This is a genomic window from Neolewinella litorea (assembly GCF_004803465.1).
Classification (GTDB): domain Bacteria; phylum Bacteroidota; class Bacteroidia; order Chitinophagales; family Saprospiraceae; genus Neolewinella; species Neolewinella litorea.
This window is the reverse complement of record NZ_SRSF01000002.1, coordinates 288021-345691: the sequence shown is the minus strand read 5'-3', so window position 1 is coordinate 345691 and position 57671 is coordinate 288021. Positions and strand designations below refer to the sequence as shown.

The 57671-nt window shown below is 60.7% G+C and carries 44 protein-coding genes (2 of these 44 cut by a window edge); 11 read left to right on the top strand and 33 right to left on the bottom strand.

Annotated elements, in window-relative coordinates:
• Positions 1-673, top strand: partial view of a 1-aminocyclopropane-1-carboxylate deaminase/D-cysteine desulfhydrase gene (locus E4021_RS07120; protein WP_136457819.1) — the 3' portion only. It extends 233 nt beyond the left edge of the window; the window shows 673 of its 906 coding nt (coding positions 234-906); the start codon falls outside the window, past its left edge; it ends in the stop codon at positions 671-673.
• Positions 674-691: 18 nt separating this feature from the next.
• On the opposite strand, the gene E4021_RS07115 is transcribed toward E4021_RS07120, so the two are convergent.
• The 3 genes from E4021_RS07115 to E4021_RS07105 all read right to left on the bottom strand — a co-directional run bounded on the left by E4021_RS07115 (position 692) and on the right by E4021_RS07105 (position 3431).
• On the bottom strand, positions 692-1558 hold the full coding sequence (locus E4021_RS07115; protein ID WP_168797504.1) for a glycosyltransferase family 2 protein: 867 nt from the start codon (positions 1556-1558) through the stop codon (positions 692-694).
• 68 nt (positions 1559-1626) lie between these two features.
• Positions 1627-2601, bottom strand: a complete 975-nt coding sequence (locus E4021_RS07110) for a polyprenyl synthetase family protein (protein WP_136457815.1) — start codon at positions 2599-2601, stop codon at positions 1627-1629.
• Positions 2602-2621: 20 nt separating this feature from the next.
• Positions 2622-3431 carry an SdiA-regulated domain-containing protein gene (locus tag E4021_RS07105; protein WP_136457813.1) on the bottom strand — a complete coding sequence of 270 codons (810 nt, stop codon included), beginning with the start codon at positions 3429-3431 and terminating at the stop codon, positions 2622-2624.
• 558 nt (positions 3432-3989) lie between these two features.
• Between E4021_RS07105 and pdeM the strand changes: the two genes are divergently transcribed.
• Positions 3990-4640 (top strand): ligase-associated DNA damage response endonuclease PdeM, encoded by a 651-nt coding sequence (gene pdeM, locus E4021_RS07100; RefSeq protein WP_168797503.1) that lies wholly within the window; start codon positions 3990-3992, stop codon positions 4638-4640.
• A 12-nt stretch (positions 4641-4652) separates the two neighbouring features.
• Here pdeM and E4021_RS07095 read toward each other — a convergent pair whose 3' ends face one another.
• The 12 genes from E4021_RS07095 to E4021_RS07040 form a co-directional block, all read right to left on the bottom strand.
• Positions 4653-5195 (bottom strand): hypothetical protein, encoded by a 543-nt coding sequence (locus E4021_RS07095; protein ID WP_136457809.1) that lies wholly within the window; start codon positions 5193-5195, stop codon positions 4653-4655.
• A gap of 120 nt (positions 5196-5315) precedes the next feature.
• The gene (locus tag E4021_RS07090) at positions 5316-5657 is read right to left on the bottom strand and encodes a hypothetical protein (protein ID WP_136457807.1); all 342 of its coding nucleotides are present in this window, start codon (positions 5655-5657) and stop codon (positions 5316-5318) included.
• Between the two features lie 5 nt (positions 5658-5662).
• On the bottom strand, positions 5663-7060 hold the full coding sequence (locus E4021_RS07085) for a sulfatase family protein (RefSeq protein ID WP_136457805.1): 1398 nt from the start codon (positions 7058-7060) through the stop codon (positions 5663-5665).
• 44 nt (positions 7061-7104) lie between these two features.
• The gene (locus E4021_RS07080; protein ID WP_136457803.1) at positions 7105-7779 is read right to left on the bottom strand and encodes a haloacid dehalogenase type II; all 675 of its coding nucleotides are present in this window, start codon (positions 7777-7779) and stop codon (positions 7105-7107) included.
• A gap of 9 nt (positions 7780-7788) precedes the next feature.
• On the bottom strand, positions 7789-8661 hold the full coding sequence (locus E4021_RS07075) for an alpha/beta fold hydrolase (protein WP_136457801.1): 873 nt from the start codon (positions 8659-8661) through the stop codon (positions 7789-7791).
• A gap of 4 nt (positions 8662-8665) precedes the next feature.
• Entirely contained in the window at positions 8666-9232 is a 567-nt protein-coding gene (locus E4021_RS07070; RefSeq protein ID WP_211096983.1) for a redoxin domain-containing protein, read from the bottom strand.
• Positions 9233-9301: 69 nt separating this feature from the next.
• Positions 9302-10087 carry an oxygenase MpaB family protein gene (locus tag E4021_RS07065; protein WP_136457800.1) on the bottom strand — a complete coding sequence of 262 codons (786 nt, stop codon included), beginning with the start codon at positions 10085-10087 and terminating at the stop codon, positions 9302-9304.
• 151 nt (positions 10088-10238) lie between these two features.
• Positions 10239-10664, bottom strand: coding sequence for an SRPBCC domain-containing protein (locus E4021_RS07060; RefSeq protein ID WP_136457798.1), 426 nt, complete (start codon positions 10662-10664; stop codon positions 10239-10241).
• A gap of 88 nt (positions 10665-10752) precedes the next feature.
• Positions 10753-13401: a DUF7133 domain-containing protein gene (locus E4021_RS07055; protein ID WP_136457796.1), complete on the bottom strand. Its 2649-nt coding sequence runs from the start codon at positions 13399-13401 to the stop codon at positions 10753-10755.
• A 292-nt stretch (positions 13402-13693) separates the two neighbouring features.
• Positions 13694-14167, bottom strand: a complete 474-nt coding sequence (locus tag E4021_RS07050; RefSeq protein ID WP_136457794.1) for an anthrone oxygenase family protein — start codon at positions 14165-14167, stop codon at positions 13694-13696.
• A gap of 246 nt (positions 14168-14413) precedes the next feature.
• Complete coding sequence (locus tag E4021_RS07045) at positions 14414-14740, bottom strand: hypothetical protein (protein WP_136457792.1); 327 nt, start codon at positions 14738-14740, stop codon at positions 14414-14416.
• Between the two features lie 71 nt (positions 14741-14811).
• Entirely contained in the window at positions 14812-15603 is a 792-nt protein-coding gene (locus tag E4021_RS07040) for a nitrilase-related carbon-nitrogen hydrolase (RefSeq protein WP_136457790.1), read from the bottom strand.
• A gap of 741 nt (positions 15604-16344) precedes the next feature.
• On the opposite strand from E4021_RS07040, the gene E4021_RS07035 reads away from it, so the two are divergent.
• Positions 16345-18234, top strand: coding sequence for an amidophosphoribosyltransferase (locus tag E4021_RS07035; protein WP_136457788.1), 1890 nt, complete (start codon positions 16345-16347; stop codon positions 18232-18234).
• Here E4021_RS07035 and E4021_RS07030 read toward each other — a convergent pair.
• Positions 18231-19334 carry an adenylate/guanylate cyclase domain-containing protein gene (locus E4021_RS07030; RefSeq protein ID WP_136457786.1) on the bottom strand — a complete coding sequence of 368 codons (1104 nt, stop codon included), beginning with the start codon at positions 19332-19334 and terminating at the stop codon, positions 18231-18233. The two genes, E4021_RS07035 and E4021_RS07030, sit on opposite strands and share 4 nt — an antisense overlap.
• A 246-nt stretch (positions 19335-19580) precedes the next feature.
• Between E4021_RS07030 and E4021_RS07025 the strand changes: the two genes are divergently transcribed.
• Positions 19581-22337: a M16 family metallopeptidase gene (locus E4021_RS07025; RefSeq protein ID WP_136457784.1), complete on the top strand. Its 2757-nt coding sequence runs from the start codon at positions 19581-19583 to the stop codon at positions 22335-22337.
• An 89-nt stretch (positions 22338-22426) separates the two neighbouring features.
• Positions 22427-23593: a PQQ-dependent sugar dehydrogenase gene (locus tag E4021_RS07020; RefSeq protein WP_136457782.1), complete on the top strand. Its 1167-nt coding sequence runs from the start codon at positions 22427-22429 to the stop codon at positions 23591-23593.
• A gap of 539 nt (positions 23594-24132) precedes the next feature.
• Here the strand turns inward: E4021_RS07020 and E4021_RS07015 are convergent.
• The 3 genes from E4021_RS07015 to E4021_RS07005 form a co-directional block, all read right to left on the bottom strand.
• Positions 24133-24960 (bottom strand): methylated-DNA--[protein]-cysteine S-methyltransferase, encoded by an 828-nt coding sequence (locus E4021_RS07015; protein ID WP_136457780.1) that lies wholly within the window; start codon positions 24958-24960, stop codon positions 24133-24135.
• 59 nt (positions 24961-25019) lie between these two features.
• A complete protein-coding gene (locus tag E4021_RS07010) occupies positions 25020-25394 on the bottom strand; it encodes a hypothetical protein (RefSeq protein WP_136457778.1) in 375 nt (124 codons plus the stop codon).
• A gap of 69 nt (positions 25395-25463) precedes the next feature.
• Positions 25464-26216 (bottom strand): hypothetical protein, encoded by a 753-nt coding sequence (locus E4021_RS07005; protein ID WP_211096982.1) that lies wholly within the window; start codon positions 26214-26216, stop codon positions 25464-25466.
• A gap of 69 nt (positions 26217-26285) precedes the next feature.
• On the opposite strand from E4021_RS07005, the gene E4021_RS07000 reads away from it, so the two are divergent.
• Complete coding sequence (locus E4021_RS07000; protein WP_136457775.1) at positions 26286-27068, top strand: alpha/beta fold hydrolase; 783 nt, start codon at positions 26286-26288, stop codon at positions 27066-27068.
• A 74-nt stretch (positions 27069-27142) separates the two neighbouring features.
• Entirely contained in the window at positions 27143-28807 is a 1665-nt protein-coding gene (locus E4021_RS06995) for a M1 family metallopeptidase (RefSeq protein WP_136457773.1), read from the top strand.
• Here the strand turns inward: E4021_RS06995 and E4021_RS06990 are convergent.
• On the bottom strand, positions 28788-29378 hold the full coding sequence (locus E4021_RS06990; RefSeq protein ID WP_136457771.1) for a DUF3109 family protein: 591 nt from the start codon (positions 29376-29378) through the stop codon (positions 28788-28790). The two genes, E4021_RS06995 and E4021_RS06990, sit on opposite strands and share 20 nt — an antisense overlap.
• A gap of 216 nt (positions 29379-29594) precedes the next feature.
• Here E4021_RS06990 and E4021_RS06985 point away from each other — a divergent pair, with 216 nt between their 5' ends.
• Genes E4021_RS06985 through E4021_RS06975 form a run of 3 tightly spaced genes read left to right on the top strand, consistent with a single transcriptional unit; the run spans position 29595 to position 32303 of the window.
• Positions 29595-30101, top strand: a complete 507-nt coding sequence (locus tag E4021_RS06985) for a Pycsar system effector family protein (RefSeq protein ID WP_136457769.1) — start codon at positions 29595-29597, stop codon at positions 30099-30101.
• A 25-nt stretch (positions 30102-30126) separates the two neighbouring features.
• Entirely contained in the window at positions 30127-31629 is a 1503-nt protein-coding gene (locus tag E4021_RS06980; RefSeq protein WP_136457767.1) for a lipopolysaccharide biosynthesis protein, read from the top strand.
• Positions 31626-32303: an SGNH/GDSL hydrolase family protein gene (locus tag E4021_RS06975; RefSeq protein ID WP_168797502.1), complete on the top strand. Its 678-nt coding sequence runs from the start codon at positions 31626-31628 to the stop codon at positions 32301-32303. Before E4021_RS06980 ends, E4021_RS06975 begins: the two co-directional genes overlap by 4 nt.
• Positions 32304-32312: 9 nt before the next feature.
• On the opposite strand, the gene E4021_RS06970 is transcribed toward E4021_RS06975, so the two are convergent.
• The 13 genes from E4021_RS06970 to tyrS all read right to left on the bottom strand — a co-directional run bounded on the left by E4021_RS06970 (position 32313) and on the right by tyrS (position 56849).
• Complete coding sequence (locus E4021_RS06970; RefSeq protein WP_136457763.1) at positions 32313-33125, bottom strand: ion transporter; 813 nt, start codon at positions 33123-33125, stop codon at positions 32313-32315.
• A 63-nt stretch (positions 33126-33188) separates the two neighbouring features.
• Entirely contained in the window at positions 33189-35135 is a 1947-nt protein-coding gene (locus tag E4021_RS06965) for a histidine kinase (protein ID WP_136457761.1), read from the bottom strand.
• A gap of 32 nt (positions 35136-35167) precedes the next feature.
• Positions 35168-35317, bottom strand: coding sequence for a hypothetical protein (locus tag E4021_RS18035; RefSeq protein ID WP_168797501.1), 150 nt, complete (start codon positions 35315-35317; stop codon positions 35168-35170).
• A gap of 117 nt (positions 35318-35434) precedes the next feature.
• Positions 35435-36196: a LytR/AlgR family response regulator transcription factor gene (locus E4021_RS06960; protein ID WP_136457759.1), complete on the bottom strand. Its 762-nt coding sequence runs from the start codon at positions 36194-36196 to the stop codon at positions 35435-35437.
• Positions 36197-36232: 36 nt separating this feature from the next.
• Positions 36233-36757: an LPS export ABC transporter periplasmic protein LptC gene (lptC, locus tag E4021_RS06955; protein WP_168797500.1), complete on the bottom strand. Its 525-nt coding sequence runs from the start codon at positions 36755-36757 to the stop codon at positions 36233-36235.
• Positions 36758-36765: 8 nt separating this feature from the next.
• Entirely contained in the window at positions 36766-36942 is a 177-nt protein-coding gene (locus E4021_RS18030; protein WP_168797476.1) for a hypothetical protein, read from the bottom strand.
• A gap of 54 nt (positions 36943-36996) precedes the next feature.
• Complete coding sequence (locus E4021_RS06950; protein WP_136457755.1) at positions 36997-39150, bottom strand: peptidylprolyl isomerase; 2154 nt, start codon at positions 39148-39150, stop codon at positions 36997-36999.
• Positions 39151-39313: 163 nt separating this feature from the next.
• A complete protein-coding gene (locus E4021_RS06945; RefSeq protein ID WP_136457753.1) occupies positions 39314-39892 on the bottom strand; it encodes a Maf family nucleotide pyrophosphatase in 579 nt (192 codons plus the stop codon).
• Positions 39889-40470: a D-sedoheptulose-7-phosphate isomerase gene (locus tag E4021_RS06940; protein ID WP_136457751.1), complete on the bottom strand. Its 582-nt coding sequence runs from the start codon at positions 40468-40470 to the stop codon at positions 39889-39891. The genes E4021_RS06945 and E4021_RS06940 overlap by 4 nt, the downstream gene beginning before the upstream one ends.
• A gap of 81 nt (positions 40471-40551) precedes the next feature.
• Complete coding sequence (locus tag E4021_RS06935; protein WP_168797499.1) at positions 40552-43446, bottom strand: PKD domain-containing protein; 2895 nt, start codon at positions 43444-43446, stop codon at positions 40552-40554.
• Positions 43447-43797: 351 nt separating this feature from the next.
• The gene (locus E4021_RS06930; protein ID WP_168797498.1) at positions 43798-52044 is read right to left on the bottom strand and encodes a PKD domain-containing protein; all 8247 of its coding nucleotides are present in this window, start codon (positions 52042-52044) and stop codon (positions 43798-43800) included.
• A gap of 499 nt (positions 52045-52543) precedes the next feature.
• Positions 52544-55309 carry a putative Ig domain-containing protein gene (locus E4021_RS06925; protein ID WP_136457745.1) on the bottom strand — a complete coding sequence of 922 codons (2766 nt, stop codon included), beginning with the start codon at positions 55307-55309 and terminating at the stop codon, positions 52544-52546.
• Positions 55310-55511: 202 nt separating this feature from the next.
• Positions 55512-56849, bottom strand: a complete 1338-nt coding sequence (gene tyrS, locus E4021_RS06920) for a tyrosine--tRNA ligase (RefSeq protein ID WP_136457743.1) — start codon at positions 56847-56849, stop codon at positions 55512-55514.
• 143 nt (positions 56850-56992) lie between these two features.
• Between tyrS and E4021_RS06915 the strand changes: the two genes are divergently transcribed.
• Positions 56993-57671: the 5' portion of an ABC transporter permease gene (locus E4021_RS06915; protein WP_136457741.1), read on the top strand. The gene runs 644 nt beyond the window's last position; only the first 679 of its 1323 coding nucleotides appear in the window; its start codon is at positions 56993-56995; its stop codon lies off the right edge, out of view.

The following is a 57671-nucleotide window of genomic DNA, read 5'->3' as shown; positions in this document are numbered from 1 at the left end:
CTCTGCCGGCCGGCGTTTTGGGTTTCGCACCCGATTTTACATCAGAGGGGAAGCCGTCCGGAACCCGACCCTGGATCTGGTGACGCGTAACGGCTCCACCCTGCACTTTCTGGACCGCACCGCCTACCGGCGCAAGCACGACCCCGATTTTCAGCGGGTGATCGGCCTACGCACGGAGGAGATCGTCGTCCCCGAAGGAGGAAGCCAACGTGAATCCCTGCCCTACGCAGGTGCCGTCTACGCCGAGACAGTGGATCAGCTTGGCACGGCCCCAGACTACTTTTGCCTCAGTGCCGGTACCGGCGGAACGGCGGCGGGAGTGTTGCTGGCAGCCTACGGAAGCCCTACACGGGTCGAGGTTTTTCCTGCTCTCCGGGGCGACTGGATGGCGAAGGAGATACGCAATTGGCTGACTGCGCCCGAAGCCTTAACCGGGCTGGACCTGATCACTGACTTTTCATTCGGGGGGTACGCCAGGTTTCCCGCTGCCTGGCGCCTCTATACCCCCGCGGGGAGTGTGGCTACGCGGGCGGAAATTAAGGAGCCCCTGCTTCCCCCGCTGGAGCCGGTTTATACGGCCAAACTGTTCGCCGGAGTGCTGCATAGGATATCGGCCGGTTATTACCCCAGGGGGGGTACCGTGGTCATTCTGCACAGCGGGGGGATCTATTGATTGTCCGTTCCGGGGCTGTCAGACGAAGAGGGCGTCGCTGCGGGCGGCGGCGATCTGGTGATCCGCGGGCTGTTTCAGGATCTCGAGTTGATTTAGATCCCAACGGATCAGGCCTTCGTGCTGGAACTGCTTGAGCCACCCCTCCATGGGCCAGATCTTCCATTTGGCGTGGAAGCGTTGGGCATTACTTACTATGTCCGTGAGGTGATTGTAGGGTGGGGAGTAGACCGGATGGTGCTGGTGGTACGCCCGGGCGGTACAGGCGTAGAGCGGAAGCCGGGTGAGGCGGGCGTTGAAGGCGAAGTCGGTGTCTTCCCCGCCGTAGCCGACGTACCCCTCATCGAATCCTCCCAGCCGGGCAAAATCGCTGGCGCGCAACCCGAAAGCGAGGGACCAGAACAGCGGGTAGGGAAGGGTCATCAGGTCCTTGCCATCGGGTATGGCCGGCCGCCGGGGATGGGCCTGTGCCTTGCGGTCTAGGTCGGCGAAGGACCAGTGGCCGGAGGCCGCGTCCGGCGGTAGGTAGCGCACGTCGCCCATAACCAGGCCGTGGGTTCGGTCAACGGCTTGCTGCAAGTGGCAGAGGTAGTCGGGATCGGGGATGCAATCCACGTCCAGGAAGGCCAAAAGGTCACCCTGCGCGCGTGACGCGGCCAGGTTGCGGGTGGCCGCCAGCGGCAACTGGTGATCATCGGAATTGAGCTGGATGGGGAAGAACGGGCATCCCGGATCGGTGAGCTGATCGGGGATCGCTTCGTTCATGAAGACGACAACGACTTCCTTGGGGGGGCAATGCTGCTCGGCAATCCCCCGCAGGAGATTATTGAGGTGGGAGCGCCTGCCGTGTACGATGGAGAGTAAACTGATGTTACTGCTCGGGGCCATGCGATTGAGCGATTGGGTGCGCTGAATAAAAGAGGCGCACCGCCGATTGTTCATGTCAGCGACTGGATTTAGTACGCCCGCTCCACCACGAAATTGACAAGCTGCTCGAGCCCGTCGCGGGCCGGAGTTGGGGGCAGGGCCCGCAAGAGTTCAAAGGCCTCGTCGCGGTAGCGTAACATGGCGGATTCCGCGTAGGCGATACCCTCGCTTTCGCGGACGAAGCGCAGTACTTCCTGCACCTTCTCGGGGTCGTCGCTGTGTTTCTTGATGTTACGGATCATGCGCCGGCGTTCACCGCGGGAGGCCCGGTTGAGGGCATGGATGAGGGGGAGCGTCATCTTCTTTTCCTTGATGTCGATGCCCCGGGGCTTACCTACGTTGTCGAGACCGAAATCAAACAGGTCGTCGCGGATCTGAAAGGCGATGCCGATTTTTTCGCCGAAGGTGTGCATCCGCTTAAGGGTCGCCTCGTCGTCGGTCGCGGAGGCAGCCCCCGCGGCGCAGGAAGCGGCAATCAGACTGGCCGTTTTCTGCCGGATGACCTCGAAGTAGATCTCCTCGTCGATGTCCAGCCGCCGGGCCTTCTCAATCTGCAGCAGCTCGCCTTCGGCCAGGGCCTGTACGGCGTCGGAGCTGATCTCGAGGGTGCGGTACTGCTTGGTTGCCAGGGCGATCGACAGGCCGCGGGCCAGGAAGTAGTCGCCCACCAGCACGGCGATCTTGTTCTTCCACAGGGCATTGATGCTGAAAAAACCGCGGCGCTCGTAGCTTTCGTCCACTACGTCGTCGTGTACCAGACTGGCCGTGTGGACCAGTTCGATGAGGCTAGCGGCGGTGTAGGTATCGTCGTTGATGCCGCCGCAGGCCTGGGCGCTGAAGAAAGTGAACATGGGACGCATCTGCTTGCCCTTCCGCCTCACGATGTAGTAGGTGATGCGGTCCATGAGCGGCACCGGCGACCGCAGCGTTTCCCGAAACCTCTTTTCGAAGGTCTCCAGTTCGTGCGCGATCGGTTGCTTTATCTGGTCGAGGCCATCGGCCATCTCTGGGGGGGTGCAGCTGGTTAGGGGGCCAAAGGTAGCCTATATATCCGGGCCGGTTCGCCGTCTTTGGCTTCGGTACTGATGTATAGCGTGCCGTCCGGAGCGAAGGCCAGGCCTTCGGCCTGGGGCAGCCATTTTTTGTCCAGTTTCCGCACCGTTTCGATGTTGCCCTCGCGGTCGGTGACGAGCAGTCGATTGCCTACGCTGCTGGTCAGAAACAGTTGGCCGGTGTGCGGGTGGATCGCCAGGGCGGAGGGCGAAAATTCGTCCTCGCGCGGAATGCTGTAGGCGGCCTCCTCACTCAGTTCGCGGGTTTTCAGGTCAAAGGCGAAAATGTACCGGTTGTCCTTGTCCAGGCCGTTGCCCTTCGGGTCGTCCTTGCAGGCCAGCAGGAGACGGTTGCGCGCGGCATCGTAGGCCAGTCCCTCCACGTCGTTTTCTCCCTTGAGCCAGTTGTTGAACTCCTCCACCCGCGGGCGGTCGTTGCCCGAGCGGGTTATGCGGTATAGCCGCCCGTTACTTTTGGTTACCCAGATTTCGTCCTCGCTTACGGCGGCCAGCCCTTCGTAGTCGCCGTCGTCCCAGAATTCCAGGCGCTCTTGAATGCTCCCGTCGGTGGCGCTGAGGCGGTAGAGTATGCCGTGCTCGTCTTCGACGGCCAGCAGGTCATCGCCGCACAGGGTCAGGCCCGAGATTTCATCGAGTTCCTTGGGCAGCTCCGCCACTAGTACGGGATGGTCAAGGTCGTAGGAGAACTGGGCCATCATGCGGGCGGGGCCGCAGGTGCAAAGGGGGGCCAGGAACAGCCAGATCGGGGGGTTCATACGCATACTCCTAGTAAGGTCTTTCGGCGAACTTTGGTTTTCTGTTTGTTGGGTTACGGAGGGCTGTGACCTGAGGTCGCGAGCTGTGGGCAAATTGTTTTTTGGTGGTTTCGTGAGGCGCGACCGGAGGTCACGAGCCGCTGGTCCTTTTGCGGTCTTATGGGAACGTCATTGTGCAGGGCCGCGACCGGAGGTCATGAGCCGTGGGCAAATTCTTCTTTTGTGGTTTGGTGAGCCGCGACCGGAGATCGCGAGCCGTGGGCAAACTGTTTTTTTGGTGGTTTCGTGAGCCGCGACCGGAGGTCACGAGCCGCTGGTCCTATTGCGGTTTTATGGGAACGGTATTGTGCAGCGCCGCGACTGGAGGTCACCAGCCACGGACAAATTCTTCTTTGGCGACCTAATGAGACGCGACCGGAGGTCACGAGCCGGGGGCAAATTCTTCATTGGCGACCCAATGAGCCGCGGGCGGAGGTCACGAGCCGTGCGGAAGCTGTTTTTGGTGGTTCCATGAGCCGCGACCGGAGGTCGCGAGCCGCGGACAAATCGTACTTTTGCGGCCCCATGGAAACCGTCATCATAGCCGGGGAAAAGCTGCTGCTCCATCCCGATCGCGCCATCTACTGGCCAGCGCGTCGCATGCTGTTGCTGGCCGATCTGCACCTCGGTAAGGGGGCACACTTCCGGCGCGCGGGCATCGCCGTGCCGCGGGGGGTGAGTTCGGTCAATTTTCTGCGGCTGGCTGGCCTGCTCGAAGAATTCGGGCCGGAGCGCGTACTGCTCCTGGGAGATCTGTTCCATAGCGACCACAACCACGTGTGGGGCGACTTTTGTGCCTTCACCGCCGCCCGCCCGGCTATCCGCTTCGAATTGGTGCCCGGCAACCACGACGTACTGCCGCCCCACTGTTACGAGGAGGCCCGGCTCGTTTGTCATCCGGAAATAATCACTGAAGGGCCCTTCAGCCTGAGCCATCATCCGCTGACTGAGGAACGCCGTCCGGCCGGTCAGTACAACCTCTGCGGCCACGTACATCCCTGCGTAAGGCTGCTGGACGGAAGCGGGCGGAGCATGAAGTTGCCGAGCTTCTACTTCGGAAGTAACGAGGGCATCCTGCCGGCGTTCGGGGAGTTTACCGGCTGCGCCGAAGTGAAGGTGCGGCCGGGCGACCGGGTTTTCGTCCTGGCGGAGGATGCCGTCCTTGCCGTCAGTTAGGTCGGCTCCGCGCTACCGGAAACGCAGGGAAAGCTGCCGACCCTCCAGGGTGTCGGGGGCCTTATCAAAGAGGAGGATGGTGTAGGCCAGTCCGCGTCCCGACCGGTAAAGGGCGATCAGCTGTGCCTGCTCCTTGTCGCTGAAGCTGCGCTTTGGCCGGAAGGTGTACATACGGGCCCAATCGGCACCGTACAGGGCAAGTTCCTCCTCGTCAAAGCTGTGTACCGCGGTCACCGCGTCTTCGTCGTTGCTGCCAAGATTCATGGCCAGGGTAGTGGCGGCCAGGTGCGGCAATTGATAATAGCGATCGCCTTCGTGCTCCGGCAGGATATGGAAGCGCAGTTCCAGTTTCTCGCGGCGCGACGACATGGCGTAGTGCTCCTCCAACCAGCGGTTGTCGCCACGCAGGGTGGTCTCCCGGAAATCACTGTCGAGGGGCGGCGTAAACCGGATGTCCAGACTGTCCAGTCGCCACAGAAAGTCCGGCGGCAGGTCGATCTGGGCCGGAAGAGAAGCGGCGAACAACAGGAAAAAAAGAATATGGGCGGCAGGCATACCGAAAGAATATTGGCGTCCGCTAAGGTATTGAACGCCAGTGGTAAAGACTGCGGGCAGTGCGGGGCACGTCAGGGGGGCGACCTGCTTTGCGTGGGCCTTTTCGGTGGGGACCCCGACTTACAGGGCAGAGCGTAGCCGCTCGACCAGCAGGTTGGTGATGCGGCGGTTGATCTCACCTTCGTGGTCCAGGTAGTACGACAACTCCTCGCTGGTGAAGTGGCCCACGACCATCCCGAAAAGAAGGCCCCGTAGTCGATTGTCGCGGGTCACCAGTTCCTTTATTTTTTCAAATCGCCGGGCCGCCGACACCTGACCCGGATTCACCTTGCGCTTGACGAGGTAGTGCTGCAATACGGCGGTCAATAACTCGTGCTGTTGCTTGAGGATTGGTCGCAGGGCGGTATTCTGGAAGTGCTCTTCGGAGGAATCCGTAGGGAGGGTGGGTATTTCAGGGCGCATGATCGTTAATTTTTTCGTTCAGCCAGCTGATTCTTCACCGGTGTGATCGTAGCGCGGTGTTGGTCCAGGCGTTCGGCAATCTGTTGGATCACCTCCGGATGCTGCGGGGCGATGTCGGTCGTTTCGCCGGGATCGTATCCGAGGTGGTACAGCAAGGGCGGTTCGTGCACCTCCCGTTCCCCGAATTGACCGTAGGCCCCCTCGGTGATGAAGTGGGCCTTGTACTGACCCAGACGCATGGCGTAGGGCGTTTGGCCCCGGTAAAAGATCATTTCCTGGCGGGGACTGTCGTGGCCTTGCAACAGCGTGGGCGACAGATCAAGACCGTCGATGATCCGGTCGTCGGGCAGGGCTACTCCGGCCAGGGCGGAAAAGGTCGTAAATAGGTCCAGGGTGCTGCCCATGCTGCGGACCGTGCCCGGCGCAATTCGGCCCGGTCCCCAGAAAACGGCCGGTACGCGGTGCCCGCCCTCCCAGGTGGTACCCTTGCCCGCCCGGAAGGGGCCCGGACTGCCCCCGTCGAGGCCGTAAGACCGCCAGGGGCCGTTATCCGAAGTGAAGACGACGATGGTATTCTCCGCCAGTCCCTCGGCGCGGAGGAGGTCCAGGATCCGGCCTACGCCGTCATCGATCTCCTCCACCACGTCCCCGTATAGCCCACGTTCGCTGCTGCCCAAAAAGTCGTCGGACGCGAAGAGGGGGACGTGCGGCAGGTTATGGGCCAGGTAAACGAAAAAGGGACCACCGGCGTGGCTTTTGATAAAATCCATAGCCTCCTGCGTGTACCGGCGCGTGATGGTACGCTGGTCGGCGGGCTGTTCTACGACCAGGGTGTCCCGCAGCAGGGGGACGTTGAAATTTTCCACGCGGATGGAATCGTGCGACTGCCGCCAAAACTCGTGGTAGGGCAGCGGCGACGACAGGTCCATGTCGTTGGAGTAGGGGATACCGAAGTAGGTATCAAAGCCGTGGGCTGTAGGGAGATACTGCGGCAGGTGACCCAGGTGCCACTTGCCGATGGCGGCGGTGGCGTAGCCGGCAGACTTAAGCTGCTCAGCCAGGGTGATCTCAGAGGCGGGCAGCCCACCCGTACTGTTGGGGAACAATACGCGGTGGCGGTCGCTGGACATGCCGCTGCGCACCGGGTAACGACCCGTGAGCAGGGCGGCGCGGCTGGGCGTACATACGTTGGCCGCGACGTAGAAATTGGTCCAGCGTTGTCCCTCCCGGCCCATCTCATCGAGCCGCGGCGTGCGGATGGTGGGGTGGCCGTAGCTACTCAGGTCACCGTAGCCGAGGTCATCCGTGAAAATGACGACGAAGTTCGGCGGTCCGCTTTTGTCTTGTGCGGACAGACCGGAAAAGCAGCATAACAGCGGGAATAAAAGAAGCAGGGCGCGCATGGTTCAGCTCAGTTTACCGGAATGTACGGCGGGGCGGGGTAGCGTCAGTCGACGAGCCGGTCGGCCAGGCTCGACAGGTCTTCACAGGTATACGTGGTCGGCCCGGCCAACGGATACAGTGCCTGGCCCGGGCGCGCGATGAAGGCGGTCTGCATTCCGGCCCAGGCCGCGCCCGCTACGTCCCAGCCGTGGGCGGCTACGAGCAGGCAGTCTTTCGGCGAAGCACCTACCTCATCGGCGGCCCAGTTGTACACGTCACGGTGGGGCTTGAATTTGCCTATCGACTCTACGCTTAGCAGGTTTTCGAAGTAGGGTTCCAGCCCCGCATGACCGATCTGGTCCTGTAATGCCGCCGAGCCCCCGTTGGTGAGGGTGAACAGCCGGAAACCCGCCCGCTGAAGCCGACGCAGGGCGGCCGGCACCTCGGGGTGGGGCGGCAGGGAACGGATAGGTTTCAGGGCGGCCTCGGCCGCCTCTTGAGAAAGCGTGATGTGGTTCTTTTCGGCCACCATTCGCAGCGTGGCGGCGCCGATGTCCCCGAAGTCGGCGTAGCGGTCGCCCACCGTAGCCACCAGGGAGTACTGCAGAAGGGTGGTGAACCAGAGGGGTACCAGCTCCTTACGGCCGTTCAGGGCGTTCGCCACGCTTTCCTTTACCGGCTGCAGGTCGAGGAGGGTCTCGTTGACGTCGAAGAAGATGACTTTGGGTTGGGTCGGCATAGCTGGGGATCAGGGTTGGATAAAAACGGCGATCTGGGCGGCGAGGGCCGTAGCCTGGTCTTCCTGCAGGAAGTGTTTTCCGGGCAGTTTATGGACGGTGGAAAGGCCCGCCACGCGTTTGATCTCCTGGCCGTAGCGGTCGAAGGTGAGGGCCGGGTCCCCACTGCCCCACACGGCCTGTATCGGGTAGGAGGCGTTGTGGACGGCCCGGTAACAGCGGTCGCGGAAGGCTTCGGAGCTGTCGAAGCTGCGCATGATCTTCAGGAAGGCGGTGCCGCCGTCGTCGCGCTTCAGCAGGTCAACGTAGGCGTTGCTTTCTTCCTTCGGGATTTGGTCGGCGTCCGCGACCCCCAGTCCCTTCCACATCAGTTGCCAGGTGAGGTGGTTGATCGTGGCCAGCTCGGCTTCGCCCGCCACGGGGATTTCGAAGGGGCGCATGGGAAGCGGCTTGCGGAAGTTAACCACGTCGATCCACGTGTTGAGGATGGTGAGCGAGCGGATCCTTGCGGGGTGGTCGGCGGCCATGGCGAAACCAACTGGCCCGCCTACGTCGTGGACTACGAGGTGAAAGCGGTCCAGCCCCAGGACTTCAGTGACGCGGGCCGAGAAGCGTGCGAGGTTGGAAAAACCGTAGTCGAAATTGGCCGGCCGGTCCGTGAAGCCCAGGCCGGGCAGGTCAAAGGAGATCCCCCGCAGGCCGTGGGCGGCTAGTCCGTCAATCACCTTGCGGTACAGAAAGGAAGAGGTGGGTACGCCGTGCAGGCAAAGCACGGGCTCGCCCTTCCCCTTGTCCAGGACAAAAGTTTGCAAGCCGTCAACGGTGATGAATTTGCCGGCGGCGCGGTGGGCTTCGAGGACATCGGCGGTGGTGCGGTGGCTCATGGGTTCAGGATTTGTAGGGGTAAAATGAGGTGCGGTCACCGCTTTCCCATTGGCGGCGGAGCGCGGGTGCCGTGATGTCCCAGTCGGGTCGGTGCGCGCGGGTTATGGACCGGAAGTCCTGCCGCAATTCCTCCGTCGTCGGGCGGCCAAAGTACCAGTAGCCGTTGTAGACCTTGTACACCTTCAGTCCGGGCTCCAGCAAGACCGTATGCGGAATCATCGGATCGTGCTTAGGGTCCGTGTATTCTTGGATGTCCAGTTCCCGCTGCAGTTGGCGATCGGGGTCGGAGAGGAACGGCCAGTGGGCGCCGAGGCGGGTGCGCCATTCCAGGCTCTGTAGTTGCGTGTCGGTGCTGATGGTGATCAGCCGGCAGTAGCCTACCTGGATCTCCGACTGCATGCTCGCCAGCCACTGGTGTTGCAGGTCTTCCTTCGGGCAGTAGCCGCCGCGGGCCAGCATCAGGGCAATGGGGTCCTGGCCCTGCAGTTTGCTGAGGCGGCGGCGGACGCCGTTTTGGTCCGGCAGTTCGTAATCGGGGAAGGTGGCGCCCGGGCGCAGGAGATCGTTCATGGTGCTGCGTTCCCTTGGCTAACCGGAGCGGGGCGAGGTATGTTGGGCGGGCTGCCGGGCGTCGGCGGGTCAAGGGGCGTGGTCCAGCGCACGGATTTCCTGCTGGTAGGCCGGGGGGAGCAGCAGGGCCTTCAGTGGGCGGTCGAGTCCGACGCGCCGACCGATCTTGTACAGGCCGAGCAGCGGTGCGATCAGGGAAAAACCGCGGAAGTGGAGTAAACGGCTTACGCGTTCCGGCACCACGAGCATCTGCGCCTCCCGCAGCAGCAGGTAACGGGGCGTACCCAGGTGCTTGCGGTATTGCCGGAACAAGTCTATCGTGTACGGCCCCCGTTCCAGGTTTTCGTTGAGGTGTCCGTGGCGCATCACTTCCCATTCGGGGTAGGTGGCGGGTAGGCCCCGCACGCCCATCCGCGTGCCCACCCGGTGGAATACCGTGAATACCTCCTCCCGTTCTTCGGGGGTCAGCTTACGCTCCAGGATCTCGTACGACCGTATGGAATAATCGATGAGCATGAAGAGGACATCCCGGTAGGCCCAGTCGGGGATCCGTGCGCCGCGTCGGCTTTCCACCCCGGCGTGGATGTGGGCCATGCTATCGATGGCGTTCAGAGCATCCCTGCGTTTGGAGAAGACGATGGTCCGGGCGTAGCCAACCGTGGAGAACAGCCGGCCCATCGGATCGGCGGGCAGCCGACCCGTGAAGTAGAGCCAGTCGACGGCCTTGTTGAGCGCAAATTCCGCGGCGGCCCCCGCGAAGATGAACAGGATGGTATCGCCGTTGCCCCAGATGCGCCTTACGATCGAATCGCGGTCGACGAAGTACTGGGTGGCGGCGGCGGAGACGGATTGCATAATGCAGCTTCAGACGGATACAGAGTCATTAGGCTAACAGATAAATAAAGCCCTTTGTTTTTTAAAGCGATCATGCTTTGGATATACTGGTCCTTCCGGCGCGCGCGGGTGCATGCTCAAGAAGGAATTTCGGATCGGGGTGGGGAAAATATTACTGCCGCTCCTGCGCTTCAGCGTACTTCCGGAAATTGTCGAGGATGGACTGCCAGCCATCCTGCTGCATCTCCCGGGAATGTTCCTTTTCCGGGTCAAAGGTCACTGTGACGTCGGTCCCTGCTGAATCTTCCTGGAAGTCGACGGTCACCTGCCGGCCGTTGCTGAGGGTGTACGCGATGTGGTGTTCGGGTTCCACCTCGTTGTAGGTGCCCTCGAAGTCAAAACTCATGCTGCCGTCCTTGGCGGCCATGGTGATGCGGAACTCGCCGCCCACCCGCAGGTCGTTGACGGCGGCCGGACAGTGCCAGTCTTCGGAAGCGAAGTTCCAGTTGATCACGTGTTCCGACTCGGTGTAGTAGTGCCAGGTAGCGGACCGTGGAGCGTCCACGGTGGTGTTTACGGTAATGGGGCCTTGCGCCATGGGAAAAGGATTTGGGGTGAAACCACCTTTCGCGGCGGTGGTTCGGTGAGGGTGCGGCACCCGCGGCCGCGCCCCCTTTACTTGCGGGTTACTTCTGCTGTGCCAGGAAATTCACGAGCGAGGCCAGCTCCTCGAAGGACAGGGCGTTGGCCAGTCCCACCGGCATCATGGAGGTGGGCAGTTCCTCGCGATTGGTAATATTAGCCTTCTTCAGGGTGGTACTGTTGCCTTCCATATCGCGGATCGTGAGGGCGTCGGCCGATTCGGCGGTGATGAAGCCGACGTAGGCTTCCCCCTCCCGCGTCTCGATGAGGTAGGAAGCGAAGCCCTGGGAGATGGACGCGTTCGGCTTGAGGATGGATTCCGCTATCTGGTCGCGGGTCATGATGGAGCCGATCTGTCCCATGAAGGGGCCCTTCATCGCCTCGCCCTTATCGATGCTGTGGCAGGCATTACAGCCCTGGTCGACGAACAGTTCCTTGCCCCGGGCGGGGTCGCCCTCCAGGTCCGCGAGGGCTAGGATGACGTCTTCGATGGAGGCTTTGCCCACTTCCCCCTTTTCGTTGGCAATGGCGGCCAGGTCGACTTCGGCTTCGGTGGTGCCTTCGGCCAGTGCGTCGGTGCTGCCCAGTTCGGTGATTTCCAGGCGGTAGCGCTCGTTCAGGCGGGCGAAGAAAGATTTTTGCTCCGCGTCGGCTTTGGTGGCCTCCTGTACCAGGAATTCCCTGATCCGGGGCGAAGCTTCCCAGGTCATCCCCTTGTAGTAGGGGCCGTGGGTATCGGGGCGGGTGCTCCACCACCAGTCGCCGGCGTAGGGGGCCTCTTGGTGATACAGTCGGGCGAGCGTCTGCAGGATGTCCTTCTTCAGTTCGGGGTGATCGTGGGTTTCGTAGCCTGTGATGAGTCCCTGTACCGCGGCGGGGTCGTGGAAGTACTGCAGGGCCCACAGGGCGAGCTCGGGATTGTCGTCGATGGCCTGGACGCTTTCCTCGACCGCGCCGAGTTCTACGAGCGACCGCACGGCCAGGTGGGGCAGAATGATGGAGCTATTCGGGGTGGCGTGGGGGCCTTCCGCCTCGCCTTCGGGGGCTTTGACGGTCGCGGGCACGGTGACTTCCAGCAGGGTTTCTGCGGCTTCGAGCTTACCCAGGCGGCCCAGTCCGACGATAGCCGCCGCCTGTACCCGGGGATTCGGGTCGTGTACGGCGGTCAGGTAGGGCTCCAGGGGAACTTCGGCCAGGCAATCCTTGCGGTCGGCCATGGCCCGCAGGGCGAATTCCCGCATTTTGTCTTCCCGGCTGAGTTCTTCCAGTTTTTCGGTGCCGGTAGCGCAGGCGATCTGGGCGTAGGTGTATACGCCGGCTACCCGCGCCGCCAGGGAGAGGGAGGGGTCGCTGGCCACCGCCCAGGCGGCATCCGCGGCTTCCGCCTGGGGGCGCGTGAGCAGTTCCTGCTGGGCGTGAAAGCGGGTGACGGAATTGCCGGCCTGCAGCAGCTGCCCCAGCTGAGGTACCGTAGCCGCCTTCAGGTCGGGAAAGGGTTCGTATTTCCAGTTGGCGGGCGTGACCTTCACCACGTACCCTTTGTCCGGACTGCCGCGGTACCCAGCACCGTCCCAGGCACCGAGGAACATTCGGCCGGAGCCGTCGAGGTCGACATCCGTGATCTGGGGCAGTTCGATGAATTCCTCTTCCGCCTGCGTAAAGCTTGGTCCGTCGCGCTCGACCCGGTGGATGTAGAGCTGGTTGCGGCCCCAATCGGCCATCATTGGTACATGGTTGTAGCGGGCCGGCCAGCGGTCGTCGTCCATGAAGTAGCTGCCGGTGCCGGAGCCTCCGCCCACGTCGACTAGCGCGGGCAGGATGTCCTCGGTAAAGTGCTTGAAAAGGGTAGGGTAGCCGTACTCTCCGCTCTGCAGGTAGTGAATGAAGCGCACGTTCCAGCCGCCGCCGTCGTTGGTGTTGCCGCGGGTGAAGATGTTCATGAAGGGGTCAATGGCCACGTCGTAGATGTTGCGGGTGCCGTGGGCGTAGACTTCCAGCCCGGTGCCGTCGGGGCGCACGCGGACGATGCCGCCGCCCAGCATCGTCATTTTCTTTTCCGCGCGGTCGGTGGCGTCGTGGAAGCCGAAGTCGCCCACCGCGATGTAGATCCAGCCGTCGATGCCCATGCGGATACCGTTGGTGGCGTGGTCGGTGCCCCGCTCCTGCAGCGGGGTGGGGGAGCTCAGGTGCTTGACTAGGGGAGTGGCGGGGCCGTCGGCTACGCCGTCGTGGTCCTGGTCTTCATATACCACCAGATCCATCCCCGTAGCCACGTCGTCGTTCCCCTCGAAGGCGGTGTGGAGAACGTACACGCGGTCGCCCACCGCCATGATGCCGCGGGGGTTATCCACCTTGGTGAACTCCGTGTGCGACTCGTACTTGCCATCGTTGTCGGAGTCGACCAGACGGACGATGGCGCCAAAACCCGGCTCTTTGCCGAGCGAGCCCATCTTGTCGACGCCGACGAATACTTCTCCCGTGGGCAGCACCGCCAGGCAGGCGGGGCTGGGGACGATTTCCGGACCGGCAATGGTATCCATGACCAGGGTTACGGAGTCCGAAGAGCCCTGGGGGGAGGCGTAGTAGCCGTTCAATTCATCCAGATCGGCGGTGGCCGACGGGCGATCGGGACTGCAGGCGAACGAAAGGAACAGTAGAAGCAGGCCAGCGGCCGATAAATTCTGAAGGGGCATGAGCGAATGCAGTTTGCCCATCCGGGAACGGGCAGCGGATCAATGAAGCCCCAAGATAGTGACCCGTATAGCGCGGGAGAAATCCTCATCTCATTTAATTTGTCAACAAGACAATTATTGCTGATCCGGTCCAATCCCTTACCTCCATTGGCAATGCCGTAGGTGGTGCCAGTACCGAGCAGGGCGTACCAGGGCGGCTAGGAAAAAATCCGCTGCGATCGGGTGGAAGCACCGGATTGCGTCTATGAACATGTGTGATATTTAGGTACCGGTGACCTGCACACTGCCCGGTTCAGGTGAGCGTACGGAAATCCTCCAGGGCCAGAATAGCGGCGAGCAATCCGACGACCAGCAAGGAAACCCGCACGTACTCCAGCGACATCCAGAAGGCAGTTCTTTTTTTCAGCCGACCGGCATCAAGACTTTCCGCGGTAAAGAGGTACTTGTTGACCGGGACGAAGTAGACAACGGTAAGGATCAACACCGCCAGACCGGTGCAAAACGTGAGGGTCAGGTACCCCAGGGCCGCTCCACCGTACTCCCACGCGAACGCCAGGGCGGCCAGGGCGGCCAGCGGACACCCGATGACCAACGGAGCAAAGAACTGGCGCGGTGAACTGACCCGGTAAAAATCGCGGTAGCGCTTGACCGCGTCCGGTTCCGCCGATCGCCAGTTGGGTTGGTTGGCCCGCATGTCAAACAGATGGCCCGCCAGGTGAAAAGCAAAGAAGAGGACCGTAAGCCAGAGAATAAAAAGCGTTGTCATGATGGCGTCGCGTGAATTTTCGAGGGGCTGCAGAGTACAGGGCACGGCAACGTTGACGGAAGAAGGTGTATGAACCTACAGACTGCACACACGCTCCAAAGCAGAAGCCGTTCGCTTCCGGATTTCAAATGGAGCCGGAAGGCAATTCATAACAGACAGTAAAATAGGGTTGGGTGTGCCGGAATTGCAAACGCTCCGATTCCGCGCCAGTCAAGGTAAAATGACTCAACCGCCTTGGCGGTCCGACTAAAGAAAATCCAGCGAAAGATCAGGCGGCGAGCCGATCAGACTCCGAAAGGTGTTGTCGGCCTTGTGGCAGGTCACGGCTGCGGGCAGGTCATGGAGCGTAAAGTGGAAGGTGTTGTCTACGGTCCGGTAACGCCCCTCCACGGGTCCTGCGGAAGTGGGGATAGAAAATTCCCCGCGCCGTTCGTCGCCCATGAACGTACCCCCCTTGTTGGTAATGGCTTCGTTGAAGCGGTCGATCAGTTCTTTTACGGACTGGTGGAAGGTGATAGGAAATTCACAGGTGGTCATGACGTTGCGGATTGATCGGGTAATAATGCAGGTCATTCCGGCGGGATATGTTTGCGCTGCGGAGTGCTTTCTGAGTGGGGCGGCGGAGCGCGGGTGCCGGGGAACCACTACTTGCCGCCATACAGGTGGGGCCGTCGCTCCAGCAAAGCAGCGATGCGCTCTCGCGACCGTTGGACGGTCTCCAGGTCAATATCCGCCCGGAGCCACTCCTCCGTCGCGGCCGAGCCACGGGCCAGGATGTTACCGTTGGGGTCGATGACCATACTGTTGCCGGAGAAGGTAATGTCCGCGTCGGTGCCCACGCGACTCGCGCAGACCACGAACAGCTGGTTCTCGATCGCCCGGGCCCGTAACAGACTGGTCAGGTGCTCCACTCGCACGGCGGGCCAGGCCGTCGGCACCAGCAGCACCTGGGCGCCCCGGAGCGTCAAAGTGCGGGCCACTTCCGGGAAGCGGAGCTCGTAGCAGGTCATCACGCCGAAGTTCACGCCGCCCGAAACGAAGTACCCCAGGGAATCGCCGGGGGTGAGGTAGTGGTCCTCGTGGATGGGGGCAATGGAAACCAGGTGGGTCTTGCGGTATTTATAGATCAAGCTGCCGTCGGGGGCGATCACGGCCGCGGTGTTGAAGACATCGTTGCCGGCGCGTTCCGAGATGCCGACGACCACGGTAGCGCCGAGTCGCGCCGCCTCCCGCTTGACGCCTGCGAGGTGGTGTTCGTCCCAGGCCACCGCGTTTTCCATGATGACGTCCATGGCGTAGCCCGTGTCGCACATTTCGGGGAAGAGGATGAGGTCGATTTCCCCGGGGGCAAGCTCCGCCAGCAGGCCTTCGATCCGCTGCAGGTTGCGGTCGACGGCCCCGAGCTCAGCATTAAATTGGTGTATGGCAATGCGCATTAGGGATAAATATCTAGCAAATAACTTGGTGGGACGAAAAGGTAGTGGTTCGCGACGTCTCGGTTCCCGACGTCTCGTCGGGCCTGCGTAATGTTCGGGTGCCGCGACCGGAAGTCACGAGCCGTGTGGTTCCCGACGTCCCGTCGGGCCTGCGTAATGTTCGGGTACCGCGACCAGAGGTCACGAGCCGGGCGGTGTGGTTCCCGACGTCCCGTCGGGCTATGATAAAGCATAGGTGCCGCGACCGGAGGTCACGAGCCGCCCGGTTCCCGACGTCCCGTCGGGCCTGCGTAATGTTCGGGTACCGCGACCAGAGGTCACGAGCCGTGCGGTTCCCGACGTCCCGTCGGGCCTGGGTAAAGTTCGGATGCCGCGACCGGAGGTCACGAGCCGCCCGGCTCCCGACGTCTCGTCGGGTTTTGGAAAAGATTAGGTACCGCGACCAGAGGTCACGAGCCGTGCGGTTCCCGACGTCTCGTCGGGTTTTGGAAAAGATTAGGTACCGCGACCAGAGGTCACGAGCCGTGCGGTTCCCGACGTCCCGTCGGGTTTAGGCAGGCCTTGAAACATGTGGAACCCGAAGTTTCCTCGAGAGCGATACAGGTCTCTGCACCGTTCGGTCGGGATGGAGCGGAATTCGCGGTTCCGGACCCAGGCACCCGCGCGCCGCCGCCCGGGGTATACCCATCGTGCCCGACAAAACGTTGTACCTTTGACCCTCCCAAAAAAGGGCGCCCCCTTATGAGTGAAGCCATCCACCACGAGTGCGGTCTTGCAATGATCCGGCTCAAAAAGCCACTTGATTACTACAACAAGAAGTACGGAACGCCCCTGCACGGCCTGAAATGCCTGCAGCTGTTGATGCGCAAGATGCGCAACCGCGGACAGGACGGGGCCGGCATGGCCACCATCAAACTGGACCACCCGCCCGGCAAGAAGTTCATCAGCCGCAAGCGCTCCAACGCCTCCAACTACCTGGACGACCTCTGGAGCGGGGTCTACCGCCGCTTCGACGAGCTCACCCCCAAGCAACTGGCCAACGGACAGTGGCTCAAGGAAAACCTGCCCTACACCGGCGAACTGATGATGGGCCACCTGCGCTACGGCACCCACTCCACCAACGCCATCGAAACCTGCCACCCCTTCCTGCGGCAAAGCAACTGGAAGACCCGCTGCCTCATCATCGCCGGCAACTTCAACCTGACCAACGTCAACGAGCTCTTCCAGGAGCTGGTGGACCTCGGACAGTACCCCAAGGAAAAATCCGATACGGTGACCGTCCTCGAAAAGATCGGCCACTTCCTCGACGACGAGGTGCAGCGCATCCACACCTGGCACAAGCCCGACGGCCACACCAACATCGAAATCAACGACATCATCGCCGAGGAACTCGACGTACAGCGGCTGCTGAAGCGCGCCAGCAAGAAATTCGACGGCGGCTACGTCATGGGCGGCATGATCGGCCACGGCGACGCCTTCGTGATGCGCGACCCGGCGGGCATCCGGCCGGCCTTTTACTTCGAGGACGATGAATTCGTGGCCGTAGCTTCCGAGCGACCGGCCCTGCAGACGGTCTTCAACGTGCCCATCGCCACCATCAAGGAGGTCGAGCCCGGCCATGCCCTAATCATCAAGAAGAGCGGCAAGACCTCCATGGAGCCCTTCACCAAGCCCCTGCCCCGCGCCGCCTGCTCTTTCGAGCGGATTTACTTCAGCCGCGGCAACGACCGCGACATCTACCTGGAACGGAAGGAACTGGGCCGCCGCCTGGCCAAATCGGTCGCCAAGGCCGTGAAGTACGATTTCGACAACACCGTTTTCAGCTACGTACCCAACACCGCCGAAACCGCCTTCTACGGCATGATCGAGGGACTGGAAGACGAGCTCCGCGACTGGCGCAAGAAGGAAATGAAGCGCCGCAAAAAGGACGGCAAGAACGGCTTCGGCAAGGTGCTCAAAACGCAAGTCCGCAACGAGAAGATCGTGGTTAAGGACGGCAAGACGCGCACCTTCATCGCCGATACTTCCAGCCGCGACGACATGGTCAGCCACGTCTACGACGTCACTTACGGCATCGTGCGCGACGAAATCGATACCCTGGTACTGCTCGACGACAGCATCGTGCGCGGTACCACCATGCGCGACTCCATCATCAAGATCGTGAGCCGCCTTCGGCCCAAGCGCATCATCATCGTGTCCAGCGCCCCCCAGATCCGCTACCCCGACTGCTACGGCATCGATATGTCGAAGATGGGCGAGTTCGTGGCTTTCAAGGCCATGGAAGCCCTCCTCGAGCAAAAGGGGAAAAAGAAACTGCTCAAGCAGGTGTACAAGAAGGCCGTGGCCGAGCTCAAAAAGCCGGACAACAAGCAGAAGAACGTCGTCAAGGAACTCTACGACCAGTTCAAGTACGAGGACGTGAGCAAGAAGATCGCCCAGATCATGACGCCCAAGGGCACCAAGCCGAAGGTCGACGTCATCTACCAGACGATCGAGGACCTGCGCAAGGCCTGTCCCAACAACAACGGCGACTGGTACTTCAGCGGCAACTACCCTACGCCGGGCGGCTTCCGGGTCGTCAACAAGGCCTTCGTTAATTACATGGAAGGCAGCGGGGAGCGGGCTTACTAGGCGTCAAGGGTCGATTGGTCAACCGTAAATAGTTCGAGTTCCTCCCGTTTCCCCCGCAGTTCGTATTTGCCGACGGAGCGCGGGTGCCATCCCTTTCCCAAGGGCAATGCTTTCAGGAGGGGACGGGATATTAACAGGTCGACCCCGACGGTATTGCAGAGGGCCTGAATGCGTGCCGTAGCGTTCAGGACATCCCCCGTGAACATCACGTGCCGTTTCAGGACGCCCACCTCACCGGTAGTTACGGTACCGCAGTGCAGACCGGCTTTGAAACTGGGCTTCAAACCGAACTCTTCCAGGTACCATTCGGCACGCGCGCGCAGATCGTTTTCCAGGGCAAAAAAGCAACGCACGCAGTTGTTGTCCTCCAGCCCGTCGCGCAACTTCCACGATACAATCATCTCGTCCCCAACGTACAGGTACACCTCCCCCTCGTGGCGCACCACGGCGTCGGCCAGGTCTTCGTAGTACGTTTTGAGCAGGTCGAAGTAGCGGCGGTGGCCAAGTTGTTCGGCGATCGTAGTGGAGGACCGCATGTCAAGGAAAAGGTAGATCCGATCCTCTTCGTTGGGGTGGTGGTAAGTGCCGGTCAGGAGGTTCAGGAGGGTAGTGTGTCCGATCACCTCGCTGACCTGCGCGTACACGATGGAGAGCGCGATCACGATCGCCAGTTGCAGGACCGTATTGAGATGGACGACGCTGGTAAGGTAGCGGCCCAGCTTGCTCCACACTTCCCGATCGAAAAGCGACAGGCCCATCTCCATGGAGGCGGCCAGGGGGTAGGTGATGAGCACCACCAGATGGACGAACACCAGGTAGATCAGGAATTTGTAAATCGACTTGCGCAGGAAGGTGGTGTGGTTGAACCAGCGGCTGAAGAGGGTCAGCTCGATGTATCCGACCACCAGGCCCAGGAAGCCCATAGCGGACACCGCATAGATCAGGATGCCGAAATCGGGGAGGATGGCCGTATCGTTTTCGGGGAATTGCCCCCCGGCCGCCGACCAGTCCAGCAACAGGAAGATTATGGAGCTCAACAGCCAGATTGCCCCGAATGGCAGGATACGCGCGATCAGGTGTCGATGTTTGGCAGAAAGCATGCTGGGTGGGTGGTTCCGCGGAATGGCAGTTCAATTTAATGCATCCGGGCCGGGCGGGCAACCCGCGCCGCCTGCCTCGCGGCTTGCGAGGAAGGTCACTATTTTCCGGAGCGAGGGGTGGGGTTGCTGCGCTGGCAGCCTGAACCGAGGCGGGACCGTTGGTATACATTCTGCCCCGGTTGGTCTATAATGCGGTGAAAGCCCGTACTTTTATCGACTTCTTGTGCCCCTAACACCAATTTATATATGCAGTACCCAGGCCTTTCCTTCCTAACCCTTTGCTGTGCGCTGCTCCTTTCCCTCCCCGGGGAGCTGCTGGCCCAATCCTACGACGGCCCCGAAAAAATCACCTCCGTAGAAGGCGTCACCGAGTACCGGCTCGACAACGGGTTAACGGTGCTGCTTTTCCCCGACCAATCGGTACCCACCACTACCGTAAACGTTACCTATAAGGTCGGGTCGCGCCACGAAGCCTACGGTGAAACCGGCATGGCCCACCTCCTGGAACACCTGGTATTCAAGGGAACGCCCGACCACCCGAATATTCCCCAGGAACTTACCGAGCACGGCGCCCGGCCCAACGGTACCACCTGGTACGACCGCACGAACTACTTTGAAACGTTCTCCGCCAGCGACGAGAACCTCGAGTGGGCCCTGGATATGGAGGCCGACCGCATGGTCAACTCCTTCATTGCCAAGAAGGACCTGGAGAGTGAAATGACCGTCGTGCGGAATGAATTCGAAAGCGGGGAGAACGATCCCGGCGGCGTCCTGATGGAACGCGTGCTGAGTACCGCCTACCTCTGGCACAACTACGGCAAGTCGACCATCGGCTCGAAGGCCGACCTGGAAAACGTTCCTATCGAGCGGCTCCAGGGCTTCTACCGCAAGTATTACCAGCCCGACAATGCCGTGCTAGTGGTGGCCGGTAAATTCGAACCCGCCCGCGCCCTGGAACTCATCCAGGAGAAGTTCGGCAGTATTCCCAAGCCCGAACGGCAACTCTATCCCACCTATACCCGTGAGCCCATACAGGATGGTGAGCGCTTCGTCGAACTCAAACGAGTAGGCGACGTACAGGTAGTACAGGCCGCCTACCACATTCCGGCCGGCCCTCATCCCGATTTCGCCGCCCTTTCCGTGCTGATGAATACCCTGGTCGACGAGCCCAGCGGACTCCTCTACCAGGCCCTCGTAGAAAACGGCAATGCCAGCAGCCTTTGGGGTTTCGCGCCGGCCCTCGCCGAGCCGGGATACGCTTTCTTCAACGCCAACGTGCTGAAGGAGAACGACCTGATGGAAGTGGAAACCAAACTCAAGAATACCCTGGATAGCCTCGCCCAAAATCCCCCCAGCGAGGAGCAGGTCAAGCGCGCCAAAGACGGGATCTTGAAAAACTTTGAGCTCAACCAGCGCGACGCCAACCGCGTAGGACTGCTGATGAGCGCCTACATCGCCCAGGGCGACTGGCGACTCGGCTACATCTACCGCGACCGCGTTGAGCAGGTGACCCAGGCCGACGTGATCCGCGTCGCCCAACAGTACTTCAAGCCGCAAAACCGCACTATCGGTCGGTTCTACCCTGTAGCGCAGCCCGACCGTGCCTCAATTCCCGAAGTGAATGACCTGGAAGCCATCACCAAAGGCTACGAAGGCCGTGAGGCCATCGCTGAAGGGGAGGAGTTTGACCCTTCCTATGAGAACATCGACAGCCGCACCGTCACCGGCACGCTGGGTGACAACAACAATATCGAATACATGCTGCTGCCGAAGGAAACCCGCGGCAACAGCGTGAATGCACAGTTGCGCTTCGACCTCGGCAACCTCGAAGTCGCTACTAACCGCACCTTCGCCGCCGGCAAGATCGGCCAGATGCTGATGATGGGATCGGAGCAGTATACCCGCCAGGAGATACAGGACAAACTGGATGAACTCAAGGCGCGCGTTAACCTCTCGGGCGACGAAAGCATGGCCATCGCCTACATCGAAACCGAAAACGAGAAGCTGCCCGCCGTGATCGACCTGCTGGGTGAGATCATGCGCAACCCCACTTTCCCCCAGGAGGAGTTTGACAAAATGGTCAAGGAACAACTGGCCTCGATCGAGGAACGCCGCAGCGATCCCCAGGCCATCGTTTTCAACGAGATGCAGCGGCGCACCAGGAACTACCCCAAGGGTCACCCGAATTACGTCCCTACCTTCGACGAGCAGATCGAGGCATTGAAAAACCTCAAACTGGAGGACGTCAAGGCCTACTACGAAGAGGTGTACGGCGGCAGCAACACCATTTTCGCCGCCAGCGGTGACATGGAAGTTGAAGCCGTGAAGGAGTCGCTGGTCCGCAATTTTGGCGACTGGGAGAGCCCCGTTGAGTTCGAACGCATTGCCCGGCCCTACCAGGAGGTGAAGCCCGAAGCCGTGAAAATCGAGACGCCCGATAAGGCAAACGCCTGGTTCGTGGCGGTACAGACCATGCCCATCAGCGATGCCCACCCCGATTATCCGGCCCTCGTAATGGGTAACTACATGCTCGGCGGAGGCTTCCTGAACAGTCGCCTGGCTACCCGCATCCGGCAGCAGGACGGCCTCAGTTACGGTGTAGGCAGCCAGTTTGCCGCCAGCGCCATCGACGAGAACGGAACCTTCATGTCGTACGCGATCTACAATCCCGAAAACCGCGAGGCCCTCGAGAAAGCTTTCCGAGAAGAGATCGACCGGGCGCGTTCCGAAGGCTTCACCGCCGAGGAGCTGGCCGCGGCCAAAAGCGGCTGGAAACAGAACGCGGCCGTCAGTCGGGCCCAGGATCGTAGTATGGCGGGTACCCTGACCAACAACGCTTACCTCGACCGCACCATGCAGTGGGACAAGCAGCTGGAGGAACAGATGATGTCGCTCACCCCCGAGCAGATCAACGCCGCCATCAGCAAGTACATCGACGTCGACAAGATGGTGCTGCTCCGCGCCGGCGATTTCGCCAAAACGGAAGGAGACATCAAACCGTAACCCTTTTTCGCAAACATGCGTTACTTAGGGCGGGGCCGCGGGTGCAAAGTGCGCCGGCGGCCCCGCTTTACTTATAGTCAATTACCCCCATGCGCTACCTCTTCCTGCCGATTCTAATCTCCCTCTTCGTGGCCTGCGACCCCGCCTCCACCACTACCGAAGAAAGCACCACCGAAGGCCCCAACCGCGCGGCCGACGGCGAACCCACCATGATGCTGACGGCCGCCGGTGTGGAAGCCGAGACGGTATTCAACTTCGAGGACATCATCTGGGGCTTCACCTGGCTGCCCGACGGCAACATGGTGGCTACCGTAAAGGACGGCCGCCTCTTGCACGTGCAGGGCGATTCCGCTACGGAGGTCAGCGGGGTGCCCGAGGTTCGGGATGCCGGTCAGGGCGGATTGCTCGATGTCTTGCTCGACCAGGACTTCGCGACCAACCGTTACGTTTACCTCAGCTACAGCCGCTCGGAAGATGGTGGGGAGAAGGGCTTCACTTCCGTGGGACGTGGTACCCTCAGTGAAGACGGTACCCGACTTGAAAATTTCACCTCCCTATACGACGGTGGCCCGGCCACCGATAAGGGTCAGCACTACGGCAGCCGGATGGTCTGGGGACCGGAAGACGGATACCTCTACTTCACCATTGGCGATCGCGGCAACCGCGACGAAAACCCCCAGGACAGTACCCGCGATGGGGGCAAGGTGTACCGCATTGCTGCCGACGGCAGCATCCCATCCGATAACCCCTTCGTAGGCGCTCCCAATGCCAAGGAGGCCACCTACTCACTTGGGCACCGCAACCTGCAGGGCTTGGCCGTGCATCCCACCACAGGACAGATCTGGGAGCACGAGCACGGTCCACGGGGCGGCGACGAGGTCAACATCATTGAGGCCGGTAAAAATTACGGCTGGCCGGTGATTACCTATGGTATCAACTACGACGGTACCCAGATCACGCAGGAGGTAGGCAAGGCCGGTATGGAGCAACCCTTCCACTACTGGGTGCCCAGCATCGCGCCCAGCGGCATGGCCTTCGTAACCGGCGACCGCTACCCAGGATGGGAAGGCGACCTGCTGGTCGGCAGCCTCAAGTTCAGCTACATCAAGTTGGTTCACCTCGACGGCGATGCCGTCACCGGAGAGCAGGAACTCATCAAAAATATCGGCCGGGTTCGCGACGTCCGTATGGGCCCCGACGGATACATCTACGCCAGCGTGGAAGGTACAGGCATTGTGCGCGTGGTGCCGGCGTAGCACCGTGTAGCGTCGCCCTGAGCCGGCCCGCTGCTCCTGCACCGTAGCGTCGGCTTGAGCCGGCCTGCTGCTTGTGATAGCTGTTATTTTTTGCAGCTTGACGGCTGAAGCCATCGCTACACAAGCGGGTTGAGGGCTTTCCAGCCCGATTGACCTTCTGCGTTACCGGTTTTTGTAGCAGCTTAACGGCTGAAGCCATCGCTACATAAGTGGGCAGCCTGACGGCCCAAGCCGTCGCTACCTGCCGCACAGGCCCTGCACCGTAGCGCCGGCTTGAGCCGGCCTGCTGCTTGTGATAGCTGTTATTTTTTGCAGCTTGACGGCTGAAGCCATCGCTACACAAGCGGGTTGAGGGCTTTCCAGCCCGATTGACCTTCTGCGTTACCGGTTTTTGTAGCAGCTTGACGGCTGAAGCCATCGCTACCAAACGGGTTGAGGGCTTTCCAGCCCGATTGACTTTCGGCGTTACCGGTTTTGTAGCAGCTTGACGGTTGAAGCCATCGCTACATAAGTGGGCAGCCTGACGGCTCAAGCCATCGCTACAGGCCGCGCAATTTTTCCCAGTCGTTGATAACCTGTTTGCGGTCGGAGCCCCAGCGGTAGCCGCCCAGGCCGCCGTCGCTGCGGATCACCCGGTGGCAGGGGATCAGGTAGGCCACGGAGTTCTTGCCGATGGCGGAGCCCACCGCCCGACTGGCGGAGGGTTTGCCGACGGCCGTCGCCATCTCTGCGTAGGTAAGAAGCTTTCCGGGCGGGATGGCCAGCAGGGCGCGCCACACCTGAAGTTGAAAGGGCGTGCCGCGCAGATCAAGCCCGATCGGTCGCGCGGGACGCTCCCAGCTGGTGAAGTAAGTCTTGACCGCGGCGGTCTGTTCCCCGATACCCTCAATCAGGGTGGCACGAGGGAATGCCTCGCGCAACTTGTGGGGATCCGCCGGCCCGTCGGAAAAGGACAAACTGCAAATGCCCCGCTCGGTCTCCGCGGCCAGGGCCGTACCGAAGGGCGTGGGGAAGGAGGTATAGCGCAGGTTCAGTCCCTCCCCGCCCCGACGGTACTCGCCCGGGGTGCAAGCCAGCACCTTGACGAAGTGTTCGTGCAGGCGCGCGTTGCCGGAAAGCCCGCTGGCGTACGAGGTTTGAAGGGTAGTGCTTCCGCCCTCCAGCGCCGAGCGAGCGCGCTCGGTAGTGAGGTACTGCAGGTAGGTCTTCGGAGACACGCCAGCCCAGGTGGTGAATAGCCGCTGGAAGTGAAACTTGCTCAGTTGAACGTGTTCCGCCACGGTGGCCAGGTCTGGCTGCTCGGACTGTCGATCGCGAATGAAGCGAATGGCCCTAGCGATACGGTCGTAAGTTTCGGTATCGTACATGACGTAAAGATGCGGTGCCTACCGTGGCCGGTCAATCCGATCCTTGCGCATTCACCCCCTCACCCGAAATAGCTGCTCAGCAGAAAGGCAAAAACGATGAGCACCACGCCGCCGGCCACGAGCATGCGGACGCGCTCCATGCGCGATTGGCTGTCGCGGTGCGACTTGCGCCACTGGTTAAGGGGCGTCTTGGCCTCGTGGTTGATGCGACAGGTATAATCGTAGTGGTTGCCGCCGGTGTGATCGATGGACACCTCGCAGAGCTCCTGATCGAGAAATACGGAGTAGGTTTTGGATTCCCGTACCTCGAAGTCAATCTGCACCACGCGATCGTTGCAGTGGAGCACCACGTGATGGGTCTTGTCGCCGTGGAAAAGCCCGAGTTTGTAGCTTTCCCCTTGGTGGCCGGTAATGTTCCAGGAATACTGTGGCATAGGGGGCGGGCCGCGGTGGCGTTTCGTTCGGAAATTAAGGTACCAAAAGAAACATGGTACCCCGCCACTTTAACGTTTCTGCGCCACAAAATGCGGCCCGACAACCACTCCGGGGGGTGGTGAAAAGTCAGGCCACTTGCCAACAATCTCCCGAATGCGGAAGCGACTGAACAGCTCCTCCTTGTACCACCCGCGCCGGCGGGTCAGGGCCACCACCCGGCGATGATGCTGGCCCGCGTAGGCGAATTCGGTCATGGCGCGGCCGCTGGTCCACACGCTGAAGGTGGCCTGCATAAATACCGGATACTCGCCGATCCCCACGCTCAATCGCCGCTCCGGGTAGTCGTCCACCGAGCGACTGGTAGCGGGGACGTAGCGCCAGAAGTCGGGCAGCTTCGAGGGGTAGATGGTCGCGCGGGTGATCACCGCCACGGGTTCGTCCGGGTCGTAGCGATCCGGGTGGGGGGTAAATGGGTTGTCTCCGCCCCAGGCGCCGTGGGCCATGGTAGCCTCGAGGAAAAAGGTGATGCGCCGGTCCGACCGCCGGCTTACTTCGGCATACCACTCGTTACGACCAAAAAAATCGTCGGCTGCGGATCGGTCCTTCCACTCGCCGACCAGGGCGAAGACTCCGAAGTTGGGCAGCAGGCTGAATCCATTGCCGCCCCCACTGCCCATGAGCCGGGAAAAGGACAATCCGCTTACCTTAGCGAGACGGGATTGCCCCAGTTGCATCTGGGAAAGCGCCCAGATGCGGTTGGCGATTCCGGAGTAATGAATAAGGGTCAGGGTAGTGATGATCGCGTGCCTTTGTACAAACAAACTATACCAAGGCCAAACCGTTCAGAAGTTAATCCCCCATAATGAGGTCTAAATTGTAATTTCCCCTCCATGGATTTGAAGATGAAGAAAGAGGGCAAGTTCGACTACCTGGAAACGGGTGGCGCCGGCGAACCCCTCCTTTTGTTGCATGGACTCTTTGGGGGCCTGAGCAATTTTGGTGCGCAGATCGACGAGTTCCGCAGCCGCTTCAACGTGGTGGTGCCGACACTGCCGATTTTTTCCCTGCCGCTGCGCAAGGTCTCCCTGGCCGGACTGGTGGATCACCTGGCGGATTTTATCGACTTCAAGGGATTCTCTACCGTACACATCATGGGCAACAGCCTGGGCGGCCACGTCGGCATCCTGTATGTAATTGACCACCCCGAGCGCATTGCTTCCATCACCCTGACGGGCAGCAGCGGGCTTTTCGAAAGTGCCATGGGCAACAGCTTCCCGCCCCGGGGCAACTACGACTTCATCAAGAAGAAGGTGGAAAGCACCTTTTTTGATCCCAGCACTTCCACCCAGGAGCTTGTCGACGAGGTCTACAACACCGTCAACGACCGCAACCGAGGCATCCGCATCGTGATGACCGCCAAATCCGCCGTACGCCACAACCTGGCCCACAAGCTGCACAACGTCACGGCCCCCACGCTGTTGGTGTGGGGCAAGCAGGACACGATCACGCCCCCCTTCGTCGGGGAACAATTTCAGGAACTGATCGCGGGCTCCGAACTGCACTTCATCGACGAATGCGCCCACGCGCCAATGATGGAGCGGCCCCGGGAGTTTAACCGCATCATGGGCAACTTCCTGCAGCGCGTAACGGCCCCTCAGCCCTCGCCGGCCTGAGGAAATCCGGTTTTCGTCACCGCCAATCGCCTCCGCGATAAAAGCATTTCACCGCTTCGCGCGTTATTTGCAGTATGCTGCGTTGCCACCTTACCCTGCTTTTCGGAATCCTCCTTTGCACCTGCGCCCGCGCCCAGGACTTCTGGAGTGACCGCCACTTTACCGAAGCCGATACCCTGCGGGGGATGCTGACGCCCGCCCGGACAAACTACGACGTGACCTACTACGAACTGCACCTCGACGTGGCCCCCGTAGATCACCTCATCGAAGGCCGGGTGGAGATGGATTACACCATTACCGGTGAACTGCCCCTGTTGCAACTCGACCTCTACCGCAACCTGCAGATCGACGGCATCGAGCAGAACGGGACTGACCTGCGCTTCACGCGGCGGGGCAATGCCGTGTTCGTGGAACTGCCGCACCCGGTGGACATAGGTAGCCGCCACCGCATGACGATCCACTACGGTGGAACCCCCACTGAGGCCCAGAATGCCCCCTGGGACGGTGGATTCGTATGGGCGCTGGATCAGAAGAACCGCTACTGGGTAGGCGTGGCCTGCGAGGGCGACGGGGCCAGCCTATGGTGGCCGAACAAGGATCACCTGAGCGACGAGCCCGACAGCATGCTCATCAGCGTCACTGTTCCCGACCGTCTCTTCGTGGCCAGCAACGGCAACCTGCGTGCGGAGGTCGAACTGGAAGACGAGGGCAAGAAACGCTACGACTGGTTCGTGAGCTATCCCATCAATAACTACAACGTATCCCTTGGCATCGGCCACTACGTACACTTCGATACGGTGTACCGCAGCTTTGACGGTGAGGAGCTGGCGCTGGACTATTACGTGATGGACTACAACCTGGAAAAGGCCCGCAAGCAGTTCCGGGAGGTCCACCCCATGCTGGAGGCTTACGAGCACTATTTTGGCAAGTATCCTTTCTGGGACGACGGCTTCGCGCTGATCGAGGTGCCCTACCTGGGCATGGAACACCAGAGCGGGATCGCCTACGGCAACCGCTATATGCGGGGCTACCTGGGCGGACTCATCCCCAGCGATATGGACTGGGACTACATCATCGTCCACGAGGCCGGCCACGAATACTTCGGCAACTCGGTGAGCGTGGCCGACCACGCCGAGATGTGGGTGCACGAATCCTTTACCACCTATATGGAGGCCCTGTACGTGGAATTCCACTTCGGGGCGGAGGCCGCCCGCCGCTACCTGCAGAGCCAGCGGCGCTTTATCACCAATGAGGAGCCCATGTTGGGCCCGTTGGAGGTGAACTTCACTGACTTCGCGTCCTCCGATCACTACTACAAGGGCGCGTGGATGCTGCATACCCTGCGGGGAGTGCTCAACGATGACCCACTGTTCTTCGGGTTGCTGCGCAGTTTTTACCAGGATCACGTGCGCAGCACCGTGAATACCCAGCAGGTGATCGACTACTTCAGTCGGTTCACGGAGCGCGACCTGCAGCCCTTCTTCGATCAGTACCTGAAGTACCCCGCCGTGCCGGTGCTCGAGCTGCGCCGCAACGGGCAGCAGACGGAATACCGCCTCCGCGCCGACGTAGCCGGGCTGTCGATGCCGGTGGGCGTCTACATCGGAGAGGAGCCGGTGCGATTGCTAACGACAGCCGAATGGCAGCCGCTCGGAAGGGGCATTGACCCCGAAACGGTACGGGTGGACGACGCGCGATTCCTGGTCGACCTCCGGGTGCTCAACGAGCCGGAGAAGTAGTCTCGGAGTCGCGCTCGGCGGCGGCTACCAGTTCTTCGTACCACGCCTCCCCGTATTTACGGATGAGGGCGGGCTTGGCGAATTCGTAGATGCGGATGCGTTCCCGTTCCCCGCGGCTGCAGGCGGCCGAACAGATGTCCCATACGTCGTAGTTCAAGGCTTCGAAGCCCGTCTGGGGGTTCTTCTTGACGCGGATGGGGTAGAGGTGGCAGCTGATTGGCTTTTTCCAGTCGATGGCCCCGTCGTTGTAGGCCTGTTCGATACCGCACTGGGCCGTACCCGTACCGTCGAGGGTCATGTAGGCGCACGCTCCGCCGTCGACCAGGGTGGTATCGTGGCTGCTGCCGTTGCGGACGTAAAGTCCCTGCTCGGCGATCGCGGCCCGGCCGGCCTCGGTGAGGTAGGGGCTTACGGCGGGGTAGACTTCGTCGAGGATGGCGAGCTCATCCTCCTCGAGGGGTGCGCCGTAATCGCCCTCCCAGCAGCAGGCGCCCTTGCAGGCGGTGAGGTTGCAGGCAAAGTGTTCGTCGGTGATGTCGTCGCTGACGAGGATGGAGCCGATGATGTACATGAACGGAAAAGATTTTCGGGGGACGGCCGGCGGGGGCGAAAGGGCAAGCGGAAATGTCGGGTATGTAAGTATCTTGAGACGAACAAACTACGACAGCCACCGCCCACCCGGCCCCGTCTCCTGGAGAGAACCCCTGTCTGCCGCCGGGGTTGAATGCCCTCCGTGGAATCGACCATCCGGTCCCGGCGGCACCCGGCCCGGAGCCAATGCTTAGGTATGGACGAGAAAACGGAAAACTACTGGCGGATACTGGAAGCCAACCTGGAATGGATTCGCTATTCCGACGCCAAGGCAACGGGAATCCTGACAATCTACGGCGTGCTCATCACGGTGGCCTTCACCCGCATCCTGGAGATCCTGGAAGTGATCAGTACCTCCTGGATGCTTATCGGGCTTACCACCACTTCTGGCGTTTCTTCCCTGATCGCGATCTATTACGGCTTCCGCAGCATCAGTCCGCGGCTCGTGCAGCAGCATTACCGGTCCATCATCTTTTTCGGATCCATCGTGCAGCACAGTCCGGACATGCAGACCTTCCGCAAGTTCAGCCACGAGGTGCTCGACTCCCCGCGCGGGCTCGACGACGATCTGGCGGCGCAGATCTTCATTAATGCCAAGATCGCCTCCCTCAAGTTCAAAAACGTGAGTTCTTCGATCCGGTACTTTATCGCCAGTTTTCTGATCCTGCTCAGCGAGATGGTCATTTTCCTGTTGCTCAACTAGCCGCCGTAAGCACTTACCTTGCGGCGTGTCCCTGAAAAAACTTTCCGGCGAAACCCTCATCTACGGCCTCAGCAGCATCCTGGGGCGGCTGCTGAACTTCGTACTGGTCACCCCCTTCATCACCCGGGTGCTGACCGAGGAGGAGTTCGGGGAGATCGGCAACCTGATGTTCTGGACGGCTTTCCTCATTGCCCTGGTGGTCTTCCGGATGGATACGGCGGTGTTCCGCTTTGCCAGCCGGGGCGACTTCGATCCCGAGGCAGTGTTCCGACAGAGTCAGCGGCTGGTGTGGTTGGCCATCGGGGTGCTGATTGGCCCGTTGCTTCTCTTTTCCGACCGCATCGCCGGGTGGCTCGATGCCCCGGCGGCCACCACCTACGTGCGGTTGGTGCTGATCATGGTCGCTTTTGACGCCCTGAGCGCCGTTCCGCTGGCCCGGCTGCGCCTTCAGCAGCGCGCCTGGTTCTTCGTGACGGTCAACCTGAGCAACGTGGTGCTGAACGTACTGCTGATTTACGGACTGCTGTTCTACCTGCCGGTGTACCTCACACCCTGGTTCGAGCCCACCTTCCGGGTAGGTTACTACCTGCTGGCCATGGCCGTCGCGGCGGGTCTTCGGTACGTGATGTTGGTGGTCGACGGGCTGTTGCGCGCCGAACCGGCGTCGGAAGCCGTGCCCCTCGACCAGGTGCCCGACGGAGCTGATGAACGCGGTGCACCCCCCCTGGGGCAACTCTTTTCCTACAGTCTGCCCCTTACGGTGGTATCGGTAGCCGGCATTGCCAATGCACTGGTGGGACCTACCGTCCTGATCGGCTACGATGAGGCGGCGGCGGGCTACTTCACCGCCGCCCTGCGCATGGCGGTCTTCCTTAACCTGTTCGTCACGGCTTACCAATACGCCGCCGAACCCTTTTTCTTCCGGCAATCAGGCAGTGACCTGGCCACCGCCGACCGCACTATTTACGCCGACGCAATGCGGGCGTACGGACTGGTGGGCACGCTGGCCAGCGCCGGTATCCTGCTGGGGTTGCCGTGGTTGCAGCACTTCATCGGGGCCGACGTTCGTCCGGGCCTGGTGGTGCTCCCCGTTCTGCTGGCGGCCAACCTACTGTTCGGGGTCTATAGCAACCTCAGCATCGCCTACAAGCTTACGGACCAGACCTTTCTCGGGGGCGGTATCGCGCTGGTGGGCTCGGTCTTCGCGGTGGGCGGACCGCTGCTGTTCACGGCCCGTTACGGTATCTGGGCACCGGCCGTTGGCATGCTGACCTGTTTCGCGGTCATGTGCGTACTGGCCTACCTGGTTTCCCGCCGCTATTTTCTAGTCACTTACCCCTTTGCGCGTATGCTTCTCTACTTCCTGGTGGCGGGAGCGGCCTGCGTGGCGGGGACCTATTCCGAGCATATTCTGTGGCGCCTGGCTCTGTTGCTGTTTACTATCTTGGCCTTCGGATTTATCGAGCGCAAATGGCTCCTGCGTACCTTTCGGGGCGGGGCCGCGGGTGCCGTACAAAGCAGGAAATGATGAAGATATCCGCCGCCCTCCCCATGCTCCTCCTGGCCCTGGTCCTTTCCAGTTGTCAGGTGCCGCTCAAGAAGCGGAGTGTCCTGGTCATCGGCGACAGCAACGGTGCCGCCGACCGGGGATGGGTCTACCAGTTTCAGCAGCTGCGCGGCGGTGGGCCCCTGGTCAATACGGCCCTTTCCGGCAATACCATCGGTTTTACCGACGACGGAAACGTGGAGCGCAACACCCTCGAAAACCTTACGCCCTACCTCCGACGGGGCTACGCGGAAATGGGGGCCATCGACGAGATATTGATCGGCCTGGGCACCAACGACTGCAAGCAAAAGTTCAGCGACCGGCACGACCAGTTGGTTGCTAACTTGGACACCCTTCTGGACCGCATCGCGAGGTTCTTCGGTGAGCGCGGTCAGGACCTACCCCGCATCGTTCTGCTCACGCCACCCCCGGTGGGCGAGGATGCCCAGGTAAATGGCTCCTTTCAGGGCGCGCGGGCTTGTACGGCGGCTTTCAGCGACGAGATCCGGCGTACCGCCGCTACGCGGGGCTTCTGCCTGGTGGACTGGCAGCAGCGCCCGGGTGATGCGGTCCTGGAGCAAAGCGCAGATGGGATCCACTTCGACGCCCGGGGTTACGAGATGCTGGCCCGGCAAATCGTGCGCAGTTGCTATTGAGCCAGCCCGTTAGGGGTTCAGTCGGCCGCCGCAGTACTTGCAGTATACGGCGTCGGAGGTGTGGCCTTCCCTGGAGCAGTAGCGACAGACCTGGGTGCTCACGTCCTTTTTGGTATTGATGATCTCAGTGGTAACGATCCCGGTCGGTACGGCGATGATGGCGTAACCCAGGATCATGACCACCGCGGAAACGAACTGCCCGACCCGCGTCTGGGGGGTGATGTCACCGTACCCAACGGTGGTGATGGTAACGATGGCCCAGTACACCGACCGCGGGATGGAAGAGAAGCCGGCGTTGCTCCCGCCCTCCAGCAGGTACATGAAAGACCCTATGATGATGACTAGAATGGTCACCACGAAGAGGAATACGGAGATCTTGTTACGGCTGGCCGCGATGGCCTTCATCAGCTGGTCGCCTTCGGTCAGGTACTGCCCCAGCTTGAAGATGCGGAACACCCGCATGAGGCGCAGGATGCGGATGATGAGGAAGTACTGGGCGTTGGCCAGAAAGAGGGCCAGGTAAGAGGGAAGGATGGCCAGCACGTCCACGATACCGTAGAAACTCAGCGCGTACCTGACGGGGTTGATCGTGACCCACAGCCGCAAACCGTATTCAATGGTGAACACAATGGTCAGAAACCACTCAATGTAGAAAAAGAGGGTGCCGTAATTCTCATTGAATTCCGACACGCTTTCCAGCATCACCACGAGGATCGACAAGCAGATGAGCGCCAGCAGGGCCACGTCGAAAAATTTCCCGGCCGGCGTGTCGGCCTCGAAAATGATTTCGTGGATACGGTGGCGTAAGCTGGTGTCGGGCATGTCCGCGGAACAATTGTAACGGTAAGGTACGCTTACCGACTCAGAAACCGGGTGCGTGCAAGATCAACCCTGGGGCACGGCGCGCCGGGGGAGCATCTCGGCTACGGGAATCCTTACCCGCACCTGGGTACCGCTGGCCCGGTCGTCCGAATCGTAAAGGTCAATGATCTGCACCCATTCGCGGTCTTCGTCGGAAAGCAACTGCAAGCGGGATTCGGTGATCTGGGTGCCGCGCGACTTATGGTGCATCCGGGTGGCGTCGCGCGCCTGTATTTCACGCACGCGGACACGGCCGATGCCGTTGTCGGTCACGATGGCCAACAGGTGATCATCGTCGTCCGGAAGGAATTCGACGTCGATGTGGCCCTCTGCCTGCCCGCGGAGCCCATGCTCGATAGCGTTCTCGACGTAGGGTTGCAGAATCATGGTCGGCACGCCGATGATGTCCTCCTCCAGGTCGGGGTGCAGGTTCACGCGGTAGGTAAGCTTGCCTTCATAGCGAAGGTGCCGGTTGATCTCCAGGTAGTCGGTCAGGAATTGCCGCTCCTCTTCCAGGGTGATGTATTCCCGGTTGGCGTATTCCAGGCTCTGGCGCATCAGCATGGCAAACTTCGCCAGGTGCTTGCTGGCCGTCGCGGCGTTGTTGGTTGAGATGAACGACTGGATGCTGTTAAGCGCATTGTAGAGGAAGTGGGGGTTCATCTGCGCCCGCAGGGCCTTAAGCTTGAGCTGGCTGGCCCGCAACTTCAGTTGCCGGTTTTCCTGTTCGCGCTCCTCGGCCCGGAACTGCGCGGCAAACTGCTGTTGGCGCAGGATGTCGATCTGCTTGTGGAAGCGCAAGTTGTAATGGTCGTAGGTGCAATGATGGTGGTAGGCGGCCTCATAATCCCCGGTGGTGGAGTACGCAACGGAAAGGTACAGGTAGGCATCGGCCACCATGCTGAGCAGGCGGGGGTCGCTGGTTTCCTCATCCACTTGGGCCACGGGCAGCGATTGGTTCAGCTGAGCGATGGCCTTCTCCCAGCGCGCGGCATCCATCAGCAGGGTAGCCCGCATAAACCCGATGCTGGCCAGTTCCACCCGGTCGGGTTCCGCTTCGCTACGGTATAGTTCCTCGGCGCGGTCCAGGTATCCGCTCGCTCGCTCGGGCTGCTCCAGGTGGTGGTAGCAGAAGCCCATATTGGCGTAGGCGGCCGCCAGCGCGCGGGAGGAGCCGTTGGCTGCACTGTCGACAACGGCCTGGAAGTAGGAGAGAGCTTCCTGGTATTCGCCCCCGCTGATGAGTTCCTTACCAAGATTGAGCTGGTGCCAGGGCAAGCGCGCGCGCAGTCCGATGGTCTCACAGCGTTGGATGGCCTTCACGAAGGCCGCTACCGCCAGTTCGCTCTCTCCACTGTTCTGGTAGATTGAGCCCATGCCCGACTGCGTCAGGGAGTAGAAATAGTGATCCTGGGGCGTGAGTTCGAAAGTGCCGCCCTCCAGCAGGGTTTCCGCTTCCAGGAACTTCATCGTGGCCTTCGGATAGCTGAAGAAAAGCAAGTAGAGATAGCCGTGGCGGCAGGCGGCGTGGGCGCTCAAGCGGTCGCTGGGGTAGGATTCGAGTAACCGCTGACAGCGCTCCAGGTAATCGCCGGCGGCTTCGATCTCGCCGAGGTTGCTGAGGTGGCCGGTGTAGGACAGGTAGACTTCCAGGCGATCGGCGATGTCGCCCCGCTGTTCGGCGATCTCCAGGGCGGCGCGGAAGGGGGCAACCGCCGCCTCGTGCCGGTATTCCTGGCTTTCGAGGTTGGCGAGGTGAAGGTGGTAGGCAAGGCGGTAATCGTGGCCGGTGCGGTGCTCCAGCCGGGCGAGGTCGGGTGCGTGCAGGTCGAGCAGCCGGCGCTGCCGCTCTAGTAGTTCACGGGCCAGCCTTGGTTTGGTATAGACATAGTCGGTGAGCAGATCACGTACGACTTCAATCTGCTCGAGATCCTCGTCCCGCTCCGGGACATTGCCCTGCGGATTTGGCATGGAAGGATTGACTGCGGTAGGGGGAACTGGACTTACTGGGGCATGATGCCGCCGCAAACCCGCCGAAACCAGTGCCCGCGACGCTTGCCGCCGGTTACCTGGTCCATCGCGTTGCGGTCCAGCACCTTCACCTGCTGGTCGTTGCGTAGTTCCTCAATTGTTTTTTTCCCGTTTTGCGCCATGGGGAAGAGTGTCTTTGTGCGTGGTTAATGTACGGGCGGCGATCCGCGTGACGGAACAACCGCTTAAGTGGGCCTATGGAGTGAACGCTCCAAATGTATACAATATGTGTAAGTTAACTATAATTCTTGCAGCATTCGCAGTTGCGTCATAAAAGCCGCCCGCCGCCGGCGACTTACCTCGATACGCATATCGTCGTCCATGACCAGGTAACCGCCCTCTCCTTTCACGAATTTCTTCATGTAGTTCATATTGATGACGTGCCGCTTGTGGACGCGGTAGAAGTTGAAGGGAGCCAGCATATCCTCGTACAGCTTGATGGTCTTGGAAGCCGTGATGCGCTGCCCGTTTTTCAGGAAGATGTGGGTGTAGTTGTCCTCCGCCTCGAAGCGAATGATGTCGCGGATCTTGACGAAGTGGATCCCGTCGACGCCCCCGATGCTCATCTTTTCGAAGGAATTGGGCTGGTTCTGGTACTGGCGCAGCACCTCCAGCCGCTCGTCCGTCCGGGCCAGTTGCCGGGGTCGCACCCGCGAGACGGCCTCGATGAGGCGGTCGGGGTCAATAGGTTTGAGGATGTAACCAATACTGGAATACTCGCAGGCCTTCATCGCGAAATGATCGTAGGCCGTTACGAAGATGATGTCAAAATCGATGGGCTGGATCCGCTCGATCATCTGAAAGACCTTCCCGTCGCCGAGGTTGATGTCGAGAAAGGCCACGTCGGGCTTGATGTCCGGGCGCTGGAAGAGAGCGCAGCCCGTATTCACGCCGTCGGCGTCGCCAATGACCTCCACGTCAGGGCAGTGGAGGTTGAGCATTTGCTTGAGGTTGACGAGTCCCTTACGTTCGTCTTCAATGATTACGGCGTTAAGTAGCATGCAGGAGTGGTAATACCTCCAAATCTACGGAAAATCTCAGTTTGCCGGCCGGCTTACAGGTATGCGCCCGTCAACCTGCAGTACCCTGGCATTGGCGAAACCGGGGTCACTTTCCAGGCCGTATCCCGTGATGATGTAGTCGGGCTGCGTAAGGACGACGAATTTGTTGGTGTAGATAAGTTCGCGCTGTTCGTCCCAGTTAAGTTCCTCCGTTTCCAGTCGTTGCTGGTCTACCGATTGCCAAACCACGCTGTCGCGGACGGTGATCAGGTTATTCCGCCGCCGGTACACCCCGTGCTGCGCTACCAGCGTACTGCTGGTGTCCTGATTCTCGTCAAGAAAATAGGCGGTCACGCCATCAGGAAACTCCTGCCGGGGGTCGGAGGGAGTCAGGTAGTTGTACATCGTCGGGGCCTCCAGGATGAGGCGTACCCGGGCGGAATCACTGTACAGAATCTGGACGCCTTCGGCTAGTTCAACCTGATCGTCCAGGGTCTCCTCCAACCGGGCCACTTCGGCGGGGTCGTTCACGCAGCCCGCAATCAGCAGGCAGAGTACCAATAACCTGATCAGGCCCACCACGAGGTGAACGCGGCCTGCAGCTGACCGTACAGGTCGGGCTGCTCGGGCACGAACGCCTGGTTGGCCTTGTAGAGGTAAACCACCAGGATCACGAACAACAGAAAGGCAATAAAGCCGCCGAGCAGGATGTAGCCCTTGATACCCGCATGCTTGATTTCAGACATGTCTTTTCATTTTGTACCGCCAAAGCTAGAAATTATACCGGCGGCAGGGGTGAATTAACGCAGTCCGCTGCACTCCGTGCTCATACGCTGGTCCTCCACCTCGATCTCGTTGCGGAGGGCGGTAAGGAGCTGCTGGGGCACGCGGTTCCGGCTGTTGGTATTGATGACCTGACGGGCCGTGGGCAGACTGCCGCTGGCACCGGTGGGGGCATCGGAAAGCGGCTGCACCAGGTAAACGCCGTTGCGGCCCACGATGGGCGCACTCACGGTGCCGGTAGCCAGCTTGCTGGCGGCGGCAATGACCTTGGGTTCGGTACCGATGCCCTGGCCGAGGGCCGTCTGGGTGAAGTTCACCGCGTTCAGGGTGTCGATGTTGACGGCGTACTGACTGGCCGCGGCGGCAAGGTCCATACCCTGAAGGGCAGTGGCCAGTTTTTCACCTTTCAGCTCATTGAGGACGGCGGGGGTGACCGATTCCCGCACGGCGGCGACGGGGGGGACGCCTTGCGGGAGAATGTTATCCAAGCCGACGACCACGTACTTGTTCTCGTAGAAGAAGTTCGGGTCGGTAAAGGTGTACACGAACCCACTCACGTCACCCTGATCCGCTCCGAAGGCCCAGCAGATCATTTCGCGAACGTCCTGTCCGGATCCGAGTGCGGGAATATTGTAGGTGCCAATGCCCAGGGGGGCAGTGGTTCCTAAGGTGTAGCCTTCCTGCTGGGCAGCGGCCTTGAGTTCCTCCAGGTTGGATTTGCCGGAGAGGAATTCCTCGGCGCGGGCCCGGGCAGCGTCCTCGGTATCCTTGCTCGGTATCATCGATTCGGTAGCGTAGCCCACTTTGGCGCGGGTGGAGGTGGTCTTGCTGCGGCGTACGATCTCGACAAGTTGTACGCCGGCCTGTGTCCGTACCTTGTAGAAGCGGCCCGTCTGCCCGCTTACGAAGGCAAGACGATTGACGGGGGGCTCGAGTTGGCCTGGGGTAACGTTTTCCAACACGCCGTCCGTAGCGATGCTGCGGGGATCACGGTTGAATTCGCTGGCGAGGGCGGAAAACTTGCCGGGCTCGGCGGCCAGTACGGTTTGCAGACTGTCCAGCAGCCGGTTGGCTTCCGTAAATTGAGCAGGAATAGTGGCATTGCGAACAATCCGGCGAATCGTCACGCTGTCGGCCATCTCGCGGCGGTCGATCAGTTTAACCAGTGCCATAATGGAACCCTCGGTGAAGGGGCCGTACACCTCGCCGATCTCCATTTCGTTCATGACCACGTCGGCTACGGAGGGGGCCAGTTCGTCTTCCGTCAGGTAGGTTCCGGTAAAGGAGCCGTTGGCCGTCAGGGCGAAAAGACTGTCGTCCCGCGTGGAGGTATTGCGCCAGTCCTCGGCAACTTCCTGCAGCAGGGAGCGTACGGCGGCGGAATCGCTGGGGGTAGCTTCAACGTCGAAACTGACGTAGGCCAGCTGACGGGTTTCTTCCAGATTGGTGAACAGGCTCTGGTTCTCGTCGATGTAGCGCTGCACGTCGGCGTCGGTGACTTCTACTTCGTCGTTGTCCAGTTCGTCAAAGGGTACGCGCAGCAAAGCCACGCGGCGATTGCCGGTCATTTCATCGGCGTAGTCCTGGGCCAGCCAGCTGGGGGCGTACATGGCCTTTGATACCAGGGCGCTGAGTTTTTCCTGCAGTCGCTGGGTGCTCACCTGGCGGTTCTGGTACTTCCAGATGTCGACGAAGTTCGGGGGCAGTTCACCGGCCTCGATGGCCTCCGTGATGCTGTTTTCCTGGATCCGGGTACGCACGCTGTTGAGCAGTTGGGCGTTGACCTGGCCGGTCTGCGGGTCACCGTAGGATTGACGAATCACCGGGCTGTAACGCGGCCCGTAGGTGAGTTCTTCCAGTTCCGGGCGGCTCACTTCCAGGCCAAGGAGTTCCGTTTCATTGCGGATCAGGCTTTCGGTGAGGTAGTAGCGCCAGAGGTTGTCGCGGCTCTGGTAGGCGTCGGCGGAGCTTCCGGCTACGGAAAGGGTACGCTCAAAATCATTGCGTTCGATCTCGATCTCACCCACGCGGGCCATCATGGCTTCCGCCGGCCCGATAGGGCCGCTGCTGCCGCTGTTCATGATGTCGGATAACACGAACAGAAGGATGCCTCCCCCGATAAAGAGGAGTACCAGGATGGGATTGTTTCGAATCTTACCAATCAGTGCCATAAAGTCAGCTTATACGTTTGTCCACACCCTTTACGGATGGGCCGCGAAGATACTATAATTTGTCCGGTCAAAAAGCGTCGATCGTTTGCCGCGGCCGCGGGTGCAAAGCAAACGACGGGCGATCCGTGTGCCCCGGTTGCCCTTCAGCCTACATATTCTGGCATTAAAATGTCAGCAATCGCTCGTAAACTAGGTCGACGGGCAGCCCCATAATGGTAGGATAGGTACCCTCGATACGCCGGATCTTGGCCAGCCCGATCCACTCCTGAATCGCGTAGGCACCGGCCTTGTCGAAGGGTTGGTACCGGTCCACGTAGGTCTCGATTTCTCGGGGCGTAATGGTATGCATATACACCTGGGCCGTGCCGCTGAAGACGATCTGTTTGTGTCGCGAAAGCAGGCAGCAACCGGTCACGACGGTGTGCCGCTGTCCGGATAGGCGTCCGATGGTTTCGATGGCGTGCTGCCGGTCGCGCGGCTTGCCGAAGATTTCCTCGTTCAGGATGACGACACTGTCGGCCGTAAGCAACACCTCCTGGTCCGACTGCAGCAGGTGCCTGGCCCCATCGGCCTTGAGGCGGGCCAGATAGGGGGCTACGTCGAGTACGGGGGTATCCGGGGGGTACACTTCCTCTACCTCCGCGGTACGTATGGTGAAGGGAATACCAGCCTGTTCGAGCAGGTAGCTCCGGCGGGGTGATTTGCTGGCCAACACCAGCGTCAGGTCAGGGGGGAGTATCATGCGTCGGTGCTTGGTCCGAATAATTGTTGTTCCACGTCCTCGCAGAGAATATGGCCGAGCAGAATGTGGGCCTCCTGAATGCGCGGGGTATCGTCGCTGGGTATATTGACCAGGATGTCTACCAACTGACCGAGTTCGCCGCCGCTCGAGCCCGTCATGGCAATCAGGGTACAGCCCGCTTTTTTACCCGCGACCGCCGCGGCCAGTACGTTGCGGCTGTTGCCACTGGTGCTCAGCAGGAACAGCACGTCGCCGGGCCGCCCCATGGCGGTGGTCAGGCGGGAGAAGGCGTGATCGTAGCCGTAATCGTTGGCTACCGCGGTGAGAAAACTGGTATTGACGTGCATGGCCTCGGCAAACAGGGGCGGGCGATCCATGTAGAACCGTCCGCTAAGTTCGGCCGCCAGGTGCTGGGCGTCGGCCGCCGAGCCTCCATTGCCGCAGAAAAGAACCTTCCCGCCCGCCCGGAAGGTAGCTACGCAGGCCTGCGTAGCCGCCTGCAGACGGTCCAGTAGGCCCCGGTCGGCCAGTATGGCCTGCTTTACGGCGATGGCCGCTTCGATGCGTTGCCTGGTCATAATGGGTAGCTGGTAAAGTGAGTAGGGCCAGGTGTATGCACCTGGCCCTACGATTCACAAAGCTACAACGGTTGTGCGCAACTAGAGGCGTACGAAGGGTTGCACTCGCTGGTTCTCACCTTCAATGATCCGCAGGCGGTACATGCCACTGGGCAGGTTACGTACGTTCAGGTCGATGCTCAGGTTCTCGCCCACCTTGTCGTGGGTGGAGGTGCTCAGCTCACGGCCGTTGACGTCAATTATGGTTACCTGTACGGCACCTTCGTAGGTGCTGTTCAGCGAAACGTTGAGGTCTTCGACGGCGGGGTTCGGGTAAACGGTCACGCCTTCCGCCGTTTCAACCGACTCGGACTGTACGGTCGATTGGGTAACCGACATGCTGGTGTTGGTCATCGACTGCGAGGTGGTGCCGCAGTTAGCGGCCTGGCCACCCATCCCGGGAGGAAGGGCAGTGCCCCTCGAGAAGGCGATTTTGTCCAGTTTCGTTCCAGTTTCGCGGTTGGCGATGGTAACCGTGTGGTTGCCGGCATTGACGTTGAAGGAAATCTCCTTTCCGTCGTTGTTGAATCGGCGCCACTCAAAGCCGTTGGTCAGGAGGTTATCACCTCCGACTTCGGTCCAGTAACGCATCCACTTGCCGTCGTCAAACTTGACCCAGAGGGAGTTGCTGCCCAGGTCGGGTGCATCAAGACGCAGGAAAAGGTAGAAGGTTCCACTGCCCGCGGCATCCACGGTGAACTGAACCTGCTGGCTCAGGTCCGTAGCGGAGGGTTCACTGGTAATGTTATTACCCGAGAACACCACGTATTTACCATTCGAGGCGCCGGAGCTCTGATTCTGGTTCCAGCCGCTGCCCACTTTGGCACACTCGGCCTCCAGGTATTGGGTGTACACCGTTTCCGTGGCTTGGCAGTTCGAGACCGAGCCGCCCTCACCGGAAGGAGTGCTGTTGGTGTCGGTCAGGTAAAGCTTGTCGAGCATCGCTCCGTTCTCACGGTAGGCAAAATCGATGGTATTCGATCCGGCCGTCAGTTGGAAGGCGTCACCGGGCAGGCGGTTCCAGGTAAAACCTCCGCCCTGGGTTATACCGCTGTACCACTTGATCCACGATCCACCATTTATACGTACCCAGTAGGAATCGTCGCCATTGGTCGGGGCATTAATGCGGGCAAACAGCTTGTATTTGCTCGTGGCGGGACTGTTGAAGGTGAACCGGACGCGGTTGTTCGGCACGTCAGATGGAGCTTCGTTGTAGGCGTTCGACCCAGTGGGTACCACGTAGGTGCCTCCCGAAGCGGCGGTGGATTTCTTTACGGCCCAGATCGAACCGACAGTGCCGCATTCCGCCTCAAGCCAGATGGAGTTGCCACCCTTGGCTGCTACGTCGTCGGCTACCTGTACCGTGATGACGTTGGTGCCGGTAGCGCCGTCGTCATCCTTTACGGTGAGGGTCACCTTGTAGGTGCCGGTCGGGAAGGTAGTTTCCTTGTTTATTCCGCTGGCTGATCCGCCGTTCCACGACCAGTCGTAGCTCACGATCTTTCCGTCCTTGTCCGTGGAACCACTGCCATCAAGGGTAAGGGTTAGGGGAGCCGTGCCGGAGTACGTTGAAGCGCTGGCTACGGCTACGGGTGGCACGTTGGCCGGTGCGTAGCAGTTGGTAGCCGCATCACCGTTGCCGGAGGGCTTGGCATTCTGCTTGTTCAGGTGGACCTTGTCGAGGCGGGCGTCCGCTTCGCGGAAGGCGAAGTCGATGGTGTTCGTGCCTTCCGTGAGGTAGGCCTGGAAGTCCATCATTTCATTCCACTGGAAGCCTTGGCCAGAGATGATACCGGTGTTCCACTCGTACCAGGATTTTCCGTTGACGCGTACCCAGTAGGAATCGTCGGCGTTGGTGGCGGCGTCGATGCGGGCGAAGAGGTAGTAATTGCCGGCCTCCGCGTTCGTCAGGGTGAAGCGGATCTGGTTCTCGGGAACATCGCTCGGGGCCGAGGAGGTAGAGGCGTTCTTGGAGTAGACGTACTTGCCCTCGGATGCCGATCCGCTGCTGCCGACCGACCACTTGCTGCCAACCGTCGCGCACTCGGCTTCCAGCCAGTAGGAGCGGTAGCGTACGTGGTCGGAGTTGGTCACTTCAATGGTTACGTAGTCGGTGGATTTGGCGCCGGTATTGTCGGTAACCGTAAGAATCACCTTGTGGGTACCTGCTTCGAAGGTCGCCGTGGGCGTTGGCCCGGCGGCGGTAGTTCCTTCCCAGGACCACTCGTATTCAATGACCGAACCGTCGGAGTCGTAAGACAGCAGGCCATCCAGCGTAAGGGTGAGCGGTGCCTGACCACTGAAGCGGTCAGCATCGATCTTGGCCACGGGGATAACGTTCTTGTCGGTTTCCTTGCAACCGGCGGGTGCCGGCTTGACCTCAACCACTTGCTTGCGGGCGCAGCTGCCTTCGCCGGTCGTGAGGGTGTACAAGCCAGGTACGGTGACGTCCGGTTCCTGTGAGCTGGAAGTGAAACCGTTGGGACCGGTCCACCGGTAAGAATTGGTGGAACTGTAGCCGCGGAGTCTCGCTTTGCCGGTAGTGCAGTTCAGCATGCGAGCCAGCCGGTCGGTGTTAGCGTCCAGGGTGCAACCCAGACTCTCGTCGTCAACGGCAATGTAGAAGTTGACCGACGTTTTTGCGCCGCCGGCATCGGTTGCCGTGACCCGGACCTGATGGACCTGGCCGCGGGCGGAAGTGGGGGCCCGAACGGAAAATATTCCGGTATCGGAGTTCAGGTTGATCCAGGAAGGAAGGGCGCTGCCGTTCGCCAGGGTGGCGGTGAAGGTCAGTGCCGAGTTTTCCTGATCGGTGGCAAATGCACCGTTTACGATGTAGTCGCGCTGGACTTCAGTGGTAACGGTGAGGGCGGGGATACTGCTGGCGGTCAGCCCAAAGGCTGGAGCGGCGGAAATGCTACTCAGGGTAGCCAGCAAGGTGAGAAAAATGATGAAACTCCCACGTAGGAGTATAGGTCGAACCTGTCCGGTCCGGAGTTTGCAAGCTAAAGCCATCCTCTAAATTCCTTTTTAGTTATTCCGGTAGTAAAAACAACACGAAGATAAGAGGCTTGCATAAACCAAGCGCAGACATATATAACTACCGCGAATTTAAGGCCGGGGATGGCCGGCTGAAATACTGCTCCTCAGTACCTTATCATAGCCGCTGCCGGCGCGCGGCACTACCAAGATGCTTGATATACGGGCGACCGGCAGCGGGATTTAATAGCGGTAAGGACATTTAATTCCGGCACATTTAAATGACACAGCAATGACATTTCAGTGACCTTACATCCGGACGAATACGGCCGTCCTTGGTTGGGTGCCGGCGGTTATGGCAATTACCCGATAGGTTCCCTGCGGTAAATCGGCTGTGTTTATCGTTATCTGCAGCTCGTCCGTTTCCTTCTGCAGCTGTTGCTCCATCAGGCGTCGGCCGGCGACGTCGGTTACCATGATAGTCGTAGCGCCACGTGACGCGTCAAGCCATCTGACGTTCAGTTCGTTGTAGGCCGGGTTCGGGAACAACACGAGATCGGTCGTGTGAGTCAAGTTCATTGGTGGGACCGCCGTAACGGCTAAAGGTTCCGCCGCAGCTGCGGGGCCGCAATTGGTGGCGGCCGGGCCCTCCCCAATGGGCAGGGTAGCATCGGGCGACAGCACCAGTTTGTCCAGTTCGGTACCGGCCTCGCGGTTAGCTACGGTTATCGTGTGGTTACCGGCTGTGAGGGTTAACGAAACGTCGGTGCCGTCGTGGTTGACTTTCCTCCATTCGAAACCGTTGGTCAGTAACGGTGCTCCACCGATTTCTTCCCACATCTTGATCCAGGAACCCCCGTCTATCCGGATCCAGAAGGAGTTCCGTCCCCCGTCGGGTGCGTTCAATCGCAGGAACAGGTGGTAAGTTCCGCCGGATGCCAGCGATACGTTGTAGGTTACTTCTTGTGTCGGATCGGGGGTAGTCGGCTCCGCCGTATGGGATGATCCGAAGTACACGATATACTGGCCGCCGGTAGCCTGGCCGGAACCGCGCGTTTGCCAGCCGCTGCCCAGGGCACCGCATTCGGCTTCCATGACCAATACCTCTGCTGGCGGAGTATCGGGGTCGCAGGCATCGCCGAGACCGTCGTTGTCGGAGTCCGTCAGGTTGGTGGAGTAAACCGACGGACAATTGTCCAGGTTGTTGTCGACGTAATCCGCCGGCTTCGGACAACCGGTAAAGGAATCGTTCGGGTCACCGTAACCATCGCCGTCCAAGTCGGCGTAAAAGGTGGGCAGGGTTTGGTCCGGATTGTAGTAATTCGGGCAGTTGTCTTCTGTGTCGGCCACTCCGTCCCCGTCGGCGTCGCCGTTCGGACTACAGTTGGTGGCCAGATCGCCCGTTCCCGTAGGCAGGGTGGCATCCAGGTCCAGATGGATCTTATCCAGGGCGGTGCCCGCCTCGCGCAAAGCGAAGTCCACAGTGTTCGTGCCGTTAGTGAGGGCCAGCTGGCCACCGGGATAGCGGTTCCAGGCGAACCCGGTGCCGCGGATCATGCCGCTGTTCCATTTGAACCACGCGCCCTCGTTCACCCGCACCCAATAGGAATCCTGTGAGCCGGAGGGAGCGTCAATGCGCACAAACAAGTGGTAGTTGCCAGCCTGCAGATCGCTCACGACGAAGCGCACCATACTTTTCGGCAGGTCGGCCGGCGGGGTATTGCTGGCGGAGCCCGTGTTAGGTACCGTGAACGAGCCGTTGGAGGCCTGGGCGGAAGTCTGGGTGGCCCAGTTGCTGCCCACCGCGGCGCATTCGGCTTCGAGCCAGGTAGAGGTTTTGGCGCCTGGGGGTGGCGGTTCGCTGGCGGTGATGGTAACTACGTCGGTCGCTTGGGCGCCATCGTCGTCGGTCACCGTCAGGGTCACGGCGTGGGTGCCGGCCGCAAAGGTAGCCGAGGCCAGGCTGCCGGTGGCACTGCCCCCGGACCAGCTCCAGGCGTACTGGGTGATGCTGCCGTCGCTATCGGAAGAGCCGGAACCGTCCAGCTGCACGCTCAGAGGCGCCGATCCGCTGGTCGGGGTTGCGGCGGCCACGGCGATCGGCGGTACGTTGCTGGGGGTACCATCGCAATTGGTGGCTGGGTCACCGGCGCCCGAGGGCAGGGTGGATTCCAGATCGAGGTGGATCTTGTCCAGGGCGGTGCCCGCTTCGCGCAAGGCGAAGTCCACGGTGTTCGAGCCATTGATAAGGGCCAACTGGCCACCGGGGTAGCGGTTCCAGGCGAACCCGGAGCCACGGATCATGCCGCTGTTCCACTTGAACCACGCGCCGTCGTTCACCCTTACCCAGTAAGAGTCCTGGGTGCCGGAAGGAGCATCAATGCGTGCGAAAAGGTGGTAATTCCCAGCTTGCAAGTCGCTGATGACAAAGCGCACCAGGTTTTCCGGCAGGTCGGCCGGCGGCGTAGTGCTGGCGGAGCCCGTGGTGGGCACCGTGAACGAGCCGTTGGAGGCCTGGGCGGAAGTCTGGGTTGCCCAGTTGCTGCCCACCGCGGCGCATTCGGCTTCCAGCCAGGCGGAGGTCTTGGCGCCCGGCGGGGGCGGCGGTCCGCTGGCGGTAATGGTCACTACGTCGGTGGCCTGGGCGCCGCCGTCGTCGGTCACGGTCAGGGTCACGGCGTGGGTACCGGCGGCGAAGGTGGCGGAGGCCAAGCTGCCGGAGGCACTGCCGCCCGACCAGCTCCAGGCGTACTGGGTGATGCTGCCGTCATTGTCAGTGGATCCGGAACCGTCCAACTGCACGCTGAGGGGTGCCGTTCCGCTGGTCGGGCTGGCGGCGGCGACGGCCACGGGGGGCGCATTGCCGGGAACTCCGCCGCAGTTGGTCGCTGCTTCGCCCGTATCCGCGGGGAGGGTGGGGTCTTTGTCCAGATGTATTTTATCCAGTTTCGTGCCGTCCTCGCGGTAGGCAAAATCTATCGTGTTGTAGCCATCGATCAGGAAGGGCTGGGTGCCCGTCAACTCGTTCCAGTTGAACGACTGGCCCTGCGCGATTCCGCTGTTCCATTTTATCCACGTTCCATTGTTTATGCGTACCCAGTAGGAGTCGTTGCCTCCGTCGGAAGCAAGGACGCGGGCAAACAGGTGGTAGTTGCCGGCCTCGACATCCACCAGCGCGAAACGGATGCGGTTGTCAGGTACGTCGGGCGGAGGAACATCATGGGAATTGCCGCTGGGGAATACTACGTAGCTGCCATTGCTTGCCGAAGCGTCGGTCTCCGTACGCCACAGGCTACCGGTCTCGGCGCACTCGGCCTCGAGCCAGAAGGAGGAGGCGCGGTCGCCGTTGGAGGGCGGACTCGCCTGGACAACCACCACGTCGGTGTCTTGGGCACCGTCGTCGTCGGTCACTGTTAGGGTAATGGTGTAGGTGCCGGCGGCGAAGGTTACCTGGGGACTGGCCCCGCTGGCGGAGCCCCCCGTCCACGTCCAGACATAGCTGACTATCGTGCCGTCACTATCCGAAGAGCCACTTCCATTCAGCGTCACTTGCAGGGGGGCGATTCCCGACGATGGACTGACTACGGCTACCGCTTGCGGAGGTTGGTTGGCGGGTTCGCCGGTGCCTTGATTTACCGTTAGGCGAAAATCACTGGTTACCATCCGGAGGTTGTCGTCGGTCGCCGTCACGGTGATGTCGAAGAACTTTCCCACCGCCGAAGCGGGGGCGTTGAAGGTGAACGTACCCGACTCCCCCTCCAGGGAAATCCAGGAAGGCAGGGAAGCGCCATTCACCAGGGAAGCACGGTACAAAAGGCGGTTGCCAGCGTAACCGCGGTCGAAGTAACCGTCTATCCGGTAATCACTAGGGGTCAGCGAGGCGACCGTGAAGTTGGGAATGGTACCCGCGCTAGGCAGGTCGACCGGCCGGACGTTCGTCATATAGACGATATTGTCCTGAAAGTCGCAGTTGGCCGTTCCCGGTCCGCAACCGCTCTCGATGTAGTCCTGGATCAGGATGAATTCATTTGGGATCACGTTGCCGTCGCGGTCGATGGCCTTGTACGCCCGGCACCCGAGGATCTCATTACTCAGGGAACCGTCAAAGGAACCGCCGGCCGTGCTGTATCCCGCGATCATCACCTGGAAGGGAACGGTTATGCGGGCGATATCCCGACCGGCGATCATCGGCGAAGTGTCCGTGAGGCGGGGCAGAAGCGCCTGGTGGTAGGCTTCCCCGTGACGGAATACAAAGCCATCGATGGGGGAACGGTTGGCGTTTCTGATTTCCGTAGGCGCATAGCCGGGGCCGTGGAGGGCAGCGAGTTGGTAGAGCCGTATCGGCTCGTTCGGGTCGTCCTGCAACCAGAAGCGGGACAGGATCATATCACCCAGCTTACCGGCGTTGACGTCCTCGTCGGTCGGGTAGTCCGAACCGGGCCGGTCGATCACCCTGCCGTTGGCGTCGCGCCCCATCTCGGTAATGAAACCCAGGGCATCCAGCGTTTGCTGGGTGGTAATTTCGTTACCCCCTTCCGGCAGCCGCATGAAGGCCCCGCGCAGGGTGATGTGGGTGGTCAGGTTGTTGTCCGCGTTGGACTCCAGCACCAACTTGTCGGTGACCAGCATCGGACCGGGCAAACCGGTGGAGACGAAGGTCAGGGTCGCATCCACGAAACCGCCGGGATTGATGGTCAGCCCTCCGGGGGGGATAGTGATCCCGGTTACGGTGAAATCCTTCGTGGAGGTGGTCGTCAGGTTCGTGATAACCAGCGGAGCAGTACCGTCATTGTGGATGCGGAAGTTGTTTTTCTCATGGGTCTTCAGCGCATTCCCATGGTAGCTGAAGGAATGGTCCATCCGGTGGAAAGTGAAGAATTCGTCGCTGGGGAACGAGCGGTTGTTGAAGGGCGTTTTGGTGAGGTTCTCGATACGCACCAGGGCGCCCGAAGCGGGGCCGAGGTCGATCTGCTCGATGGAAACGTAGTTAATCTTTGAGTTACCGATGCCCTGGGCGCCATTGTCGTCAATGGTGAGCCGTCCGTCCTTCACTTCTACGTAGGCGGAACCTGTCTTGCGGTAGTTGGATTGGGTGGGTACGAAGTCATCAATGATGACGACGCCCTCGGCGCGGATGGTGTGCCGGCTGTCGGTGTAGTTGGGATCACCCGCCGAAAGTTGCACGAGGTAAACGCCGTTGGGTACCGCGATTTCCCAGTCCCGGGGGACGGGTGGGACCTGCTTGCCCCAGTCGAGCATGTTGAAGGACCGATTGAGTTTGTCCTGGTCGGAACTGCTGTCCGTCACCTGCCGCTCCGCGCCGCGAGCGGCGGCGGTATTGTCCTGCGGCGATTTGGTGTAGGGGTTGATCCACCCGTAGTCGAGTGCGCCCCGGTCGCCGTAGGGCAGTCCAACGTCGGCTAGGTAGCCGGTGGGCGGACTGAAGGAATTATCCTGGAAGTTGATCTTGGCGGAAAAGCCGGCATTCGAATTTACCGTGGCGGATAATTGCAGCTCGGCCGGGGTATAATTCGAAGCGGCGGCGGTCACGGTCGCCAGGTAGGTGCCCTGCGCCAGCCCCGTCGGGTCTACGGTAATGGAGACCGATTCACCTACGTTTGCCGCGGTGGGAAGGATAACCCAGGGTTCACTGGCCTGCAGCGTTAGGGGATCTCCCGAACTGCCATTCGTGGCGGAAACGGTGCTGCTCTGGGTCTGCGATGCACCCCCCTCATAAACCGAATAAGTAAGGCTTTCGGGAGCGAACGCCAGCACCTGCGGCCCCGCCAAAACAGGTTGCACGTTGCTCAGCATGAACACGTAGTCCTGGTAATCGCCGTCGCCGTCCTCGTCGATGCATACGACGTACTGGTTCGGGACCGGAATGCCGTCGCGATTAAGGACCGGGTAGGACCGTGCGCGGTGTGCATTTGCTTCGTTGAGACCGTCCTCTGTGTAGGTATGCTGACCGGAATTGCCGGAGTACACATACAGGCCGAAGGGTTCGGCGGGGGGAGTGAAGGAAGTTGAACCGCCGGACAGTTCGGGGTAGAGCGTCTGGGATTCACCCAGGGTACCGGCCGCGGCGGCAATCTCGGTGCCTTGCACCACGCCGCCGCTGTGCGTATAGTAGCCGAAAGGAAGGGTTTCGGCCGTGGAATAGCGGGCAATGGGCGTCATGCTCACCGTACCGGGGCCGGCTGCCTCAAACAGGGGAGCGACCACTTCGTCGCCCTGGGTGCCGGGACCCGTGGTGGTGGTCAGTGTGTTCCAGCCAATGTCGGTACTCACCCCGAGTACGTTCACTACGTCCTGCAGTACGGGCTCGTTGCTGCCGCCATAGTCCTTGACCTTGAGGGCGTGCAAGCCGACGTGGTAGGGGGCTCCCTGATTGCCGTCACTCTGGAAAACAAGTTCGGCCTGCTGATAACCCAGGTCGTTGTCGTCGAGTGTCGGCCGGTAAGTGACCACGTATTGCTGACTTGCCCCCGGAGCAAGAGTAATGTTTTTGGGCCCGGTGAAACTGAAGCGGGTGGCGTAAACCCCGTCGACCACCACGTACGTAATGTGCAGGTCGACCTGGCCGTCATTGGTGATGGTGATGGGTGCACTGCTTGACTGCGCGGATGCTACGCCAACGGTAGCCTGAAAAACTTCTTCCTCCGGTGAAGCGGCGATGACGGGAGAAGGCAGGGTGGGGTCGTCAACGCGCATGAGTACCAGCCGCTCGTTTCCACTGCCGCCGCGGTCGTATTGGGCTACGTACAGGTTGCCGGTAGGGACGTGCTCGGTGATGTCCAGAGGGTCATCAAGGCTTTGCAGGCCGGGGATATCTTCGAAGGCCTGGATGATGTCGCCGGAATTATTGCCGGGTTGGAGCACGATGATGTCGTCCTGGCCGCTGAAGCGGGCCACCAGGAGCATGCCCTGCAGTTTCCCCTCGAAGGCATTGGACCGGTACTCGATGACGCCGTTGGGCGACTTGTTCATGTCGAAGTCGTAGGCGACTTCCCGGAAGTTGGGGTCGGCTGGCAGGTCGACGGGGTATTTCTCCACATCGCGGTAGTTGGGGATCAGTTGTCCCGGCAGTCCGGAGTAGGGTACCCCGCCGTGGTTGAGGACGAACTCTCCGCGGAACGGATTTGGGTGGCCATGGTAGCTGCCGCCGCGGGTCTTGAAAAGCCAGTCTTTCTGGGTTTCCCCGCCCTGGACGCCCGGTACCGTGGCATCGTTGAAGAAAGTACCGTTCGGACGGCGGATGCCGATACCGGAAGTGTCCTGGCTGAGGTAACCCGCCGAAGCCGGCATGTTGGGGGAATACGTGTTGTTGCCGGCCGTACCATTAGTGGGAATGTACAGCCATCCGTTGCTGTGAAAGACCAGGTCGTAGGCGTTGCGGACGCCGGTAGCATAAAGGATCAATGGGGAATCTTCCGAATAGGGGTTGTAGCTGCCGTCGGACAGGGTGAGGCCGGTTGCGGGGGCCTGATTGATTACGTTGATATTGCTGGAGGTGTATACGCTGAGCGGGAGGCTGGCCGGGAGCTTGCTCAACCGTAAGCGCAGGGCGGCCGCCGACAAAAGTCGTTCGGGCCGGTGGTCCCACTGCGCGTCGGGTTCACCACCGGCGGAATTGCTGCCCTGCAGGAAGAACAGGTCGTTACCGGGTCCGAAAGCAATGCTGTTGGTCAGGTGATCTTTTTTCGAGCGCGGCAGGTGAATGATAATGTCCTGAACGATCTGGAGATTGGGGCCGCTGAGCCGGGTGATCTTGCCGTCCCATTCCGGACCATTCGACAGGGTGTGGGCACTGTGGGATACGTAGGCGACGAGGCTGTCGGCTCTGGATTCCGGGGCGAAGGCCAGCCCGATGATAAGCCGGGGATCCGCCGAGGTGACTCCGGTAATCGGATGCGGACTGGGCTGAAGGTTAATGGTCAGTTCTTCGAGGTCGGTCAAAGTGCCGTCGGACAGTACCGTCCACCGCTTGATCACGTTGCCGAGGGTGGAGGCGTAGAGCTTGCCATCAGGGCCAAAAACGAGGGAGGTGAAGCGATCCTGAGTGCCTGCTCCCAGTTGGTTGCCAAAGACCTGGGTGAACGCCACGCCGTCGAGGGCTACCGGGGGGTTGGTATCGGCTTCCGCCGAGGTGGTGAACTGCGAACTGAACCTTTTGAAGGTAATCCGGTCGTTTACGTCGCCGATACGGTTGGCTTCCAGGCCTACCGCGCTGAAAACGTAGGTGGTCGCCGGTTTTAGGGTCGTCGTCGGGGTCAGCGTGATGGCGTCCCCGCCCCCCGTGTCGTTGTAGTTGGCGGGCACTTCGATCAGGGCGGTGTCGGTCTGCTCGTACAGATGGACGTGATCCATAAGCGAGGGAACGTAAAGCTCATAACCATCTGGAACGTTGACCGCGGCACTGATCTGGAACCCGTGGGTAGGCACGTCGGTAGCTCCATTTTCCGGACTGGGGTGGGAGAGGAAAGGCTTTCCCGCCTGGAGCAGCGATCGATATTCCGTGGTAGTGGAAAGTTCGGAATGGTCCCGGGGGTGCACCTTTTCTAATAGTAGCGTCCCGGATGGATCATGTGGGAAAAGCGTGCCGAAGGGATGTGCGAAAGCGGAGGAGCAGAGGATAGAAAGTAGGCAGGCGAGCGCTACCGGTTGTGGGAATTTCATGGTGTTGTGCTAGTGTCGAAGTGAGCGGGCCCGATATGCAACCCGAAAGAAATCAAGCCGGATTGGTAGAGAAGCGGAGAAAACTACGCGTGGCGCCTGCGCAACGCGGAAAGGCAAAGTCCCTTCCCCCCCCCTGTCTATACCTATATCATTTTTAAGTTACTGGAATATTAGAAAAATTTGCACAACTGACAATGAAAATTCCATTTATTCCGGCATATAAATTATATAAAATATATAGTATGCTATATATACCAATTTGTGTAATTTAAAATCACCATTGTATAAGGACGGATACTATTATGTACAGTTTGGCCAAATAAGAGGGGGCCGCGTCATCGACGCGGCCCCCGGGGTTTCAATCTATCGGAATGAACTACCGAAGTTTCACAAACGGTCGTACGGTTTGCCGCCCGTCCTCGATCAGAAGCAGACGGTAGGTGCCGGGGGGCAGATCGGAAATCTCCAGGCCGGTTTTCATCCAGCCGTCCGGTTTCTCCACGCGTAGTTGACGCACCGTAGCGCCGGTCAGGTCAAAAATTCTCACTTCCACCGGGCCGGTGAAGTCGCTTTCCCATTCCATATTCAACTCGCCCCGCGTCGGGTTGGGATAAAGGGCGAATTGCGATTGGACCTCAACGGCCGGGGCAGGGGAGGCCAATTCCGTGCGCGCGACGGTAGCCGACGCAGCGGAGGTGCAATTGGTGGCAGGTGAGCCGGTTCCACTTGGGGTACTGCCGTTTTGGGAGAGGTATATCTTGTCCAGGCGGGTGCCGGGCTCCCGGTTGGCTATCCGAATGGTGTGTTTTCCGGCCGAAAGGGGGAAGGAAACGTCCACCCCGTCATGGTTGACCTTTCGCCATTCGAAGCCGGTTGTCAGCAGCTGCGCACCGCCAATCTCTTCCCACATTTTCACCCAGTTGCCTTCGTCGATGCGTACCCAAACGGAGTTGCGGCCGGGATCGGGGGCGTCGAGCCGCAGGAAGAGGTGGTAGGTTCCGGCCGTACTGACGTCGGCCTGGTAAGTAACCTGCTGCGCGGGTTCATTGGTGGTGGGCTCGCTCGTGCGGCGATCACCGGTGAACATCACGTATTTGGCATTGGAGGCTGCGGTAGCGGCGAAGGTTTCCCAGCCACTGCCGAGGCTGCCGCATTCCGCTTCGAACCAGAAGGTGGTGCTGCCTTCCGCGGCACCGCAATTGGTAGCCGTTGAGCCGGTTCCGTTTGGTCGGGATCCACCGGCGGTCAGGTAGATTTTGTCCAGGCGCGTGCCATCTTCCCGGAAGGCGAAATCGACCGTATTGGTCCCTTCCTTGAGGGCCAGAGGCGTACCCGGAAGTTCGTTCCACGCGAAGCCCACGCCCTGGTCGATTCCGCCGGACCATTTGTACCACGCTCCGTTGTTTAGGCGTACCCAGAATGAATCGTCCAGCCCCGTGCGGGCGTCAATACGGGCGAACAGGCGGTAGTTGCCAGCGGAGGCACCGGCCACCACGAAGCGTACGCGGTTGGCGGCATCATCGGCGGGCGGGGTATTGTAGGAATCACCGTTCTTGAACACCACGTAACTGCCGTTGGAAGCGTTGCCCGACGATTCCTTAGTCCACCCGCTGCCCACTTGGGCACACTCGGCCTCGAGCCAGAAATCACTGGCGGCGGCGGGCGGCGGCGGGGGCGGGGCCGGCTCTTCGGGCGATCCATCCACCGTGACGGAAAAGGTGGAGGTAGTCTTCAGGTTGTTGAAATCCGTTGCTGTAACCTCAATCGAAAAGGTTCGCCCTGTTGCGGATGCCGGGGCGGTGACGGTGAAGGTACCGGTGGCGCGGTCCAGGGTGATCCAGGAGGGCAGACTGGTACCACCGCTTTGGCGGGCCGCGTAGGTCAGCTGGTTGCCCGGGTAACCGCGGTCGAAGTAAATGTCAACGGGGTATACCTTGGTGACGCCATCGGCTACCGAAACGTCGGCAATGTCCCGGCTGCTGGGAACGGCCTGGGGGCGCACGTTGGTAATATAGGATACGTTGTCGTTCCAGTCGCAATTGCTCGACCCGGCACCACATCCGTTGCCGATGTAGTCCTGAATGATAATGTATTCGTTGGGCAGCACCCTGCCGTTGCGGTCGATCGCCCGGTAGATGCGCACGCCGAGGAGTTCATTCTCCCGCGATCCGTCGTAACCACCACCAGTGCTCTTGAAACCAGCTACCAGGATCTGGAAGGGCTCTCCGATGGAGGCGGTATGGTCGCCCGCGGGCTCGTTGCTTGTGTCCGAGAGGCGGGGCAGGAGGGTCTGGTGCGACTTTTCCCCGTGGAGGTATTTCATGCCACCAACGATGTTGGAGGCGGCGGCGTTGCGCAGTTCGGTCGGGGCGTACCCGGGACCGTGGAAGGCCGCCATCTGGATCATGCTGACGGGCTTTCCGGTGTTGGCCTGCACGAACAGGCCGGGAATGATCAGGTCACCTTCCTGGCCGGAATTGACCCGGTTGGCGTTGGGGTAATCGGAGCTGGGGCGCACCTGCAGGTTACCGTTGTTGTCAACGCCCATCCTGGTTCCGAATCCGAAAGATTCAAATACCTGCTGAACATTGATCTCACTGCCACCCTCGACGTAGGTCATGTAAGCCCCGCGGAAGGTGGCACTTACACTGGCCGCATTGTCCGCGTTGCTGTCCATCACCAGGCGTTCGGTAAGCAGGCGCTTTGCCTCGCCGCCATCGGTGACGAAATTGACCACTACATCGCGGTAACTACCGGGCGCGATTTCCAGCCCGCCGGAGGGGATACTGACGCCGCTGATCGTGAAGTTGGCGGTGTTCGTGGTCGTAAGCCGGGTAATGACCAGCGGATTGGTTCCATCGTTGTGGATGCGCATGGTTGCTGCATCCGAGAACCACAAGGTTGTCCCCTGGCCATTCGTTTCGCGCTGGCTGCGGTGAAAGGTGAAGAAATCCTCAGCGGGAAAGGCGCGGTTGGTGCCGGGCAGTTTGGTGAGGTTTTCGATCCTGGCGATGGCACCGCCGGCGGTAGGAGAGGGGGGGGCGGCGCTGAGCATTCCACAGAGTAGAAGGAAAAACCCGACCATCCCGTGCAGGGGCATGCGGCCCCGCGGGAAGGGAGAAACAGTAAAATTCCAGTGCATTTACAAGCGTGTTGGGGGGCTCAGTCCGCTTTGATCCGTCAAAATAGGGTATAAATCCACGTTTCGAAGAATGCTACCATCGGTTGCCCCATCCCCCCGGGTCATTCGTTAGGCTAAAAAGGGAAGAGTGGGTTCAAAAACCCCCGTCAACTGCCGCCGCGCCTAGCCCCCCTGGATCAGCCTCCTGTCAGCCCAGGCGCCTTTAACCGGCCCGCTCCACGGCAAACAGGTAGCGGTTTTTCTTCCCGTTCTCGACCATGAGGTAGCGGCCGTGCAGCAGGTCTTCGGGGCCGACGGAAGCGTCTACGTCCGTTACCTTTTCCTTGTTTACGGAAATGGCGTTCCCCTGTACGGCGCGTTTCGCTTCGCTTTTGCTGCCCGTGACGGTGCTGTGTTCCGACAGCAGGTCGAGGAGCAGGGTGGGCAGGGTGTCCGCGGCAATTTCGAAGGTCGGGATGTTGCCGCTCAGGGCCCGGAAGGCCTTGGCGTCTAGTGCCCGCAGGTCTTCCGGCGTGGCACCCCGCCCCCAGAGGAGGTTGGTGACGCGCTCGGCGGTAAGCAGCCCTTCGGCACCGTGGATGCGGCGGGTCAGCTCGGCGGCCAGGGCCGATTTGATGGCGCTGACTTCACGGTAGCGGTCTTCGCCGCCCAGGTGGGCTTCCAGGACCGCGCAGTCGGACAATATGCTCTCCTTGTCGCGCAGTGAGAAGTACTTCAGGTAGGTCGGCACGTCGGCGTCGTCGGCCCGCACCCAGAACTGGTAGAAATCGTACGGACTGGTGAGGTCGGCGTCCAACCAGATGTTGCCTTCCGCGCTCTTTCCGAACTTGCTGCCGTCTGCTTTGGTGAGCAGGGGGGTGGTGACGGCGTAAGCCTTCGCCTCGAGGTTGCGGCGCACGAACTCCGTGCCGCTGGTGATGTTGCCCCACTGGTCGGAGCCACCCATCTGCACCGTCACTCCCTTTTCGGCGTACAATTTCTGGAAGTCGTAGCCCTGCAGCAACTGGTAGCTGAATTCGGTGAATGACATACCGGTCTCCAGGCGGTTCTTGACGCTATCCTTGCTCATCATGTAGCTGACGGTCAGGGTCTTGCCCACGTCGCGCAGGAAGTCCAGCACGTTCATCTCCCGGTAGAAGTCGAGGTTGTTGACCACGGTGGCCCGCCCTCGGGTGGATTCCCCGGCACCTGCCCCAGTAGCTATCGGGGCGCCCAGATCCAGCAGCCGTTCCATCTGCCGTTGCTGGTGGGCGAGGTTGTGGTCGAGCTCGTCGTAGGTCTTCAGGTCGCGTTCCTGCTCTTTGAAGCTCGGGTCACCGATGCGGCCCGTAGCACCGCCGAAAAGCACCACTGCTTCGTGGCCCGCGCGCATCCAGTGCAGCAGCAGCATCACCTGTACGTAGTTGCCGATGGTCAGCGAGGGCGCGGTAGGGTCAAAGCCGATGTAGGCCCGGCGGGGCGCTTCGGCAAGGTGTTCCCGGATGCCCGGGGTAAGCTGGTGGAGCATGCCACGCCACTCGAGTTCGGCGATAAAATCCATAAAGCGATCAGGGGTTATGCGTACAAGGCCGCAAATATAGCATGGACGCTTCCGATGGCGCGGGCGCGGGTGCCGCATCCCGTGGGAGGATGCCGGGCTTTTCGGTTCCGGACGGGGCCGTAGCGTGCTATCTTTGTCCGTCCATGAACCTTCCCCTCTTCCTGGCCCGGGGCGTCGCCAAGGGCGGCAGCCAGTCGATCAGCCGTACCATCATCGGTATTGCCGTAGCCGCCGTGGCCATTTCCATGGCCGTGATGGTGCTGGCCAGTGCCCTGATCTCGGGCTTCAAGTCGGAAATTTCCGTCAAGATCTTTGGATTTTGGGGCCACATCCACATCACTGAGGAGCAGGCCGCCAGCGACATCATGCTCACCTCGGAGTTTCCGATCAGTACGCAGCAGGACTTTTATCCCGGCCTGGAAGACCTGGGGCCGATCGAGTACCGTGACTTTACCGATCCCTTCGGTGACAATCGGGCGGAAGTGCGTACCACCAGGGCCGGGGTGAAGCACATCCAGCAGTTCATCCTCCTGCCCGGTATCATCTCCTCCTTCCAGGAAGGGGAACGCCTGGCCGATACCGAGCCCCTAATCCTGAAGGGGATTGCGGAAGACTTCGCCTGGGACGATTTCGGCCAGTACCTCGTGGAGGGGGAGCGGCTCACCGTGGTGCCGGACTCCACCTCCCGTGAAATCTTGATCTCCAACAGCACGGCGCGCCGCCTCAAGATCGGTGTGGGCGATCGGGTAGATTTCGTCTACTTTAGTGGTCTGCGGGAAGAAAAGACGCGCGCCTTCACGGTACGCGGCATCTACAAGACCG

Bases quoted from the DNA above. Each gene is read 5' to 3' on its own strand.
- E4021_RS07115 (WP_168797504.1), bottom strand. From the start codon at position 1,558: ATGGCCCCGAGCAGTAACATCAGTTTACTCTCCATCGTACACGGCAGG.
- E4021_RS07110 (WP_136457815.1), bottom strand. From the start codon at position 2,601: ATGGCCGATGGCCTCGACCAGATAAAGCAACCGATCGCGCACGAACTG.
- E4021_RS07105 (WP_136457813.1), bottom strand. From the start codon at position 3,431: ATGCGTATGAACCCCCCGATCTGGCTGTTCCTGGCCCCCCTTTGCACC.
- pdeM (WP_168797503.1), top strand. From the start codon at position 3,990: ATGGAAACCGTCATCATAGCCGGGGAAAAGCTGCTGCTCCATCCCGAT.
- E4021_RS07095 (WP_136457809.1), bottom strand. From the start codon at position 5,195: ATGCCTGCCGCCCATATTCTTTTTTTCCTGTTGTTCGCCGCTTCTCTT.
- E4021_RS07090 (WP_136457807.1), bottom strand. From the start codon at position 5,657: ATGCGCCCTGAAATACCCACCCTCCCTACGGATTCCTCCGAAGAGCAC.
- E4021_RS07085 (WP_136457805.1), bottom strand. From the start codon at position 7,060: ATGCGCGCCCTGCTTCTTTTATTCCCGCTGTTATGCTGCTTTTCCGGT.
- E4021_RS07080 (WP_136457803.1), bottom strand. From the start codon at position 7,779: ATGCCGACCCAACCCAAAGTCATCTTCTTCGACGTCAACGAGACCCTC.
- E4021_RS07075 (WP_136457801.1), bottom strand. From the start codon at position 8,661: ATGAGCCACCGCACCACCGCCGATGTCCTCGAAGCCCACCGCGCCGCC.
- E4021_RS07070 (WP_211096983.1), bottom strand. From the start codon at position 9,232: ATGAACGATCTCCTGCGCCCGGGCGCCACCTTCCCCGATTACGAACTG.
- E4021_RS07065 (WP_136457800.1), bottom strand. From the start codon at position 10,087: ATGCAATCCGTCTCCGCCGCCGCCACCCAGTACTTCGTCGACCGCGAT.
- E4021_RS07060 (WP_136457798.1), bottom strand. From the start codon at position 10,664: ATGGCGCAAGGCCCCATTACCGTAAACACCACCGTGGACGCTCCACGG.
- E4021_RS07055 (WP_136457796.1), bottom strand. From the start codon at position 13,401: ATGCCCCTTCAGAATTTATCGGCCGCTGGCCTGCTTCTACTGTTCCTT.
- E4021_RS07050 (WP_136457794.1), bottom strand. From the start codon at position 14,167: ATGACAACGCTTTTTATTCTCTGGCTTACGGTCCTCTTCTTTGCTTTT.
- E4021_RS07045 (WP_136457792.1), bottom strand. From the start codon at position 14,740: ATGACCTGCATTATTACCCGATCAATCCGCAACGTCATGACCACCTGT.
- E4021_RS07040 (WP_136457790.1), bottom strand. From the start codon at position 15,603: ATGCGCATTGCCATACACCAATTTAATGCTGAGCTCGGGGCCGTCGAC.
- E4021_RS07035 (WP_136457788.1), top strand. From the start codon at position 16,345: ATGAGTGAAGCCATCCACCACGAGTGCGGTCTTGCAATGATCCGGCTC.
- E4021_RS07030 (WP_136457786.1), bottom strand. From the start codon at position 19,334: ATGCTTTCTGCCAAACATCGACACCTGATCGCGCGTATCCTGCCATTC.
- E4021_RS07025 (WP_136457784.1), top strand. From the start codon at position 19,581: ATGCAGTACCCAGGCCTTTCCTTCCTAACCCTTTGCTGTGCGCTGCTC.
- E4021_RS07020 (WP_136457782.1), top strand. From the start codon at position 22,427: ATGCGCTACCTCTTCCTGCCGATTCTAATCTCCCTCTTCGTGGCCTGC.
- E4021_RS07015 (WP_136457780.1), bottom strand. From the start codon at position 24,960: ATGTACGATACCGAAACTTACGACCGTATCGCTAGGGCCATTCGCTTC.
- E4021_RS07010 (WP_136457778.1), bottom strand. From the start codon at position 25,394: ATGCCACAGTATTCCTGGAACATTACCGGCCACCAAGGGGAAAGCTAC.
- E4021_RS07000 (WP_136457775.1), top strand. From the start codon at position 26,286: ATGGATTTGAAGATGAAGAAAGAGGGCAAGTTCGACTACCTGGAAACG.
- E4021_RS06995 (WP_136457773.1), top strand. From the start codon at position 27,143: ATGCTGCGTTGCCACCTTACCCTGCTTTTCGGAATCCTCCTTTGCACC.
- E4021_RS06990 (WP_136457771.1), bottom strand. From the start codon at position 29,378: ATGTACATCATCGGCTCCATCCTCGTCAGCGACGACATCACCGACGAA.
- E4021_RS06985 (WP_136457769.1), top strand. From the start codon at position 29,595: ATGGACGAGAAAACGGAAAACTACTGGCGGATACTGGAAGCCAACCTG.
- E4021_RS06975 (WP_168797502.1), top strand. From the start codon at position 31,626: ATGATGAAGATATCCGCCGCCCTCCCCATGCTCCTCCTGGCCCTGGTC.
- E4021_RS06970 (WP_136457763.1), bottom strand. From the start codon at position 33,125: ATGCCCGACACCAGCTTACGCCACCGTATCCACGAAATCATTTTCGAG.
- E4021_RS06965 (WP_136457761.1), bottom strand. From the start codon at position 35,135: ATGCCAAATCCGCAGGGCAATGTCCCGGAGCGGGACGAGGATCTCGAG.
- E4021_RS18035 (WP_168797501.1), bottom strand. From the start codon at position 35,317: ATGGCGCAAAACGGGAAAAAAACAATTGAGGAACTACGCAACGACCAG.
- E4021_RS06960 (WP_136457759.1), bottom strand. From the start codon at position 36,196: ATGCTACTTAACGCCGTAATCATTGAAGACGAACGTAAGGGACTCGTC.
- E4021_RS18030 (WP_168797476.1), bottom strand. From the start codon at position 36,942: ATGTCTGAAATCAAGCATGCGGGTATCAAGGGCTACATCCTGCTCGGC.
- E4021_RS06950 (WP_136457755.1), bottom strand. From the start codon at position 39,150: ATGGCACTGATTGGTAAGATTCGAAACAATCCCATCCTGGTACTCCTC.
- E4021_RS06945 (WP_136457753.1), bottom strand. From the start codon at position 39,892: ATGATACTCCCCCCTGACCTGACGCTGGTGTTGGCCAGCAAATCACCC.
- E4021_RS06940 (WP_136457751.1), bottom strand. From the start codon at position 40,470: ATGACCAGGCAACGCATCGAAGCGGCCATCGCCGTAAAGCAGGCCATA.
- E4021_RS06925 (WP_136457745.1), bottom strand. From the start codon at position 55,309: ATGCACTGGAATTTTACTGTTTCTCCCTTCCCGCGGGGCCGCATGCCC.
- tyrS (WP_136457743.1), bottom strand. From the start codon at position 56,849: ATGGATTTTATCGCCGAACTCGAGTGGCGTGGCATGCTCCACCAGCTT.